Below are 57671 nucleotides of genomic sequence, written 5' to 3'. Positions count from 1 at the left end.
GCGGAAATTCAGCCGCTCACGCAGGCGTCGAGTCATGTCTATTGTGAACCGGATCGTTCGCGTAAGCTGCTGTTAAAAAAGAAAGAATTAGACAAACTCATTGGTGCGTCTGAACGTGAAGGGTTCGCGGTCGTTGCGACAGCCATGTATTGGAAGCACTGCTGGGTCAAACTGGAGTGTTATCTGGCTAAAGGCAAGAAGTCTCACGACAAGCGCGATACTGTTAAAGAGCGTGACTGGCAACGTCAGAAATCACGTATTCTCAAGCACTCGGTGCGTTAGCCCAAAGAACAATCAGCGGTTATCCGGTAGCTCAATACGCCACTGGTTATGCGCGGGCTGACCCTCAACATGATCAGCCCAATAGCGTATTTGTAGTGCCGTAACAGGCTGGATAACCACATAAACGCGGTCTGACACTCCAATTAATTTTACTCGCCAAGGTACTTCAGAACCCATTAAGTAACCTGAGAACTCCTGAATTGTAGGAGAGCGTTGCATTCGCTCAGATTGGAGTTGCCAAGCAGCAACAATCATTCTCATATACTCAGCGCTAAGAGCGTTCTGTAGCCAGTTTTGCCGTTGTACGGTAATCGTCATAGCGCCAGCGGGTAGCACTAAACTCAATAGCGCTACTAACATGATGCTCACCATGAAACCTCGGTTAAGGGTGCTCATTGCCTATATTGACGCGTTGAAGCTTAAGCAATAGGGCTAGTAAGCGTTCATCTTCATCGGGCAAGCGTTGCAATTGCGTGCGAGCTCTCATCAAAGTCGCTGTTGTTTGTCGCAGTTCTGTCAACGCTAAATTGTGCCACACATCGGCCTCGTGAGGATTAAGTTGCACAGACTTTTGGTACGCCTCACGCGCAGCCTCTAACCGGTGTTGTCGAAGATGAATATTGCCAAGTAAGCGCCAACTCGCTGCACTTCCTGCACCATTCTGATGTAATGCATTGAGTTGCTGCTCCGCCGATAACAGGTCACCCTGCTCGTACCATGCTTTAGCATTACCCAGCTGATATTGCGCGTACTGAGGCGACTGTGGTGTGCTCGTGCATGCGCTCAAACACAATACGAGTAGCCCAATGCTTTTTTTCATTTTGACTCCTTGCCTCTAAATGGAGCTTTGCTCCAACCCAAGATTCGAGTGGATACGGGCTCAATGCACACAGTTCGACCACTGTATGCGCCTGCTTCTGAATGTAAGTTTTATTCGGTGTTAGTAAACGCTTCACATTAATTATGATGCCTGTCCTATCAAGCGCTACCACATCAATTGGGAAACGCATACCAAAGGTATGTACAGCGCGACAGCCTGGAAACCAAATTGCACTCAGTGGAGTCAACTCGGTTAGTGCTGTAACACCGCGTAAACGTGAAAAATAGCCTGTTAGATAATGCGTGTCGGGCCAAATGATAGTGCTCGTCACTAGTATCCCCCTTGGTACAACTGAATAAAGATGGGTCCCAAAATCACTAAAAAATTCACCGGAAAAAAACAACTAAGTAACGGTAGCAGTAATTTTACGGGCGCCTCTTGAGCCTTCTTTTCAGCTTGATTAAGCTGTTCATCGCGCAGTTGCTCAGAGAAAAACATCAACGCATCGATTAGACTATTGCCTTGTTGGTAACCTCGGTTTAACAGCTTGCACCATTCACTCAAAACGTTAACGCGGTATAAATCGGCTAAACTAAATAATGCGCTGCCTAGGTCAGTACCACGCCTAATCTGTTGTCCAATATAATGTATCTCTCGCGCTAAATAGCCCGTACTCGACGCATTGGAAACTCGGTCAAGTGCAGGAATTAAAGGTAACCCTGATGCCAACATCATCCCAAGCAAATCACAGAAGTCGGGCAGTTCACGATAAATGTGCGCTTGTTTACTACGAAATTGCCGTTGACCGCGCTGGATAATTAAGGCGGTGACCAACATTAACAACATCAATAACCAGCCTAATTGCAGCACAGCACTCACAAGCGCCAGCAGCGCAATTACACAACTGACATTAATGACACGACAATGAAAGTTGGTGTTTTTTTGCTCTAAGTCGAACCAACGTCGCAGTAAAATCTGTGTCCGTAGAGGAATTTTCTGGTACACGCGTTCACAGACGCGCTCCCAGCGTTCAGCTAGCCGAAAAATTCTCGCTAGCCAAATCAATAAACCACTTAAAAGACAGCAAAGCACGAATAAACAAAAAACTATAATAACGAGTTGCATTAAAAATCGTCTGTATTGAGAATGCGCTTAACCATCATTGCGCCGATTAAAGTCAAAATCACGGCCGCACCGAGTGCCACCTGACCGATCAGGGTTCCAGTCAAATAAGCAGTATGAGTCGGTTTCATCCAATTGAGCAGAAGAAACAATGCCAATGGCATACTAATTAAGACCCACGCCTGCATGCGCCCTTGCGCTGATAATGCTTGTTGTCGGTCCCTTACCTTTTGTTGTTGACCCAAGTTTTCCGCAAGCCTCCGCAACACTTGTGACTGCTGCCCACCATTGCGGTATCCCAATATTAAGGCTTGGACCACGAGCGTAATGCTAAAAATAGGTACCCGCTGTTGCCAGTTGGCAAGCGCACTGGGCAAGTCATCGCCTAACTTAATTTGGCGGATGATTTCGTTCACCTCCTGTCCTAGCGGTGCCTCAAACTCGTCAAAAAGTGTAGTGACCGCATTCACCATACTCATCCCTGACTTCAATTGATTAGATAGATTCATTAGCAACATCGGTAACTGTCGTTGCAACGCGCGGTAGCGTTTATTCCGTAACCAACGGTAGATCATTGGCGGTGATATTAAGCAAACAGCCAAAGTGACGCCAGCCGACCGCCCTCCCAATGTAATGCCCATCAGTAGTGGTAAGATGCAACTGGTAATCAAATACCCCCTGATTAGCCACTTAACGGGTAAGAAAACGAAAAACTCTTGTAGCGAGCGTTGCGTGTGATGCGCCAACGTGCCCTCAATCGCTTGTATGCGATTGCGATTAAGTTGACGCATCCAGATCAACCAAATAGCAATAGTCAGGAGCACGCTCACAATAACCGCAATTAACATCGGTTTATCCCATCAATGTTTGTGCTAATTGCTCTTGGAGTTCGGGCGGTTGCGAGGCAGCAAACCTTGCCGGCATGCCTTGGCTTACCAGACTGCCCTCGCCTCGGTGCCGGGAAAACAAGGTTCCGATCTGTAATGTTTCTCCATCAATACCCGTGACTTCATCAATACTGGTAACAACGCGCTGGCCACTGCTCAACCGGGCGGTTTGCACAATTAAATCAACTGCACTAGCGATTTGCTGACGAATAGCGAAGATCGGTAAATCCATTGAACCCATTAAGACCATAATCTCGAGACGACGCACAGCATCTCGCGCTGTATTTGCATGCACCGTGCTTAATGAACCCGCATGACCTGTATTCATTGCTTGCAGCATATCGAGTGCCTCAGCACCACGACACTCACCCACGACAATACGGTCAGGGCGCATCCGCAATGAGTTGATAACTAAATCACGAATGTGTATCGCACCTTTACCCTCTTGGTTTTTCGGACGCGCCTCGAGTGACACCAAGTTTTTGTGCTGTAGTCTAAGCTCAGCAGCGTCTTCAATGGTAACAATACGTTCATCACTCGGGATAAACGATGACAAGGTGTTTAATAAAGTTGTCTTACCGCTACCTGTGCCGCCCGAAATAATAATATTCTGGCGACACTCAACAGCGAGTTTCAGGAATTCCGCTGCTTGGGGGGTTAATGAGCCAAATCTAATTAAATCGTCGATGACCAGGGGTTTAGATGAAAACTTACGAATCGTAATACAACTGCCTTTTACCGCGAGTGGCTGCAGTACCGCATTGACTCGAGACCCATCAGGTAGCCGAGCGTCCACCATCGGAGACGAATCATCAACATGCCGACCTAATGGTAATACAATACGCTCAATAACTCGCCGCAAACTGGACTCGTCGCTAAATGTTAGACCAGAGTTCGCTAGTCGCCCTGAGCGCTCGACGAAAACTTGATCGTAACGGTTGACCATGATCTCCGATACCGACTCATCGCGAAGCAACGTCTCAATCGGTCCCAATCCAAGTACTTCGTCAATAACATCAGCGACGGCATCTTCAGATACCTGTGACTGATGATGGTTGAGATCAAGTAAATAGCGTTTAGCATGTTCGCGTAATTCAGCCGCGGGCAAATCCTGTACGCCCGACTGTCGCTGTTGCAGATGAGTCTTAAGCGCTTGTCGTAGCTGTTGTTTATCCATACTCACTCCTTGAGTCCAATGCAGCCTGCTTGTAAGTACCATTGCTGAGCTTGTTCACGATAGCGTTGTTTCAGTGCTTGACGTTGATGGTCGTATGCCACAATTTCACTGGTAACAAAAATAAGTAATTCAGTATGCTGATTCCGTTGCCCACGCTGCTTAAACACTTCTCCAGCAATAGGTAACTGTTTTAAGCCCGGAAGCCCAGCTTCAGATTCACTACTGTCGGTACTGAGCAAACCGGATAAAACGACTGTCTCACCATGTTGAGCACTCAACACGGCTTCTGTGCGTCGCGTAAGAATACCGGGTACACCATTCACTTCGACTGCTGGGTCAATGTTTGATACTTCGGCGCTCAATTTAGCTGTGATTTTATTTTCCGCGGCAACCACAGGGTCAATGGTTAATCGGACGCCGTATTCACGAAAACTAACATCTTGCATACCTTGCCCAACGACCTGAGGAATGGGGATTTCGCCACCTGCAAGAAAAGATGCAGGTTGCCCACTTTGAGTCGTTAATACGGGCGTTGCCAATAGTTTTGCAGCACCTTGTTGCTCAAGTAACTGAATATTCGACATCAGCAGAGGACTCCATTCGACGCCGCCTTGACGCCCCAACTGCCAGTTCGGTCCTGCTATTTGGGAGTCCCATTGAATACCCAATTGCTGCACAAACTGCTGCTTAATTTCTAAGATAGTCACCTTAAGCCGTAACATCGGATGTTCAACCTGAGTCGATGTAGTTCTATCGATAATATTTGGATAAGGTTCTATCAACTTTTTAAGCGTCGCTCTTTTGGATTCAGGTAACGCCCCCGCCAACTCAATTTGCTGGCCCTGACGCTTAATGCTAAAGCTCTGATAGTCCCGCTGCCAAGCCTTCAAGCGTGCCAGAACATTGGTTGGCACAGTGTGCAACACAGTAATCACCACTCGTCTGTCGTCGGGTCCAATCAACCACATATCCGTGGTACCAGGCATTAATCCACGTACCAGTAAGGTATCTTGAGAAACAAGCTTAGCTTGCGCTAGGGATTCATTGGCTATCATCACCTGAGTACTCGGCGTGATACTCACCCGCTCGCTCTGTCCAACCGTAATGACAAGCTTTTCAACCGTTGTAGCGATGCATGGCTGTGCAATGACAGCAAGCAACATGATGAGTAGATGTCTCAACATTGTGGATTCGCTCCTACCAATCTAAAATCGCCGACCGACGCACCTGAGTTTGCCAGGGGCGACTTTTCTCCCCTGCTGCTCTCACCCACCATTGCATACCCTCGCCGATCATTTGCCCAAGTTGCAGCCGTTGCTGAGCAGAGACAGCTAAAGTGACCGATAATCCGCTTCCATTTTCCGCTCCATTGATGGAAAGCACCCGAATATTTTCAACAACCTGCAGCGTCTCCCGTAACTGATTTCTGCTCACTAAGTCGACGCGATCATCAGGCTGCAATTGGCCGTTGTGAACCTGCATCACGTCAACGGGCAACGTGATTGCCCAATACCCAGCAGGTAAGGTATCAGCCATACGCTTTTGATAACTAAGCTCAAATTGCGTCTCTTCGACAGGTGTTCCGGCCGTTACCGAATGCTTTAGAGGTAAATCTAAAATGCTGCCGACATAGTCCTCAGTCATCCATGTCGGATTAACAAGGTGAGCAGGATATTGCCGAAGTGAGAGCATTGAAGTGTCAACCAACGTACCTGCTGCTAAATCTTGACTGAACACCACAATAGCCTGTTCGGGGGGCGTTTCTGCCCTCAATCGCTTGGCGGTTTCGTAATTAAGATAAGAGCGCAGCAGCCACAAAGTGAAAGCCGTCAACACGACACTGAGCAGCAATAAAATAATCCATTGCCTTTTTGCCTTCACATTCCACTCCCTGGTACAAAGCTGATTAAGTTCAATACGGTTTTAAAATGTAGGGACAATAACTGTCCAAGCTGTTTAAGTTGCTCAACTATCGACTGCCCCCACTCAGTACCAAATAAAAATACAAAGCACATGAATAGTAGAATAAGTGACTCAGTCAGCGCTTGTCCTGTTGCGTTTTTAACCATATCAACACCGTCCATTGGCGATAGTTATAGATGCTAAGCAAGCTACTTAATGCAGGAATATGGATAAGTTCTTGAGTGTCATCGACCGATATTCGTTGACGTTTTAGCTGACTCAAGCGGAACTCCAGTTGCCGTCGTAGGGCAACACGACCGACTGGTTCGATGAATAGCCAATATTGATACGCATGTTGACGCCCGTAGCCATAAGGCTCTAATCCAATATTGACAGGTGGAGGCGTGGTCACCTTTGCCGTCGCATCAATCGATGAAAGCCACCAAGCCTCATCATCGCCCTGATGCAAAAACCAGATCTTGTGTTCAACTTCACATACCCAAAGCTTTAACTCGACCGTAAGCGGACAGTTTGGAAACTTTTGTGCCAGTATCTGCCAATCGGGTTGCACCGGCTTGAGCAAGCGCATCATCTTGTGCGTGGGGTCAGGCTCCATCCACGACCACATTAGCAAAGCCACTGGAATATCCGCGAACATGTTTCTTCCTCCTCTGGAACAATCTCGTCATCGATATAACCCCAAATTAGTGACTCACTAGAGAATTCCCGCGCAAACGGCAAAATAGCAATAACGTCCCTCACGGTATTGAGCCATCCCATATCTAGCACCCGATTAATTACCCAGCCCGCGGGTCGGTCGCGCAACTCCGCATCTTCTTTGGCAGCCCAGTCATTGCGTAATTGAGCCATTTTCCATAGTGGTGTTTGCTGTTTTGTTCGCATGAGGTTATCGACATCTAAATCGTTCTTTACCAACTTATCGAGCGGCCCCAACAAGCGATGACTTACTTTGGCTGACGCGTAGTCACTCGAACGCTGCAGTTTCTCTGAATCCACAGGGTCGGCAAAAATACGTTGGCGTTGCTCTATTAGCGTTGTCTCACTGGTTTTGACAGCTGGCACTAATACGTCGGCGAGAGAAAGAATCAGAATGACCCACAGTCCTGCAACAATCAAAGACTCGACTAACACGTGCCCCTGACAAACCGAAGATTTAGGTCGATTTTTCATAGGCTTGAATACCGAGTACAGTTTTTTCCACGAGCGATAACGGCGCGATACGGGTTTGCCATAGTGCGTTAAATAAATTTTCTCGCTCTCGCTCACCATCCGAGCGCGGAAATAAGCTGTTGGGACGAGAAAAGAAGACTTCCGCTTTTGCTACGGCTTGTTGCTCCGATTCAGGGTCAGTGATTTTCACCACAATTTTATCGGCTCCCAGACGTGCAGTATGTTGCAAGCGCACGAAGCGAAACGCAGGCTGCTTAACTTTTAAGCGCGGCATCGACTTCCAACCGAGCCATGTGGCCCATGGGTTTATCCATTCAGATTCGCCATAAATCGACGCCCAACGTTTAACCCGAACGTACTGTGCAGACGCTCCCCAGGCCAGTGGGAGCCGCTCTTTCATGCTGCCGAACGCCCAGTATTTACGCCAATGCGCTGAGACAGTATCGATGGCGTGCCAATTCCATTCACCATTCCAACGCGTTACCAAGTCGCTACCTCCGGCTCGACGAATTTTTAGTGCATAGGTATCGAGCCAATTGTAGGTTCGCTTTTTAGAAAACGGATCGCGGCTTTTCAGCACGAGCGTTTTAAAAAACGCTGACTGTTCTTTGTCACGGGTTGACTCGACTTGAGTTAGCCGCCACCAAAGCGCTGGAAAAGGAACAATACCGCCACCATGAAAGGCATCCCACTCAAGTGTCTCATCGTGTGCCGCCACCACATCTTTCAAGGAAAATGGGATTTCTGCAATTAAGGTATGTTGTAACACGGTCTGTAATGCAGAAATGGCCTGAATGATGGCAACATGAAGCATCACCACTGCCGACAAACCACGCTCCGTGCCCAGCTTAATACCTTTCAAGGCGCGCTTCAGCGTCAACATAGGTCCCGTCAATACAGGCACCAAGGACAAAACGGTGGAACTGTTATTCAGTAATGACAGCATCATATTAAACCAGCTATGTAAGCCAACCCACTGAGCAAGGGCGACTTGGTTGCCTATTAAGGCGCGGTTTAACAACGCTGCAAAATTGAGCTGACGCGCCATTAGCACGCCAGCACTCATTGCCGCATTATCAGCAACGCTCTGTAAGTAGAATTGCCGCCGCGCATGTTGGCCTAACTGCGTCACGGAGAGTAGCGCGAGGCAAAGTAATATCGAAAAAGCCAAATAAAGTGGTAGCGCCATGCCGCGGCTAATAGCAACCCGCTTCATTGCTCTTCCGTTTTGTTGGGTTCATCGTAGTTACCCAAGTTAATATTTTTCTTGGCTACTGTTGAGGCGGTTCGGGCTGACTGACGTGCTTGGTTGATTTCCGCCGAAGCACTTTGTCCGGTCATCTCTTTAGCGAGCCCAGCGACTTGATTACGTAAGCTCTGACCGAACATCGAATACACGCCGATGGCCGCCACCGCGATCAACGCCACTATAATAATATACTCGGTCATCCCCTGACCGCGCTGCTTAAATTTCGATGATGCTTTATAGTGAAACTGGCACATACCTGTTCCTCAAATTGAAAAGGGAACAGGCAGTATAGAAAGGAAATTCCAGACTCGCCCTGCCTAGCAGGGCTGATCTAAGATTAACTTACTCGATATTAAGATATTTATGCATCTGCACCGACAAGCGCCAGTTACGCTCAATACAGATTTTCATCGCTAATTCAGTAGCACGCGGGCGTTGGCTGATAGGCTGCAGGCAAATCACTACATCCGATTTAAGCTTTTGTCCTTGCAACAATCTGTCTAAAGCATCTATATGTTTTTGCATAGCTACCGGATGCTTGATCTCATCGGCACGACTCAGGCAATCGCTGCGCACTAAATACCCCCCCGGCATATCGAGCTTGGGCGATACTGTCACCCAGGTATCGGCCGTAATGAGCAACTCATAAGTACCGCTAGTTTCTATCTGTAATCGCATACCTTGGGCTTCCAGCGCCTCACCGAGCGCTCGCAAATCATACATTGCAGGCTCACCGCCGGTAATCACGACGTGCTTAGCACGATAGCCGCGTTGCTTTATCAGTTCGACAATATCAGCACTGGACATCTCCGCCCACTCGGACGTTGCCTCAGGCTTTGCCATCATCGTTGCAACTGACACTTGGTCTTCTTGCTTTACGTCCCACGTGTGTTGCGTATCACACCAAGGGCAACCAACAGGACACCCCTGTAAGCGGATAAAAATGGAAGGCACACCCGTAAAGGTCCCCTCACCCTGCAGAGTTTCAAAAATTTCGTTAATGCGGTAAGTCATGATTTTCGCTAAAATGATTGGGAGCTTAATTATACGGGGAGTCAGCGAATGTCGCAAAAGGTGGTTGTCATTTATTCAGGTGGAATGGATTCATTTACAGTACTGAATAAAGCATTAGAGCAAGGTCATGAAGTATCGGCATTGTCCTTTAATTATGGTCAACGCCATGTGCGCGAGCTAGACGTGGCAGCTAAAGTTTGCGAAGCACTCAATATTGCTCACAAAATCGTTGATATAACCGCAATTAACACCTTGTTAGCGGGTAGTTCTCTGACTGACGATATCGAGATTCCGGAAGGTCATTACGAAGAGTCTTCAATGAAGTCGACTGTAGTGCCCAACCGCAATATGATTTTGTTGTCATTAGCGATCGGTTACGCCGTCTCTGAGGGCGCCAATGCGGTTTATTACGGAGCCCACTCAGGCGATCACGCAATTTATCCCGATTGCCGCCCCGAATTTGTACGCCAGATGAACGTGGTCAGTCAGTTAGCAAACTACGAACCTGTAGAAGTGGTTGCGCCTTACCTTGATGTTGATAAAAATGCCATTCTCGCTGACGGCTTGCGTATGGAACTGAACTACGCAGATACGTGGACCTGCTACAACGGACGCGATAAAGCCTGTGGTAAATGCGGTGCCTGTGTCGAGCGGTTAGAGGCCTTTGCCGCCAATGGCGTCACCGACCCCCTTCCCTACGAAGCTTAATTAACCGCTGATACGCTCGAGCCAGCGTTGCACTTCCTGCCAACGGTTCGAGCGTTGTAGCTCATCCATACGCTCGTAATTAGCAGCGCCCAACATCGCTTGTAACCGCTGACGACTGCGAGCCGAGGTATCAGGTAACGGCTGTTGCAGTAGTTCAAAGGCCGCATCGCGATCATTACATACCAGTATCATGTCGCAACCCGCCTCCAGTGCTGCCAGTGCACGCTGACGCATATCGCCAACCACTGTCGCACCTTGCATCGACAAATCATCGCTAAAAATCAGCCCGTTAAAGCCCAGTTGTTCGCGCAGTATGGTTTGTAACCAATAATGAGAAAATCCCGCTGGCTGCGGATCAACCTGATCGTAAATCACATGCGCAGGCATCATGCCTGCAAGTCGATCGGCCAACATGTCAAAAACAGGTAGATCGGTATTAAAAATGGCTTCTTTTGAGCGGCTGTCAACTGGCACTGCAAAGTGTGAGTCCGCTGCTACCGAGCCGTGTCCGGGAAAATGCTTACCTGTTGCGCCCATACCTGCTTCATGCATGCCCTCAATAAATGCTTGCGCAACATGCGCGACCTTCTGAACGTCGCTCGCAAAGGCACGGTCACCAATCACTTCGCTACATCCATTAATATCCAATACCGGCGCAAAACTGATATCAACCCCTACGGCTCTAACTTCTCTCGCCATAAGCCATCCCAAGTCTTGCGCCGCCGCAAGCTGTTCATCTTGCGGCAGTTCAGCAATACGTGCCATAGCTGGGATAGCACTGAAACCATCGCGAAACCGTTGTACTCGCCCACCCTCATGGTCAACAGCGACTAACAGTGGTGTTTCAGACGCCTCACGCGCAGCCGCAACAAGGCTTTCCACTTGTTCAATACTGACAAAGTTGCGGGTGAACAATATCAGTCCGTTAACATCCGGATGCGCTAATAGTTGCTTATCTTCGGCGGTTAACTCAGTACCCGCGATATCGATCATTACCTGTGCCATGCCATCATCTCATTTCTTCATAGTAATAAGCGCTAGTTTGCCAGAGGTGGCTGAATTGTACAGCTTGACCGATGTAAAAAATAAGCATGTAATAAGGTGATTAACACACTGTTAACAATGGTGATTCAAATGAAGACAGTACGTACGCTCTTGTCACTTTCAATGTGCGCTGTGCTTGCAGCCTGCGGCGGTTCATCTTCGAGCAGTCGCGATAATAGCGCGGGTAGCGGCGATGGTTTTGCCACGTGTTCTGTCGCTGATCAAAACCAACGCTTCTTCGAATACATGCAAGAAGATTATTTTTGGAACGACAGCCTACCGCAAACCATTGACCCTGAGGCCTATGACGATGTTTATCAACTACTTGACGAATTGCGTGCGCCAGAAGATCGATACAGTTATATTTTGACCCAAGATGAATATGACGCCATGTTTGTCTCAGCTGAATACGCAGGCTTTGGCTTTTCTCAGCAACAGATTAGTGCTGAACGTGTGAAACTACGTTTCGTCTACCAAGACTCACCCGCATGGGACGCTGGCATGCGCCGTGCAGACGAAATTATTGCGATTGATGGCGTTGCTGTTTCACAACTACTCGCGGATGGCAGCTACAGCGGTGCGTTAGGCCCTTCCGAGCCAGGTGTCACAAGGGATATTACCTGGCGTACCCCGACGGGGAACGAGCAAACCGCGACTATCACCAAGGATGAAGTGGCAACCAACACAGTAATGGGTCAAACGATTTGGCAGATTGATGGACAAAACGTCGGCTACTTTACGCTTGATGCATTTATCAATCGAACAGGTGATGACCTCAATCAAGTATTCAACGAACTGGATGCCAACAACGTCAACCGTTTAGTGATTGATCTGCGATACAACGGCGGTGGGTTAATTCGTTATGCTAACCAACTTGCCACCCAGACCGCAGGTACGCATGTACAGGGAAAAACCTTCATTCAATATCGCTTCAATGATAATAACTCGGCGCAAAATGAAACCGTGGCCTTTAGTTTGGTTGATGGCATTCGTCAGCTCGATCTTGATAATGTGATTGTACTCACCACAGGAGCGAGTTGCTCGTCCTCTGAGCTGGTGATTAACTCATTACGACCGCACGTTAATGTGACCACGATCGGTGAAACCAGTTGTGGTAAACCTGTAGGCCAACAGCCGCAAGAGCTATGCGATAAGGTTACCTTTGCTATTAATTTTGAAACTGTGAACTCGGAGGGGCAAGGTCAGTACTACGATGGTCTATCACCTGACTGCCAGGTAAATGATGCGATTGTCGCTGATTGGGGCGAGTTTGCCGATCCGCTAACCGGTGCTGCACGCGATTTCATTGTCAACGGTCAGTGTCCAATTAGTACGGCCGCTATGGAGCGAATATCAACACCGAGTTACAAAAACGCGCCTATCTTTACCATGAAAGATAAGCGCGCCACATTACAGTAAATACCACGTCCAGAGCCGTGCGTTAATCACGCACGGCTTGTTTGCGTAAATCACCCTTCGTGGTATAGAACTGATTGTTCTCAATAATACCAGGGGCAAAGCTATCGACACCGATCGCTGTCATGCGAAGTTTTTCGGTATGAGCGAGCTTATCGGCTTCTTCTGCACTGATAATATTAAGCTCTTTCGCCTTATCGGCTAACGCCTGACCATTTAAGTTACCCGATAGTTCACCGCGTTTTTCAGCCTTACGAAGCTTCTTATAGACGTCTTTCATATCCAACATTGCTAAGAATGCTTTCTCCATATGGCCTGTCATATCGTTCTCGTCATCTTTCCAGTAGCACAAGAACGTATGACGATCACGAGTGATACCCGGCTTCATCATGTCAGTACTAATATCTTGTAATAACTCATCCGACGGCTGGGCAAAGTGATTACCGAGTGGGAACACCATTGCTCGCATGAGTACCGCCACTGAGCGTTTAGGAAAGTTACGGAAGAATCCGTCAAATGCGTAACCAATCTTATGCAGGTGGCTTTGCACCGCATAATGCACATAAGGTAAGTCAGCTGCTTGCCGTCCTTCGTCCTCGAAACGCTTCAACACCGCCGACGCCATATACAGGTGACTCAAAACATCACCTAAACGCGCAGAGATCATTTCTTTACGTTTCAAGTCACCACCGAGCATTAACATCGATACATCCGCAGCCATCGCTAAGCCACGACTAAAGCGTGTTAGGTGCTGATAGTAACGACCGGTTTCGCCACTTACCGGTGTCTCATTAAAGCGCGAACTTGTAAGACCCATCCAAAGACTGCTGAACACATTACTGACTGCGAAGCCAACATGTTTCATCAGCAGGCCATCGAATGCCAGTAAGCCTTGCTCTTCATCTGGGTTCGAAGCGGCTTTCATTTCTTCTAAAACATACGGGTGGCAGCGTGTTGCACCCTGACCAAAAATCATCAGGTTACGGGTTAGAATATTCGCGCCCTCGACCGTAATCGAGACCGGGGTCGCCATGTAGTTGTGACCCAGGTAATTGTGTGGACCTAACTGAATGCCTTTACCTGCATGAATATCCATCGCATGTTCGATGACCTCACGACCCATTTCAGTCATGTGGTACTTCGTCATAGCCGTAACAACAGAAGGCGATTTACCCTGACATAACGCAGATACGGTGAGTCGGCGCATCGATTCTAAGGTGTAGTTTGTCCCACCAATTTTGCCCATAGCGCTCTGCACACCTTCGAACACACCAATCGGTAAACCGAACTGTTGACGCACATAGGCGTAAGCGCCTGTCATACGCTGTGTAACGTGACCTGAGGCCGCTGCCAATGCGGGCAATGAAATACCACGGCCAGCAGATAGACACTCAACCAACATGCGCCAGCCTTTACCCGCATAATCTGCACCGCCAATGATCCACTCTAAAGGAATGAAAACATCTTCACCGTAGGTGGTACCATTTAAAAAGGCTTGATTCAGTGGGAAGTGGCGGTCACCAGTAACTACGCCCTTATGCGATGTCGGGATTAATGCGCAGGTAATACCCAGCTCTTTTTTATCGCCTAACAAACTTTCAGGGTCGTACAACTTGAATGCCAAGCCCAACACCGTCGCAGAGGGCGCCAGCGTGATATAACGTTTTGACCAATTCAAGCGAATACCAACGACTTCCTTGCCCTCGTGTTCACCTTTACAGATAATGCCCTCATCAGGAATAGCACCTGCATCAGAGCCCGCTTCGGGGCCCGTTAATGCAAAACACGGGATGTCCGTACCGTCCGCCAAACGCGGCAGCCAATAGTTTTTCTGTTCATCCGTACCGTAATGCGTTAACAGCTCGCCTGGACCGAGTGAGTTAGGCACCATCACCGATACTGCAGCACTGATAGACCGTGATGCGATACGCGAAACAATATATGAGTTAGCTGCTGGAGAGAAATCTAAACCACCATATTCCTTACCAATAATCATGGCAAAGAAATGTTCCTTGCGTAAAAAGTCCCAAACAGGTTTAGGTAAATCTCTATCTTGTTGAACGATTTTAAAATCATCCAACATATCCAATAGCTCAGCCAACTGATTATCGACGAACGCTTGCTCTTCGCTGGTCAACTTCGGCTCAGGCGTTTCCAGTAGTTTCTGCCAATCTGGACGTCCACTGAACAACTCGCCATCCCACCAGATATCACCCGCTTCCATTGCCTCACGTTCGGTATCTGACAAGGGCGGAAGAATACGCTTAAATAATTTAAACACCGGCTTAGTAATTAAGCTGCGACGAATATCACCCACTGCGAGTACAATGACCAACAGCACGATAATTAATATCAAGATTTCCATTCAACTCTCCAAACAATGGGGCTTACAGTCAGTCTAGAACAACCTAGCAGTGCTGTCTGCCTTTAAGGACGTTCAAGTCCACCTGCTATAAATACGATCAAATGTTCAATGACGGTTTTAATATTCACTTCATGATTAAACTCAGCTCGGGCGATCTCAATCAGTGCCTGCCCAGATACCTGCGCAAACACAGTCGCACCAAGTACAAAGTGCAAGCGCCAAAACATTTCTTCATCAGAAAGCTCAGGATTGGCTCGGTGCAGCAGCGCCAAAAGGTGCTGTAAAACATTGCCGAAAGCAGACTGGGTATAGCGCCGTAAATGGCCCTGAGTTTCTGAGTAAGCAAAACCGAGTAGCCGAAGAAAGCGCTCGGTGCCGCGTTTATGAATACCGTTCAACGAAAATAATGGCAGCTTGAAGGCTTCAAACACCTGCAATGTTGTTAGCGCTGATTCATCATCAAGAGCACGTAACTCCTCATCCAGCGCAGGCATGAACACATCCATGTAGCGTGCTACCACAGCCTGAATAAGTGCTTTCTTAGAACCAAAGTGATAGTTAACGGATGCTAAATTAACATCCGCTTCTTGGGTAATTTGGCGTAAAGACGTTTGTTCAAACCCCTCTTTCGCAAACAGTCGCTCGGCGGTATCGAGTATCCGCTTCTGTGTTGAGGGCTTGTTAGACGACGCCCGCACTGATGACGGGGCGTCGCTAGCATGACTTTTAAGATTAGACATGATTAGAAACACACATTTTAAACATGCGTTTAATTTAATCGATGTCGTTTCAGCGATCAAGTGTTCGCTGAAATATTATGACAAGTTACCACATCGGTGAGTAATTTACAGGTACCCAGTCGTAGGCATCGCCTTCGCTTTTCACTTGGCCCATACCAGGAAATGGTAAATGCGCGCCCGCTACATAATAACCCTCTTTTGCTGCGTCAGCATAAGCTTTGATGCGTCGCTCTCGCGCCTCATCTTGATTACTATCAAAGGCGATCGTGACACGCGGCTGATCAAATTGAACTTCTGCCACATGCATAACATCGCCCCAAAAAACTAAGCTTTGATCACCTGCATCGAGTCGATACATCGTGTGTCCTGGCGTATGGCCATAGGCTTCAACACTTTTTATATTCGCGGCGAGCGTTTCGCCCGCAACAAAGGGTTTAAACTGATCCGCTTCAACATACGGATTTAGTGCAGCCATAGCCCCTTTAAAGCCACCTTGTTGCGCCTCTGGAACTTGCTCCATTTGCTGTTGCGAAAGCCAATAATCCCCGTCATGCTTGTCCGCTCTGATTGTTGCATTAGTAAATACGCGCTTACCATCATTTACTAAGCCTCCGATATGATCAGAGTGCATGTGGGTAATATAAACCTCATCGATATCGTCAGCAGAATAGCCTGCTGCTTCGATGTTGCGGACCAAGTTACCTAATGAATCGCCAAACATTGAGCCGGCGCCTGTATCAATTAACACAAGCGATTCGCCATCATTAACTAGGTAAGCGTTAACCGATGTTTCGAGCGGTGAATGACGATAAAATTCGGCGAGTTTGTCACGCACCTTGTCTGCATCCATTTGTAACAACTGATGCACCGGTAATTTTGTCGTACCATCAGATATAGCCGTTACCTCGACATCACCTAACATCATACGATAGTAACCCGGTGCCGAAGTCTTTTGCTGAGGGGCACCAGCAATAGCACTGGCACTCAATGTTGCTGCTAAGGTTAGCGTCAAAAGTGAACGTTTAAACATGGGTCATTGTCCTCTATAGAATGAACTCAACCTAACCATACGTCTAAAAACAGCATTATGACCAGTCCAATCATCAATCCGCCACTGGCTTTCGAATGCTCACCGTCGCGGTGAGTTTCAGGAATGATTTCATGACTAATAACGTAAATCATTGCACCCGCGGAAAGTAGCAGCCCCCACGGTAACAACCATTCTGTTAAGCCAACAAAAACCCCGCCTAATAAACCACCTAAGGGCTCAACTAAACCGGTCAGTGCACCGATTAAAAATGCTTTAAACCGCGAGTAGTTAAGTGCCAATAATGCCAAAGAAACTGCAAGCCCCTCTGGCACATTTTGTAAACCTATACCCGAGGCAATGGCCAGCGTCGCATCCCAATCCTCACCCGCAGCAGTGATACCGACGGCTAAACCTTCCGGGATGTTATGAATCGTGATCGCTATAATAAATAGCCATAAGCGGCTTAAGCGGGAGTTAATCGGGCCCTCAGCGCCTTTAACGAAATGTTCATGAGGCACCGTCTTATCGATAAAAGCAATTAATAATGCCCCCGCTAAGATGCCTGTTACAGCCATCAACGGAGGAATAATTCCATCACCATAGAGGTCGCCAGCAATCTCTAGGGCAGGCACTATCAAGGAAAAGAATGCAGCAGCCAACATCACCCCAGCCGCAAAACCAAGCAAGATGTTAGTATGTCGCTGACTCGGCTGCCAGCCGATGAGCACAACACTGGAACCCAGCGCCGTCATTAAGCCACTGGCACCACTTACAAGAAAGGCAAGCAACCACGGATCCATAGTTTATCCCTACGTTTTAATACAAAGCTATTAGTGTCGCCAATAATGCCGATGGAACAGTATCAGTACGGTCATTATTTCTAATCGGCCTGCCAACATGGCAAACACGAGTAACAATTTGGCACCGCTGTCCAAGCTTGCAAAGCTTCCTGAAGGGCCAATGACCTCGCCCAAACCTGGGCCTACGTTACTTACGGCAGAAGCCGCACCCGAGATCGCAGTTAAAAAATCTAAATCAAACAGCGATAAGCCAAGGGCAATGAATGCAACAAGGATAAAATACATAAAGCAAAAGGCGACCATCGAGCCGAGCAACGCATCATTTACACGACGATCTTGATAACTTTGCACGCGTACAAGGTTAGGATGTATCAGCTGGTTAAATTGCTTTTTAAGGAGTAATTGCGAGAGCTGGAAACGAAAAATTTTCATACCGCCGGCAGTAGAGCCCGTGCAGCCACCGACAAACATGAGATAGAAGAACACCATGAGTGCCCAGTTGCCCCACTGTCCGTAGTCTTCGCTGGCATAGCCTGTGGTAGTCACCACAGAAACAACATTAAATGCCGTATGAATAAGCGCATCAAATACGTCGCGTCCGCGCGTGCCATGGACCAATGTGATAAAAGTAATCGCAAGCAGCAGAAAAATAAGAAACGCACGCACTTGAGAGTCTTGATATAGCGGCCCTACATCGCCCTTAAGTGCACGAATGTATAGAACGAATGGCAAAGCACCGGCGACCATAAACACCGTGCCGGTAATCATCAAGAATGGCGTATCGGCAAAATGTCCGAAAGAAGCGTCATAGTTCGAAAAGCCGGCCGTTGCAATGGTAGTCATACCGTGCACAATCGCATCGAAGGTTTGCATCCCGCCTAACCAATATAGCACCATCACCAGAATAGTGAGCAAAATGTATACTCGCCCAATCGCAAATACCATATTGCTCGAGCGCGGCATAAACTTACCCGATATGTCCGAGGACTCCGCTTGGAACAGGCGCATCCCCCCGACTTGTAGAAAAGGCAAAATCGCCATCGCCATGACGATAATCCCGATCCCACCTAACCACTGCAGCATGCCACGCCATAACAGCACAGCCCTGGGCAGATCGTCGAGCCCAGTAATCACCGTGGCCCCTGTGGTAGTAATCGCTGACATTGATTCGAACCATGCGTCAGCAAAGCTCAAATAAGGTTGGGCGAAGATAAACGGTAAAGCAGAAAAAAGGCTTGCTGAAAGCCAACATAAGGTTGTCAGCAGAAACACCTGTCGTGCCCGCAGCTTCGACTCGCCTGACTTTTGCAAGAACAACGCTGTCCCTGCGACAAAGCCTATCACTGCAAGGGTTAAGTAGGTCCACTGTTCCTTTTCGCTATTGGCGACCGCAACTGCAAAAGGAATGAGCATCGCCAACGATAGTAGAGCTAACAAGCCGCCCACTGCGCGCGACAGAATTTTTGCCGCATCAACGCCGGTTAATTTAGTTGGCGCCTGCATATGTGACGGCTTTAGCATAGCTAGGTGTTAGTTAGCCGTATCAAGCGGAGCAAATGATTTGATCAAATCATCAACGGCTTTCATTTGCTGTAAGTAAGGTTCGAGCTTCGCCAGTGGCAGCGCACAGGGTCCATCACACTTAGCTTCATCTGGGTTCGGATGCGCTTCAATAAATAGCCCAGCTAAACCCAGAGCCATACCAGAACGCGCTAATTCAGCCGCTTGCGCCCGACGACCATCGGCTGAATCAGCCCTACCACCTGGACGCTGCAATGCGTGGGTCGCATCAAAAACGACAGGGGCGAGTGACTTCATATCGTCCATACCCAACATATCTACGATCAGATTGTTGTAACCAAAGCAACTGCCTCGTTCACATAATAAAATGCGTTCGTTTCCTGCTTCGTTGAACTTCTTGATGATATGTTTCATTTCGTGCGGTGCAAGAAATTGCGGCTTTTTGACATTCACCACCGCGCCCGTTTCTGCCATTGCAACAACCAGATCGGTCTGACGCGCCAGAAACGCCGGCAACTGAATGATATCAGCAACTTCGGCCACAGGTTTTGCCTGATAGGGCTCGTGTACGTCCGTAATAATGGGCACATCAAACGCCTGCTTGACCGCTTCAAATATCTTTAAACCCTCGTCTAAACCAGGGCCTCGGAACGAGTGAATGGAAGACCGATTCGCTTTATCAAAAGAGGCTTTAAATACGTAGGGAATCCCCAGCGCCTCGGTGACTGTCACAAAATGTTCTGCAGTGCGTAGCGCAAGGTCCCTTGACTCCAACACATTAAGTCCGCCAAACAATACAAACGGACGCTGGTTATCAAAGGTAATGTTGCCCATATTAACGGATTGCATGAAATAGCTCCTTAACTACCCACAACACGCAGGATTTGACCTGCAAGATAAGCCATATAAGTACCTAAAGCGTAACCCATCACAGCGAGTAATACACCCACAGGCGCAAGCGATGGATGAAACGCAGAAGCGACGACCGGTGCTGAGGCTGCACCACCAACGTTGGCTTGACTACCAACGGCCATGTAGAACACAGGCGCCTTTATCAGTTTCGCCACCAGTAGCATCAAGCCAGCATGAATTATCATCCAAATTGCGCCAATTAAGAAGTATTTTGGCGCGTCAACGATCGCGGTGACGTCCATATGCAAACCAATACTGGCGACTAGAATGTAAACAAATACCGAACCTATTTTAGAGGCACCTGCCGCTTCCAACGAGCGCGCACGAGTAAACGATAAGGCAATCCCCCCGGCTGTTGCCAAGACAATAACCCAGAAGAATAAGCTGTCGAGACTAAAGCGACTTAAGTACGGTGCATGCTCGCCAATAGCCGGCGCTATCCAGTCTGCCAATAAATGCGCGAAACCAGCAACACCAAAACCAACAGCTAAAATAAGCATTAAGTCACGTAAGCTTGGGTTGCGTACGTGCTCGGCTTCATATTTTTCAACTTTAGCGCGAATCGCATCAATAGCTGATGTATCGGCTCCTGTGCGCTGATCGATTTTCTTCGCATTGGCTGCCATATATAGCAATACGGCCATCCATAAATTAGCAACGATAATGTCGACCGTCACCATAGCAGAGAAGATACCACCACCCACTTCATAGACTTCTTTCATTGCCGCCTGGTTCGCACCGCCGCCAATCCAGCTACCGGCAATTGTTGTCATGCCGCGCCAAACAGCGTCAGGTCCTGCTCCGCCTATCAACTCTGGAAACACCAAGGAAACCAACAACAAAGCAATCGGACCACCGATGACAATTCCAAAGGTACCCGTTAAAAATAGAATCAATGCTTTTGAACCTAAGCCCATGACCGCTTTAAGGTCTAAGCTTAGGGTCAGTAATACCATACAAGCAGGCAGTAAATAATCCATGGTGATGTCAGTCACCGCAGTTGCATTGCCATCGACGATATTAAATGTATTGAGTAACGACGGAATGAAGTAGCACAGCAATAACGCAGGCACAAACTTATAGAATTTTTCAAACGCAGGATGTTTACTCGAATGTGTATAAAAAACTAACCCTAGAATGGCCAATAACAGGCCAATAATCACACCATCATTGGTGATCAAAGCGGTCGTTTCTGCAACCTGGGGTGCAGCTGCCAGCATCTGGATACTCCTTATTTCTTAATCATTATTGTTAACGGTATTGCTAATGAACAATATGCGACGGTCCAGCATAGTTCTCAAGTTGCAGCTTCAGCAACTGAGCGCTCGGATCGTCTGGGCACTGCTCAACAAAAAACTGATAATCATCAGCCGCAATGTGTTGACACCCTAGCTCTTCATATAAGTATCCACGATCGCGAATCTCATACGGGTCGTTGGGTCGTAACACGAGCAGCATCTCAATACAACGTAGCGCCTTTTCGAAACGCGCCTCAGCCATAAAACATTGTTTTAATTCCGTTAGATACGCTTCAATTAATCCTGACTGCGGCGTTGCTTCTGCCCATTCCCAACAAAACTGAGCGTCGCCATCCATTAGGTGGTCAAAACGATGAACGATATCTTCGTAACGCACCGATTGACCTGTGTGTGGATCGAAGAAATGCGCATGCCCTTGCGTTTCATACTTAAGTAGCGGATAGCCAGGAAAATCAATCAGTTGAACGTGTAATCCATGACGATGAGCAGCTGCGTGTAATAGCATTGCGAGCACTAACGGGACACCCGTACGTTGGACGCACACCTCGTGGACCAAAATACGGTGCGACTTCACCCAAGATTCAGGCGCATCGCTATATCCTAATTCACGATAAAAATAATGCCCCAGTTGCGCCATTTTATCCGCTGCGGAGGCGTGTTCATCAAAGCCATCAAAGTCATCAACCTGCTGCCAGAATTCGGCAATATCAGCGACCTTACGGTAGCCAAGCTGACGACTTATTTCCCAAATAATATCTAATGTTGGTAGCCATTCTTGTTCACTGAGTTCAAGAAAAGAATACGACATGGTCACCTAAAGTTAAACGAGTTTGTAGATAAGTTATGCAGCGCTTAAGCAAACAATATGGGCATTTTTGAGTAAGCGACATGGAATAAAAACAATAACCAAGCCACTGCGCCTAAAAAGCCGACCCAACGCATACCCGCGTTAGCAGACTTAAATGCAATTAAGCCAAAAACAATATAACCCACTAGGCCAATCACTTTGTTCGATAGCCATTCACCACTGATCGGTGCTCCACCTACAATGATAATCATCGCAATTGCGCTAAGTAAAAGAAACGTATCGTTAATGTGGGGAACAATCTTAACCCACTTTTTCTGTAACTGTTGAGGGGATTTAAGCACCCAAAAAAAACGCAGCATAAACAACGCTACGGAAATCACCACGAATAATACGTGCAGATGTTTAAATGCGATATACAAAACCAGTTCTCCTCACAATTCTATCGTGCTGGGATTCGAGCAAGGCACTAGCTCGCTATCGCGACACCAATGTGCTTAATCACCTTATCCAAAAAGTCGGGAGAGTAATAACGCCCGCGCTCATCTTGCAAACGCGTAATCATATCACTTTCCGCTAACCCCTGGGTACGCCAATCGGCAATTTGTTCTGATACTAGGATAACCTGCGTGGATTCAGCAATGGAGTTACCCTTTTTCCCCTCGGGCAAGCCCAATCCGTCCCAGCGCTCCAAGCGCTCCATCAAGGCTGTATAAGCAAACTGAGTTGCTTGTTCCTGTCCGTTTTTAAGGCCTCGCAATGAGGTTGCTATACGCTGCTGACAACTGGTTTCATGAGCGGCTGCATTAGGTTCTATGCATGCTAATAACGGCTTCGCTCGTGCATACAAGGTCACCGCACAACTCACATCGATGGCTGTCGATTCATCGAATAGCGCCCTGCCAAGTCGATACGCGATGGCCTCCGAGCCTGCTACATCCTCACTCGTAAAATGACTGGTTTGTAAGTGCACCAGTTGATCAGCAATGCCTGCCATCAAAACATCGGTATCCTCGATACAAACCACATTGTCTTGCGCCTTCTGTACATTTTCTGCAAACAGCTTCAAAACATGATGATCATCATCGGTCAACGCTCGCGACATACCACCAATAAATAGCACCGAGCCCTGTGGCCGGCAGTGGCTACGACAATACATCAAGACAAAGTCACCACCATAGTAGTGGCTGTTGTTTTGTATCACGCTATCAAGTTCCGCAAGCGCCGGAGCAGGTAAGACCGAGCGTAATGTTTGCCCCATTGCCACTTGACTATCTTCGCCGTTAGCAGCCACCACTCGGTAAGCACGACCATCATCCGTAGCCGTGGCATAGAGCGTTTGGCGTGCGCCGCCAATCACCCAACTCAGTTGCTGTACGATACCGTCAACAAACTGTTGCATCGGCTGCAGTGTGTATAGGTTAGCCGATGCTTCAATGATTTTTTCGAGCCCCTGACGACTTTGGTCAACTGACATAATATCGCGGTAAGAACGCAAAGACGACATCACCGCAGTAAACAGCTTTTGCGCCGTCAGTTCGGTTTTAGATTTATAATCGTTGATATCATAGTTGACGATAACCGTTCGCTCTGGCGCTTGCCCAGGCTGACCGGTTCGAAGAATAATTCGGGTATAATGATTGTCGGCGTCTTCGCGGATATAGCGCGCCACTTTAAGTCCTGCATCATCGGACTCCATCACCACATCAAGCAACAAAATGGCAGCGTCAGGATGTTGATCAACCAACTGCCGCGCTTCTTCACCCGAAAAAGCACTGTGAAACTCAAGACCTCGGCCCAGAAACTCAAAATCGCTTAATGCCAACTTTGTCACCGCATGAACCTCGGGTTCATCATCAACAATCAGCACTTTCCATTTGTCTTTTAGTAGTGCCGGTTGCGCCTGTTGCGGCTCATCAGCAAACATGAACTGATTGCTCATAATGCTCTCTCTCTTTATTTCACTTTCTGTCCGCCAGTGATTCGTTCGACATTACCATAATCTCGCCATATGTTAACGTTTTTATAACCGAATTCACGTAATAAAGTTATAACAGCCTGCGCCTGTTGCCAACCATGTTCTAGAAGAAGCCAGCCACCGGGTTGAAGATGCGGGTAACCTCCTGCTGCAATATGATTCAGATCAGCCAAACCTGACTGCCCCGCGACTAAGGCCGAGCGAGGCTCAAATCTCACATCGCCTTGATGCAAGTGCTCGTCATCATCAGCGATGTAAGGTGGGTTACTGACAATCAAGTCAAATGCGGGCGCATCATTTAGTGCTTGAAACCAGTTACTTTGAAGCACCTCAACCTCTAGTTCAAGCCGTTCTGCGTTACCCTTAGCAAGTTCAACGGCCTGCGCCGACTGATCAACTGCAGTGATATGCCAGTTAGGGCGCTCACTTTTTAATGCCAAGGCAATAGCACCGGTGCCTGTGCCCAAGTCGAGCACACGCGCCTGCTGCGGCAGTGAGAGTGATAGTGCAGTCTCAACTAAGCACTCAGTATCGGGTCTCGGTATCAACGTACTTTCGTTAACGGCTAGTGGTAGTGACCAGAACTCACGTTCACCAACAATGTACGCAACGGGTTCACCACTGCATCGGCGTTCGACCCACGATTGAAGTTGTTGAAACTGTGACTGACTCAAACAACGCTCGGGCCATGTCATAAAATAGCTGACGGGCTTGTCGAGCAGATAGGATAAAAGCACACGACTATCAAGCGCGGCGTCGGTTAGCTCGGCGTTGCTCGCTAGCTGTTGACGCGCCCAGTCGAGCGCGTCTTTGATACTCAGGCTCATTAATTATCTTGTGACAAAGCTGCGAGCTGATCGGCTTGATGTTCGGTAATGATAGGGTCGAGTAACAAATCCAACCCACCCTCAAGGACCTCGTCCAAGCGATACAGCGTGAGGTTAATACGGTGGTCAGTCACTCGGCTTTGTGGATAGTTATAAGTACGAATACGCTCTGAACGATCGCCACTGCCCACTAAGCTACGTCGTGTACTTGCTTCTTCCTGAGCGCGTTTTTCATCTTCCATGCGTTGCAATCGCGACTGTAATACCGACATCGCCTTAGCTCGGTTTTTGTGCTGCGAGCGCTCTTCCTGACACTCGACGACCACCCCCGATGGCAAGTGCGTAATGCGAATCGCTGAATCCGTTCGGTTAACGTGCTGACCACCTGCGCCTGAAGCACGGTAGGTATCGACTCGCAAATCGGCTGGGTTGATTTCAATCGCTTCAGCCTCTGGAATTTCAGGTAACACAGCCACAGTGCACGCTGAAGTATGAATGCGGCCTTGCGACTCGGTTTCTGGCACGCGCTGCACACGATGCCCACCCGATTCGAATTTCATACGACCATACACGCCATCGCCACTCAACTGAGCAATGACCTCTTTGTAACCACCGTGTTCACCCTCGTTTGCGCTCACAGTGCTTACGCGCCAACCGTGTTGTTCCGCATAGCGGCTATACATTCTAAATAAATCGCCGGCAAATATGGCGGCTTCGTCACCACCCGCGCCCGCTCGAATTTCAAGATAACACGCGCGATCATCGTTAGGGTCTTTAGGCAGCAATAGAACCTGCAGCGAATTTTCAAGCGACTCTACGCGTTGTTTGGCATCAGTAATCTCTTCATCCGCCATTTCTCGCATTTCTGGATCGTCATCATCTGCCATTTCATTGGCTGCGGATAAGTCAGATTGCGCTTGGCGATAAGCATTGAACGCGCTGACTACTTCTTCTAACTGCGAGTATTCTTTTGACAATGAGCGGAACTTATCCTGATCTGAAATAATATCAGGCTCGCCGAGCAAGGCTTGTACTTCCTCGTATCGCTCGATTAGCCCCTCAAGCTTTCGCTCTATTGATGGATTCATGCTTAGTTGGTTTCCTTATTCTGTTTATCATCCTCAAGCCACAATTGTTGTAACACCGATAATGTGGTTTGGTCACCCTGCTCGCCCGCTTGCTTTAAGAGCTGTGTAGGTCGATGAGCGAGCTGTTGACTGAGCTTGTGACTGAGAACTTGCATGACTTGCTCGGCCGGCTTGCCCTGCTGCAACATAGCCAATGCTTTTTCGAGTTGGACTTGTGCAATTTTTTGCGTGTGTTGCCGATAATCTCTAATTAAAGTGACACTATCAAGGGAGCGTAACCAATCTAAAAACTGACTAGCCTCTCGAGCAATGATTTTGCGAGCTTGCTGCGCTGCTTGCTCGCGGTTCTTAATATTTTCACTGATTATATTTTGTAAATCGTCTACCGTATAGAGGTATGCGTCATCCAATTCGTTTACTTGCTCTTCAATGTCGCGCGGAACCGCTAAGTCAATCAACAAAATCGGTTTATGCCGGCGCTGCTTTAACGCCTTTTCAACGCGGCCTTTACCGATAATAGGCAAAGTACTCGCCGTCGAACTGACAACGATGTCGGCGCTCGGCAATAACTCACCGAGTTGGCTCAGACTGTGTGCCTCGGCCCCCACGCGTTGAGCAAGCTCTGTCGCACGCTGCAAAGTACGGTTCGCCACACTCAGCGAGCTGACACCTTGCTGCACAAGGTGTTGCGCGACGAGCTCAGAGGTATCCCCGGCACCGACCAGCAACACATTGGAGTGCTTTAAGTCACCAAAAATATGTTTTGCTAAACTCACCGCTGCAAATGCGACTGACACGGCATTTTGACCCACCTCGGTTTCATTCCGAACGGCTTTAGCCACGCGAAAAGTATTTTGAAAGAGCCGTTCTAGAATTCCACCGACCACACTGAAGTGTTTCGCTTGTTGATAGGCTTGTTTCACCTGCCCTACAATTTGCGGTTCACCTAATACTAACGAGTCTAAGCCGCTAGCGACACTCATTAAGTGTGCTACAGCATCTTCTTGGGTATGAAAATAATGGTGTTGCTCCAACTCGCTCGGACGAATGCCGTGAAATTGCGACAGCCAATGAAGTAACGGTTGATGTTCAGCATGACCATGGCAGTAAAGTTCAGTGCGATTACAGGTGGAAACGATGACAGCTTCTTCAATACCCGGTAACTGCTTTATTTCGGACAAAGCCTGTTCTAGTTGCACGGGGCCAAAAGCCACGCGCTCGCGCAATTCGACAGGTGCCGTTCTGTGATTAATACCTAATATTGAAATGGTCATTCGGAGTCGCGGTTTACTCTAACAGAGGGTTGAAAACGCTGACGCGATTGTACGTGATTGCAGGGATTATTGAAAGTCACAGACAATTCTGGTGAACTACGCAGAGCTAAACGATCAATCCAGTTTAATTCATAAAGGCGAACTCACCTGTGCTGTTAAAATTATCTCGTTGGACATTGTTGATGCTAGTCTGTGGCCTAGCTATAACGGGCTGTAGCATCCCTGAACCACCCCAGCAGAGTGTTGCAACTAATATCTCGAACCAACAAGTAGAGGCGCACCAACAACGCTTGCAACGAATAAATAGATGGCAGCTATCGGGTCGTTTTGCCTTGACAGAACTTGAATCGAATAATAAGGATAGCGCCTATTTGCGCTGGCGTTCAACGCCCACCGAGCAAGACGTAGTGATTACTCACCCGCTAAAAGGGGAACTCGCTCACCTAAATATAAGCGCCACACGAGCGTTGATCAAAGTCGACGGCAAGCGGATAGAAAGCCATTCCGCAGAAACTTTACTATATCGTTATACGGGTATGCGCTTGCCTGTCGAAGAATTGCCAGATTGGTTACTAGGCCGACTCGACCCGAGATTTACTCAATTCACGTTTGATCAACGAGGACGTTTGATTAGTGCCCGTTACCAGGCGCCTAAAGGAGAACAATGGCAGTTAACTTGGTTCTATCAATCACAGCAACTGTTACCCGAACAGGTGCATGCCGAGAACCCGCAGCTGAAACTTAAAATCCAAGCGCAGTCCTGGCAAACCCAGCCTTCATTAATTCAACTGGCAAACTAGAGCATCACAATGACCGATACGCAAAACTCACCGCTGACTTTGCCAGCTCCAGCAAAACTTAATTTATTTTTACATATTACGGGACGTCGTGATGATGGCTATCACAACCTCGAAACCGTGTTTCAATTTATTGATATTGAAGATACTTTAACCTTTGAGCCACTCGCAGAACCATGTATTGAGCTTGTCGATACCGACAGTAACATTAATGTCACTGATAACCTGGTGTTTCGCGCCGCACAACGCTTAATGCGCGAGTGCCAGCAACAGCAGCAGCCTCATTTTGGCGTCCGCATCACGCTTGATAAACGGTTACCGCAAGGTGCAGGACTGGGCGGTGGGTCGTCGGATGCCGCGACCACACTGGTCGGGTTAAACCACATCTGGGGACACCCCTTCACCACCTCACAATTATTGCCTATCGCTGCCGAGCTCGGTGCCGATGTGCCGATTTTCGTTCATGGACACAGCGCTTTCGCTACAGGTATTGGTGATCAGTTTACCGACGTTGAACCTGACCAAAGCTATTATTTAGTGGTCAAACCTCAAGTCAATATCTCAACCGCTGCGTTATTCGCTGATACTGACCTTAAACGCGACTGCAAGCCTTTACCACCCTCGCAATGGCACTGGCACAACACTGCCAATGTATTCGAACCCGTGGTGCTCAAGCACTATCCCGCAGTTGCCAAGCTGCACGCGCAGTTGCTAAACTATGGTCCGACTCGGCTTACTGGCACAGGTGCTTGCTTATTCACTCGTTTCGCGAATCAGCAACAAGCTATTGCTGCACAGGCGCTACTTTCGCTACCCGAAAGTTATGTTGTGCAGGGCCAGAACCGTTCATCGCTTATCCGGACATTAACCCAAATTTAGTCGAGGTTTGTTGTGCCTGACATGAAACTCTTCGCTGGTAACGCCACGCCAGAACTTGCGCAGAAGATCGCTGACCGCTTATATATCAAACTCGGAGACGCCTCTGTAGGTCGTTTTAGTGACGGTGAGATCAGTGTCGCCATCAATGAAAACGTCCGCGGTGCGGACGTTTTTTTATTGCAATCAACATGTGCCCCAACCAATGACAACCTAATGGAACTCATCGTTATGGTTGATGCGCTGCGTCGTGCGTCTGCTGGCCGTATCACTGCAGTCATGCCTTATTTTGGCTATGCACGCCAAGATCGTCGTGTTCGTTCTGCACGTGTTCCCATTACCGCTAAAGTCGTTGCTGACTTTCTTTCAAGTGTCGGTGTTGACCGCGTCTTGACGGTCGACTTGCATGCCGAACAAATCCAAGGTTTCTTCGATGTGCCTGTTGATAACGTTTTTGGCACACCTGTTCTGCTTGAACATATGCGTAACCAGAAGTTCGATAACCCTGTCGTCGTATCACCCGATATTGGTGGCGTTGTGCGTGCCCGTGCATTCGCTAAATTAATGGACGATACTGACCTTGCGATTATTGATAAGCGCCGTCCTTCAGCCAACGTTTCTCAAGTCATGCACATCATCGGTGACATTAAAGATCGTGACTGTATTATTGTCGACGATATGATCGATACGGGCGGTACCTTGTGTAAAGCGGCTGAAGCCCTGAAACAGCATGGTGCAAAACGTGTATTCGCATACGCCACTCACCCGGTCTTTTCTGGTAATGCTGTGAACAACATCAAAGACTCCTCGATCGATGAGCTCATCGTAACCGACAGTATTCCGTTGAGTGAAGAGATGAAAGCCACCGGTAAGGTACATCAGTTGACATTATCAGGCATGCTTTCTGAAGCGCTTCGTCGCGTGAGTAATGAAGAGTCTATCTCGGCAATGTTTGATTACTAACCGACTTAGTTAGGACTGTTGTCTTAGCCCACTAACAGTGGTATTATTCCGCGCCCTTAGAAACCGGCTTTTGAGTCGGTTTCTAAGTTTTGGGTCAAAACTTGGTCGCGAGTTTTGACATTTTTAAATCATAAACAGATGAGAGCCCAATCACATGGCTAAATTAGACTTCAATATCAAAGCTACCGTTCGTACGGACAAGGGGAAAGGTGCGAGCCGCCGCCTGCGTCATGCGGACAAAGTACCTGCAATTCTTTACGGTGGTAAAGATGAGCCAATCGCACTTGAACTAGACCACAACAAAGTGAATAACATGGCTGACTACGAAGCCTTCTATTCACACATCCTAACGCTTGAGATTGATGGTAAAAAACACCAAGCAATCTTAAAGGACATGCAACGTCACCCGTACAAGCCTAAGTTAACTCACTTAGACTTCCAACGTGTTGAGAAAGGTCACAAGTTGCACACTAACTTGCCACTTCACTTCTTAAACGAAGAAACCGCTAAAGGCGTTAAAGATGAAGGCGGTGTTGTTGTTCACCACGTGAACGACGTAGAAATCATGGTCTTACCAAAAGACTTACCAGAGTACTTAGAAGTTGACATCGCTAACTTGTCTGTGGGCGACACTATCCACTTAAGTGACCTTAACTTGCCACAAGGCGTTGAGTTAGTTGAGTTGACTAAAGGTGAAGACCACGACCAAGCCGTTGTTTCAATCACTGCGCCTCGCGTAGAGAAAGAAGAAACGGAAGAAGAAGCGCCAGCAGCTGACGAAGTACCCGCAGCGAACGAAAAAGACGCTGACGAGTAATAGCGTTAGGTACCCCCAATGGGAACAGACGTTAAGTTGCTTGTGGGCCTGGGAAATCCAGGCCCCGAATACGAAAAAACCCGCCATAACGCGGGTTTTTGGTTAGTTGAGGCCTATTGCCGTCGTCACGGTGTAACCCTCACTGCCGATACAAAAACGAAAGCATTGATTGGTCGACATCAAACCGCCACTCGTGACCTCCGCATTGTATTACCACAGACCTTTATGAATAAAAGCGGCTATTCAATTGCAGCGATGGCGCGCTTTTATAAAATTGCACCCGAACAGATCCTCGTCGCTTACGATGAACTTGATCTTGATCCCGGTGTAGCAAAATTCAAACGAGGGGGTGGCGCAGGCGGTCATAACGGTATTAAAGATACTATCGCCCAGTTGGGCACTCAGGACTTTATGCGTTTGAGAGTCGGTATTGGTCACCCAGGACACCGTTCACAAGTGACCGGGTTCGTATTGGGCAAGCCATCCGCGCCCGAACGCGCGCTCCTCGACGAGTGTATCGATGAAGCCAGTCGTGCTATTGATATTTTAATCGATGAAGGTTGGGGCCCTGCGTTACAGCAGTTGCACAGCTTTCGTGCCAGTAAATAGAGGTTTATCTCATGGGATTTCGCTGTGGTATTGTTGGTTTACCAAACGTCGGAAAATCCACGTTATTTAATGCTTTGACCAAAGCAGGTATCGAAGCGGCTAACTTTCCTTTCTGTACCATCGAACCTAATACTGGTGTTGTTGCGGTTCCCGATCCACGCCTTGATGTGCTCGAAAGTATTGTGAACCCACAAAAAGTGATTCCCACTACGATGGAATTTGTGGATATCGCGGGCTTAGTTAAGGGGGCATCAAAAGGCGAAGGTCTTGGCAACCAATTCTTGGCCAACATCCGCGAAACCGACGCGATTGGTCACGTTGTACGTTGTTTCGAAGACGACAATATTGTACACGTCAGCGGCGGCATTAATCCTGCTGACGATATCGACACCATCAATACTGAATTGGCTCTAGCAGACTTAGACTCGGTGGATAAGTCGCTTCACCGTCTGGGCAAAAAGGCTAAAGGCGGTGATGCACAAGCGAAAGCAGAAATTGCCGTATTAGAGAAGCTCAAGCCAGCGTTAGATGAAGGCGAAATGGCGCGTTCTGTTAACTTAACAGACGACGAAAAAGCGGTTATTCGTTCATATAACTTATTAACGCTTAAGCCAACGATGTACATTGCTAACGTTAATGAAGATGGTTTTGAGAATAACCCTCATCTAGAAACCGTGCGTCAAATCGCAGCAAAAGAAAACGCTGTCGTGGTGCCAGTATGTGCGGCTATCGAATCGGAAATTGCTGAACTTGATGACGACGATAAAGCGGCCTTCTTAGAAGAGCTTGGCCAAGCAGAACCCGGACTCAATCGTGTGATTCGCGGTGGTTACCAGCTGCTTAATTTGCAAACCTATTTCACAGCGGGTGTTAAAGAAGTCCGCGCGTGGACGGTAAAAATTGGTGCCAGTGCACCGCAAGCTGCAGGACGCATTCATACTGACTTTGAAAAGGGCTTTATCCGCGCCGAAGTAGTCGGCTACGATGATTACGTTGAGTATAACGGTGAGCAAGGTGCAAAAGATGCCGGTAAATGGCGTCTTGAAGGTAAAGAATATATCGTTAAAGACGGTGATGTCATTCACTTCCGCTTCAACGTATAAAGCTTTATACGACAAAAAACCGGCATTCACTGCCGGTTTTTTTGTGCTCAACTCAATGTCTAACTATTCCACAATATCTTGATGCATCGGTGCCAATAATGCGAGCAACTCATTTTGCGCCGATACAGGGACATTCTCCTGTTCCATTGCGGCAATTAAATGCTCCACTAGTGCATTAAAATCAGCGTTATTAATCCCTAAGTTGTTATGTGAAACGGCCATACTTTCGCCCGTATATTCGCAAGGACCGCCGCTGACATTGCACACTTGTTCGCTGATCAGTTTATGCAGGCGTAGAATATCAACGTCAGCAAAATAATGCGCAATACGCTCATCATCAGCTACTCCAAGTAGCATTTCTTCGACGATAGTTTCGATACCGCTTCGTTCGCCTAACTGTTGATATAGCTCTGACGATTGTGCCTGTATCGCCCCAGACATCATACTACCTAGCAACAATAGTGCTGCACTCACCCAAATTTTCATATGAACTCCTTAAAAGCTTGCCTGAACCGAAAGGTACCAACCGGTTTGTGACGCTAATCCAGCGATAGACCCCAAATCTGCATATGCGCCAACCAAGGACACATGCTTCGATGGAAAATAAGCAACAAAAATATCCTTCCAGTCGTCTTCTTTAGCAAAGCTTAGTAAATCCGGTTTTTGACGGTACTCAACGCCTACCGCCCAGTAACGGTCGAGAAAAACAGCAACAGACGCTTCTCCCACCCACTCGCGGCTATTCTCTTTATCACCACCAAAGCCAAGTAACCCCAGTTGATTCGCTTCTGTATTGCGCAACGTAACATTGGCCACCCAGGTACGTGAAAACGGCCCCGCAAGCCAAGCTTTGGCGGCACTCACATAGTAATCCATTGAAGAGTCGTCGGTTGCACCCACCGCCTGAGGTAAGGCAAAGGTCTGATTGCTTTTATGTTGGATGCCGGCACTAACTTGCGGCATAACGCCATACACCAAGTCACCGCTGAGTCGCGCTTTAACGCCCCAAATAGATTGTTCGAGTTCGCCACCGATAGTTTCTAAGTCGAACTGCTGGCGTGCATAGGAAATTTCAACTCGGTTATTCCAGTTAAAGCTAGCGCCCTGCACACTTAAACTAAAATCATCAACTTGTACTTCCGTCATCTGTACAGTCGCACCCCACTCACCTTCATCGGCGTAACTGCTGAGGGTTGCCCATGGCACGATACCACCGCCGCCACTCCCCTCGATAGTGCTCGCGCCGCCAGTCGCCAATAGCCGCGACCCCGGCGATTCAAATTGTTGCGCCAGCGCAGGCTGAACGGCACTCAGCAAGAGTGCGGATAAGCCATAAAAAATGCGTTTAGGCATGCTCTTTTTCCTTCAATAGTCGTAAATGTAATTCTTCAAATGAAATCGGCTTACTAAAATAATAGCCCTGCAGCACATCACAATGATTCGCTAACAGCCAATGCCAGCTGGCTTCGTCCTCAACCCCTTCCGCGACAACACGTAAGTTCAACTCATGCGCAAGTTGAATGGTCGAACGCACAATGGACTGATCGTCGGGTTGGGTCATTAAATGCTGAATAAAGGCTCTGTCAATTTTTAGCTCATTGATGGGTAAACGACGTATCTGGGATAGCGAGGAATACCCCGTGCCATAGTCATCGATAGAAATCTCATAGCCGAGCTCACTTAGCATTTTTAAGCAAGCAATCGACTTTTCAGGTTCATTCATCAACGCACTTTCCGTTACTTCGAGTATCAAATAGCGTTGCATATTGCGTTGACTGAGCGCGACTAAATCATTGGCGAGTTTGTCACTGACTAAGTCGACCGCTGAAATATTAATACTAAGCTTAATATCATCCTGAGCTGCTCGTAATTGATTCACCCATTGTTCGGCCTGTTCTACAACCCAATGGGTTATTTCAGTAATCATGCCTGACTGTTCCGCCAGCGGAATAAATTCATCCGGACCGACCCAGCCGAGTTGCTCATCTTGCCAGCGGATGAGCATCTCCGCCGCTACGGTGCGTCCGTTAATCGCTGACACTTTAGGTTGCGCAACGAGATTAAAACCGCCTTGCGCAATCGCCTTAGGTAGTTGCTCGACGATCGCAAGCCGACGTAAGTGCGCTTCATCAAACCCTTCTTGATAGAAAGCATTGAACTGATTGTGTTCTTTGGCATGTTTAACCGAAACCTGGGCACGACGGATGAGGCTATCCAGCTCAGTCGCTTGATTAGGGAATTGTACTGCCCCACAGTTGAATTTAAGTTCAAACTGGCTACCACCAACCAAAAACGGCTTATCGAGTCGCTCACCCAACTGTTTCAATTGATGAGCTAACTCAGATTCCGTCGCACTGTGCGTCACTAAGGCAAACTCATCGCCGCCAAAGCGCGCCAATAGATGACTCTGTTGACCATCCATTAATAACCGTTCAGCTATTTGTTTTAACACTTCGTCGCCCATGCGTTGACCGACACTATCATTTAAACGACGAAAATTTCGGATGTTAATGAGGATCAACCACCCAGGTGACGTTGTGTCACCGAGTTTTTGATTCAATAGTCGTTGCAACTCACGTCGGTTAGGCAGCTCAGTTAACTGATCATGCGTGGCTTGGAAACGAACTTTACGCTCACGCAAAGCGATAGCAGAACGCATCGACTCAAACGTATCAGCCAACTGACCGAACTCATCTTTCCGTGACTGCAGGTTGGTCGGCGAATAGTCACCGGATTTTAGCTTACTGGCAGCCTCAGATAACAACGCAACCGGCGTAGAAATAGTCTTCGCGACAAATAGTGCGACAATTAAGGTAATCGCCAGCGCAATGGCCCCGATTAATAAAATTTGTACAAGTAACTCATCAAACTGCCGCATGGCTTCAGCGCGGGAGGTGGTCAAAGAAACGTGCACCACATTGCCCCCAACCGTATTGAGAGTGCTTTCTTGGAGCGCCAAACCACTTCGTTCCACCCAGTTATCGTAAATTTGCTGTTCGGACGATAACGCCTGTGCAAACTCCTCACGAAGCTCGGCAGGTAGGCTTGAAGCCAATAACTGGTTCTGTTGCTCCAGCCATAATGTAATATCTGCGTTCGCTAATTCTTTGAGCTGCTCGGTAAGTTTATTATTTACCTCGAAACCGAGTGTCGCCCACGCTATTAAATTGGGTGCTGTGACGGGCACCGTCACCACTTGATAAAGCTGCCCTTCTGAGACAAGCAAGGCCTTACCCCCTTGCTCACCGCTCACCAACAGCTGTAAGTTCAAGTCATGTGTTGAAGCAATTTCATCACCATCAGGTGCCTGCAATGCAATAAGATCGGTACCAATGCGTTCGCCGTGGTTAATCAGCGCAGATACGATGGTATCGCGATCTTCACTGGCAACCGCGCGTTTAAAACCAAAGTCATCAGTGAGTACTTCGGCAGCGCGGCGTAGCTGCTCCGCTCGACCATCCATTAACTCGCGGAAGACCCGTTCACTGACCGTTAACTCACGCTGAAGGGTGCGTTCGACCTGATTTGATGTGGTAACTAAAACGGCCAGTACGGCACCGCTTAATGCTACCGCAATGAGAATGCCAAAAATGACCGCGAGTCGAACTTTAAACTGTTTAAACATCAAGCTCCTAAGCGATTAAAGCGTTTTTCTAATCGCGATTTTTCTTTTTTTTCTTGCGCTGGCGGCGCAACATCTAACATGATATCGCTTTCCTGCACTGGAAGCCTGAGTTCAATTAACTCGGCAGCATCTAGATTATCACCCATCCAAGGATGCCAAACACGAAGTGTTATCGCTTGCGACTGTTCACTGAGCGCATTATTGATGTCAATACTGACTTGTCCAGACTCGTCTGTCACGAACCCTTGTAGCTCATCATTAATCACAACGTAGCCGATCATACCGTCATGAATGTTACAGCCAAGAGTAACCACGCCTGATTTGTCAAACGTTACTTTAGGGCGCTCTTGGTCAGAGTACAGCTTTAACTCGAAGGGTTTCGCTTCCGAAAAGGAGTACACGTGGTGGCGAATATTATCACTATTCGGAAAAACCACCGTGCTGCCTTGCTGAATTGAGGATACCTTTGGTACGAACTGTTTATCGACCTGGTCAATAACGACATCGCCTTGTGCGCCGTGGGCCTCCACTAGCGCGGCCTTACTAATCAACACAACGGCACTGTTAATCGGGTTACCGTTTTTGTCGAGAATTCGAAATACTTGCGCTTTCGCCAGTGAAGTCACAAAACATGCAATGATAAGCAGGCTGAGTGCTATCTTTTTTATCATGGGTCGCCTTATCATTAAGAAGTTAAAACCATATAGAACAAACGTTCACATTATTAGCTTAATACAAGCCTCTACTTTTTAGTACTGATCTTTAGCAGTGTAAGCTCGTATTTCAAATTAACCAAATTCTTTGGCTTAGGAGCAACAGGTTATGAGTCACGAGACAAGGACTGAATCAGATAGCATGGGACAAATTGAGGTCCCTAAAAGCGCCCTCTATGGTGCTCAAACACAACGTGCGGTTAATAATTTCCCCATCAGTGGACTCACACTCCCAACCGAACTCATCAAAGCCATCGCTCGCATTAAATGGTCCGCCGCGGCGGCTAACCAGCAGTGTGCTGACCTCGACGAAGAAAAAGCCACCGCCATTCAGGCGGCTGCACAACAAATTATCGATGGTCAGCACACCGATCAGTTCCCAATTGATGTCTTTCAGACAGGGTCAGGAACAAGCTCGAATATGAATGTGAACGAGGTCATTGCTCATATTGCACAACAGCAAGGCGTCGATGTTCATCCGAATGATGATGTCAATCGTAGCCAATCGAGCAACGATACGATTCCAACAGCGATTCAAATCGCAAGCGTAATGGCGGTCGAACAAAAACTGCAGCCAGCGCTCAAGCACTTGATTGACACCATCAGAAAAAAAGCGGTTGAATTACGTGATGTGGTAAAAACTGGTCGCACCCACTTAATGGATGCGATGCCATTGACCATGGCTCAGGAGTTGAATGCGTGGGCTGGTCAGCTCGAATTAACAGCCCAGCAGTTACCGCAGTTGTGTGAACACTCGCAAGTACTGCCCCAAGGTGGGACAGCAATTGGTACTGGCATTAACGCACCTGAGCAGTTCGCCGATTTATTTGCGCGTTCACTCAGCGAGCAAACGGGGATTGCTTTCAAAGCATCGCGTAATCCCTTTACTGGCATAGCGGGGCAAGAACTCAATGTGCAGTTGCATGGGCAACTGAATACCCTCGCAACCACGCTACTAAAAATAAGTAATGATTTACGCTGGATGAACAGTGGACCTTTAGCTGGTTTAGGCGAAATCCAACTGACTCCCTTACAACCAGGCAGCAGCATTATGCCCGGAAAAGTTAACCCGGTAATACCTGAGGCAGTCGCTATGGTGGCGGCACAGGTCAATGGTCACCACACCACCATCACAACTGCTGCACAACAAGGTAATTTCCAACTCAATGTCATGTTACCGGTTATCGGATACAACTTAATGCAGTCACTTGGTCTGCTCACGCAGAGCTGCCAAGTACTAGCTGATAAAGCGGTGGCAGGATTCGAGGTAAACCACGATAATCTCGAAAAGGCATTAGCCAAAAACCCTATCTTAGTGACCGCGTTAAATCCAGTGATCGGTTATAGCAAAGCAGCCGACATTGCCAAACGCGCGTATAAAGAGAAGCGTCCTATCATCGACGTCGCTGAAGAAATGACCGACATGGATCGTGAACAGCTCGCTCAATTACTTGACCCGAAAAGTTTAACACAATCTGACTGAAGGATTTTATTATGTCGAATGTCATCATTACCGGTGCCAATCGTGGCATCGGTTTTGAGTTAGCAAAGCAATACTCAGAAGCAGGCTATTCGGTCACCGCTGTGTGCCGCAATAACTCAAAACAACTGACCGAACTCGATGTCGACATCATTGAGGGGATTGATGTCACTAAAACCGCCGATCTCATGCGTATGAAAGAAAGTCTTGGTGATACCCGCGTCGACATATTGATTAATAATGCCGGGCTACTCAACCATGATGAGCTCGGCGAGCTCGATTCACGTATGTTGCGAGCGCAGTATGAAGTTAACGCCATCGCGCCGCTAAGAGTTACCGAATCACTGCTCGACAACCTTGAGAGCGGTAGTAAAGTCGCTCTAATTACCAGTCGTATGGGCTCCATTAGCGATAATGGCTCCGGCAGCCGCTATGGTTATCGAATGTCAAAAGCAGCGCTCAATGCCGCAGGTAAGTCTTTAGCGCTTGATCTTAAAGATAAAGCAATAGCCGTCGTATTATTACACCCAGGCTATGTGCAAACTGAAATGGTCGGGGGCCGCGGTGATATTTCGCCAGCAACAGCGGCTGAACGACTCATGCAACGTATTGATGAGCTTACGATAGAAACCTCAGGCAGTTTCTTCCACAGTAATGGTGACGAACTACCATGGTAAATAGGTGTTTTTGTGGCTCTTCCGTTCAGTTTTCAATCGAATCAGTGTTTTTTTAACCAATCAAACCAAATTAAGTGATTTTTTCTTAAAAAGAGGTTGACGGTAAGCCAAGCGATTTGCATAATACGCGCCGCACTCACAGAGAGGCGCAACACAAAGATTAGGCTACGTAGCTCAGCTGGTTAGAGCACAGCACTCATAATGCTGGGGTCGCAGGTTCGAATCCCGCCGTAGCCACCAATCTTAAAAATGTGCGGACGTGGTGGAATTGGTAGACACGCTGGATTTAGGTTCCAGTGCCTCACGGCGTGAGAGTTCAAGTCTCTCCGTCCGCACCAACTCTCTGAACCAACACTATGTTGGGGCATAGCCAAGCGGTAAGGCAGCGGGTTTTGATCCCGCGATTCCCAGGTTCGATCCCTGGTGCCCCAGCCAACGCGTTGCTTGAGTTCGTCCATATGTTGTTGGGGCATAGCCAAGTGGTAAGGCAGCGGGTTTTGATCCCGCGATTCCCAGGTTCGAATCCTGGTGCCCCAGCCAACATGACCACTTGCGGTGGTGGCGGAATTGGTAGACGCGCTAGCTTCAGGTGCTAGTGTCCGCAAGGACGTGAGGGTTCAAGTCCCTCCCTCCGCACCAAGTTGTTAGGACACTCGGCATAAAAAACCACCTTTACGGTGGCTTTTTTGTTTCTGGCCCCTGATATTCTCTAAGCTATTAAGTTAATCCCATCGCTTGCTTAATGATTGCCTGCTTAATTACGCCCTTTTGTGCCAGCTTCAAACTTGCGGCAACCATGCCCTGTTTCAGCGGATTAGCATCTTCAAAATGCCAGTGAATCATATCCATTGCACGCATCATTTGCGCATTAGCTCTTCGACGCTGACGTTGATAGCGCTGCGTATCACCTTGTTGTTCAATAAAACAGCGAATATCAGCAAAACCTAAGTTGACGCCCTGCCCCGCCAACGGATGAATACTGTGGGCTGCATCGCCCATGAGTACTACGGGCCCTACGCAATAACGTAATGCATGTTTTCGCTGTAATGGAAATTGCCCCGATGCATAGGCATCAAAAGCGCCAATGAAAGGCTCAAATAGCGGCTTCAGATCGGTCGGCTGATGCGTATTGCTCGGTCGATAATTAATTAAACAGGCTTCATTACGACCTAGCGGGAGTAATGCAAACGGTCCGCCAGGCTTAAATATTTCCCACGTTGCTGAGGGTATAGGCTGCTCGGTTATCACATTGACCAATTCACACGTTTGCCCATAGTCCCAACCGCGATAGCCAATACCGGCGGCGCGCGCAATTTGCGAGTGAGCGCCATCACAACCAAGTAAGCCAGTAAACTGGACCGACGCACCGCCCACAAGAGTCGCCTTGCGGTTGGCTAAATCGATTTCAGCAATGGCATCGTTAGCCTGTATCTGTGCAGTTTCACAACGTGTTAAACAACACCATAACGCCCGTTGTAACGCATTATTTTCAACCATCACGCCCAGTTGATCGCGATTCACATCGTTCGCGTTAAAGTCAGCGCGAGTGCCGTTTATTGACGATACCGACAGCGTGGTATACGGCCGTACCCGGTCATTATCAATGCAGTCTGCGACACCCAACTGAGATAGCCAACGCCAGTGATGATCATTAACTGAAGAAATGCGTATGTCCCAGCGTTCTGCTTTTTTCGGCACTTCAGCGTTATCTACAAGTAACACGCGGTAGCCCTGTTGAGCCAACGCTAGGCCTGCCGCTGCACCGACCATTCCAGCGCCGTTAATTAAATAATCTACGGAGATTGTCACCGCTGTAACTCCTGTAGCTAGCATTGATTGTTTCGATTGCCGCTATTTTTAACATAAAAGCGCGCCGTTTTCCGTTACTATATGCATTATTGGATTATCAACTTGCGCTAGCTCAATGCATTCAAACGCCGTATCAACCCGAAATGTCGTCATCGCGTCTTGCTTCATTCTCTCAGCAGAAGCAAGTTTTGCTGGTGTGAGCGCATTAGTGAAGCACTTGAGCGACGACCAATCATTTGCGCAACTGGTGTTTTTTCGTAACGTCATGGCCTTTATCGTGTTACTACCGTGGCTCTTACGTAAAGGTCCAAGTGCACTCAGAACGGAAAAATTGGGTCTACACCTTTTACGCGGCACCGCCGGTGTCGCTGCCATGTATCTGTTCTTTTTTGCGATAGCCACAATCCCACTCGCCCAAGCAACACTAGTACTGTTGCTGTCGCCCTTTTTAATTCCCATTATTGGTCGAGTTTGGCTAAAAGAATATGTCGCGCGGCAAACTTGGTTAGCTATATTATTAGGCTTTGTCGGTGTGTTCATTTTCTTAAGCCCCTGGCAAGCGAGTATATCGCCCATCGTCGGGGTTGCGTTTATCGCAGCGGTTTTTGCTGCATTCACTAAAACCGTGATTAGAAAAATGTCGGTCACTGAATCGACCAGTAAGATTGTCTTTTATTTTTCTACCTATGCCACCATTGCCAGCGCTATCCCCTTAATTTGGTTATGGCAGCCCATGCCTTACGAAGACTGGCTGGGCGTTATTGCCATGGGCTCGCTTGCGGTCTACGGGCAACTCGCAATGACTAAAGCATTTTCTATCGCTCCGCCTGCAAAAGTGGGTGTCTTCACGTATACTTCTGTGATGTTTGCGGCCTTACTCGGCTATCTATTCTTCGACGAAGTGGTCGCTTGGCATATGTTTTGGGGCGCTATCATCATTATTATTGCTGGCTACTTCGCAATACGCACTCGCCGTAAAAGTTAACACGGTATGGTTGGCTTTTACCCAATATAACAGGTAAAATACGCGCCCAATTTGAAGTTTCCAAATTCCAGCAATTGATTGAGTCACCATGAGCAAAAAGTTATACGTAAAAACCTGGGGTTGTCAGATGAACGAGTACGATTCGACCAAGATGGCCGATCTACTCAACTCGACACACGGCTATGAATTGACCGAAGAAGCCGAACAGGCTGACCTTATCCTGCTAAACACGTGCTCGATCCGTGAAAAAGCTCAAGAGAAGGTGTTTCATCAGCTCGGACGCTGGAAGCATTTAAAACAAGCCAACCCCGACTTGTTAATTGGTGTGGGCGGTTGTGTCGCATCGCAAGAAGGTGACGCGATTCGCGCCCGTGCGCCGTTCGTTGATATTGTGTTTGGTCCACAAACCTTGCACCGCTTACCCGAAATGGTAAAGCAGGTCGGTTCAGACCACCAACCCATGATCGACATCTCATTCCCAGAAATCGAGAAGTTTGATCGCCTACCCGATCCAAAAGCCGAGGGCGCGAGTGCCTTTGTTTCGATCATGGAAGGTTGTTCAAAGTATTGCTCATTTTGCGTCGTGCCTTACACGCGTGGTGAAGAGGTCAGCCGCCCTGTCGATGACGTGATCTATGAAATCGCACAGCTAGCGGAGCAAGGCGTGCGTGAGGTCAACCTACTCGGTCAAAATGTTAACGCGTATCGTGGCGAGCATTTTGATGGTTCTATATGCCGCTTCGCCGAGTTATTGCATCTTGTCGCTGCCATTGATGGTATTGATCGTATTCGTTACACCACCTCGCATCCGGTCGAATTTACGGACGATATTATCGAGGCTTACACGACAATTCCTGAACTGGTCAGTCATTTACACTTACCGGTACAGAGTGGTTCGGACCGCGTGTTAACGATGATGAAACGTGGCCATACCGCGTTAGAGTACAAATCAAAAATTCGCGCCCTAAAGAAAGCGCGTCCTGATATTGCGATGTCATCGGACTTTATTATTGGTTTCCCCGGCGAAACCGATGCAGATTTCCAAGCGACGATGGATCTTATTCAAGCGATTGACTTTGATATGAGCTTCAGTTTTATCTACAGTGCGCGTCCTGGTACGCCTGCTGCGGATATACCTGACGACGTCACTGAAGCGACTAAGAAACAACGTTTACAGTTGCTTCAACAACGACTCAACCAGCAATCAATGGCGCATGCACGCCGGATGTTGGATACTGAACAACGTATTCTAGTGACTGGGCCATCGAAAAAGAATCCAATGGAATTAACCGGCCGTACCGAAAATAACCGGGTTGTAAATTTCGTTGGGCAACCCCATATGATTGGTAAGTTTGTCGATGTCAAAATCACCGAAGTATTACCTAACTCACTGAGAGGTGAGTTAATTCGTGAAGAAGCCGATATGGGCCTTCGGATTGACACCGCGCCAGAAACGATTCTGCAACGCAACAAGGCGGAAGAACCCGATCCATTAGGTGTTGCTCGAGTCGTACCTTAGTACTAGCAAAGAAGAGGATTCGATTGAATCAACGTACCGAAACTATTGAATTTGAACTAGAGCCGACGGATTTACGTCGGCTCTCTAATCTCTGTGGTCCATTTGACGAGAACCTTAAACACATCGAGCGCCGCTTGGGTGTGGAAATTACCCACCGCGGTCATCATTTTCGTTTAATTGGGCACGCGCACACCGTTGCTGCAGTTCAGAATATTCTGCGCGACCTCTATGTCGAGACTGCCACCGTCAAAGGCCAAGATGGTCATGTCGAACCGCAGCAGGTTCATTTGGCTATTCAGCAAGCCAAAGTACTTGAGCAAGACGACACGGATCCGGCGGCAGAGAAAATGACGCATATCAAGACCAAACGAGGTCTTATCAAGCCACGCAACCATAACCAAGCGGGCTATGTGCGCTCGATTCTCGCACACGACGTTAATTTTGGTATTGGGCCGGCAGGTACCGGTAAAACCTATCTTGCTGTTGCCTGCGCCGTTGACGCGCTCGAACGCCAAGAGATCCGTCGTATTTTGCTGACACGGCCAGCGGTAGAAGCCGGTGAAAAACTGGGCTTTCTACCAGGGGATTTAGCCCAAAAGGTCGATCCTTATTTACGTCCTTTATACGATGCTCTATTTGAAATGCTTGGCTTTGAGAAAGTCGAAAAGCTGATTGAACGTAATGTGATTGAGGTCGCACCTTTAGCATACATGCGTGGGCGCACACTCAATGATGCCTTTATTATCCTCGATGAAAGCCAAAACACGACGATGGAACAAATGAAGATGTTCCTCACCCGTATTGGCTTTAATTCTAAGGCGGTAATCACCGGTGATATTACCCAAATCGACTTACCGCGGGGACAACGGTCTGGTTTACGCCACGCGATTGAAGTGCTCAGTAAAGTGCCCGATATCAGTTTTACCTTCTTCCAAGCTGGCGATGTTGTTCGTCACCCGGTGGTACAACGTATTGTGCAAGCGTACGAGGACTTTGATACAGGACAAGAGCACCGTGAACGTTCAAGCTGATTATCAAGTTGCCTGCGAGACAACGAATGAGCTCCCTCAACAAGCGGATATCGAGCGTTGGGTAGCGACTGCGTTGACACTCGCTGGCTATGACAATACTGAAGCCGAATTAACGGTTCGCGTCGTTGACCCAGCTGAGGGACGCAGTCTGAATCACGAATTTCGTGGTAAGGATTATGCGACCAACGTCTTGTCTTTTCCGTTTGAAGCGCCTATCGAAATGCCAATTCCCCTACTCGGTGACTTGGTAATCTGCGCACAGGTAGTAGAGCGTGAGGCGGATGAGCAGCAGAAACCGCTCATGCATCACTGGACGCATATGGTGATACACGGTACTCTGCACCTCTTAGGGTACGATCACATAGAAGATGCTGAAGCCGAGCACATGGAACGCATTGAGAAAGATGCACTGGCACGGCTCGATATTCCTGATCCTTACCAAATTAATCATTAACACGGAGCAACACTCTGAATGAGCGACGACAATCCCCACTCAGCCAGCGGCTCTTCGCAGAAATCTTGGGCAGCTAAACTGTTACAGGTATTCGCTGGAGAGCCGAAAAGCCGAGAAGAACTTGTCGATTTAATTCAGGACGCCGAAGAGCGCGACCTGATCGATAACGATACGAAGGAAATGATAGAAGGCGTGCTTGATGTCGCTGAACTCAAAGTACGTGACATTATGATTCCTCGCTCGCAGATGGTGACTATCGATATCCATCAAGGCGTCGAGGAGTTTCTGCCTATCGTGATCGAATCACAGCACAGTCGTTACCCCGTCGTTACCGACAACAAAGACCATGTCGAAGGGATTCTACTGGCAAAAGACTTACTCAGTTACGGCTTTAACTTTACCGACGAAAGTTTCTCGTTGTCCGAGGTGATGCGACCTGCGGTCATCGTTCCTGAGAGCAAGCGCGTGGATGTGCTGCTCAAAGAGTTTCGGTCAAACCGCTACCATATGGCGATTGTCGTCGATGAATATGGCGGTGTATCAGGTCTTGTTACTATCGAAGATATTTTGGAAGAAATTGTCGGTGAGATCGAAGACGAAACCGACCACAATGATGATGATAAAGCCGATATAAAACGTTTGAGTGCATCAAAATATTCAGTCAAAGCATTGACTACGATTGAAGATTTTAACGATCATTTCAATAGTGACTTCGCAGACGATGAAATTGATACCGTTGGCGGCTTAGTGGCCCATGGCTTTGGTCACCTCCCCCAGCCTGGCGAAGAAATTAACTTAGACGGCTTTACGTTTAAGGTAACCAGTGCTGATAAGCGTCGAATCCAGCAGCTTCAAGTCACGCCTCCTGCGCCGACTCAAAATACTGAGGAATCTCAGGGGTGATGCAAAGATTGCGTGATGCGCTCTACACTAATGGGTGGCTAAGACACATCGTGTTAATGCTACTCGGCGCATCACTCACCTTCGCTTATTCGCCTTTCACACTCTCTTTCCTGCCGCTCGTGGTGCTACCTTGCGTGGTATTAATCATTAATCCACTCAATCCCAAGCAAGCCTTTAGAGCAGGATTTTTCTTTGGCTTAGGCTGGCTCGGTGCCGGTCTTAGCTGGATATTAGTAAGTATTGATACCTATGGTGGAATGCCGCTAATTGCAGATATTGCTGTTTTAGCGCTCCTCATCATCTACTTATCATTATTCCCAGCGCTTGCCTTTTATGGCTGGCGTAAACTGAGTCATAAAACACCCTATGCGTACTTTAGTTTGGTGTTGTTTTGGTTTGTTTGCGAATGGCTAAGAGGTTGGCTGTTTACTGGGTTCCCATGGCTACAGCTGGGTTATACACAAACCGATGCATGGCTGGGCGGTTTAGCCTCTAGCATTGGCCAACAAGGCATTACCGCCGTACTGTGGTTTATTGCATTGTCTATTGGTGCAGCGTTAAAAGGCTCATTGCAGAACCGTATATACACCGCGCTGTTATTGCTGATATTTTTAACCGCCAGTTACCTATTACCTCAGCTACAGCCATTGCATCGTACCGGTGACACAACCTCAGTTATGCTGGTGCAAGGCAATATTTCTCAAAGCCTTAAGTGGCAAGCCGATCAGCAATGGCCCAACATGTTACGCTACCTCGATCTCACGCGTCCTAATTATCAGCATGATATTATTGTCTGGCCGGAGTCAGCCATCACGGCACTTGAGCCCTACGCCGATGACGTATTGAGCACCATCGATCAATCAGCGGCAATGAACGGAGCCGCCCTCATATCGGGTATTATTGATTATCAAATCACCCGTGACGAATTCTATAACACTATGATCGTGTTAGGTGATGAATCAGGGATGGATGGGTTTGATACGCCTTACCAATACGGCAGTAGCAATCGTTATCAAAAACATCACCTTTTACCTATCGGGGAATTTGTGCCGTTTGAAGACCTCCTTCGCCCTGTCGCCCCGCTATTTAACTTACCGATGTCATCGTTTCAACGCGGTGAGTATACGCAACCGAACTTGCTAGCCAACGGCCACCGCTTAGCGGCGGCGATTTGCTACGAAATTGTGTTTTCCGATCAGGTTCGCGCAAATGTGAACAACAACACCGACTATCTGATCACTGTCAGCAATGACACGTGGTTTGGTGACTCCCATGGTCCTTGGCAGCATATGCAAATCGCCCGTATGCGTGCAATGGAACTCGGTCGGCCACTCATCCGTTCGACCAATAACGGCGTCAGTGGCATGGCTGATGAATTCGGTCGTATTATTGCTATCGCGCCGCAATTTAAAGCAACCACGGTGTCCGCGGAGCTTCCTGTGGTACGTGGTACAACGTGGTTTCAGCGTTTAGGTAACTGGCCTGCGTGCCTGCTCGCTGGATTATCATTGCTACCTTTAATCAGGCTATTTAATCGCGCTGACCGTGGTCAGTCGCAGGAAAAATCAGTACAATAATCGTGTTAATTGGGTAAATAGGAAAAGTAGTCATGGAAAACATTCTCGATGCCATTCTCTTTGCAGTTCTGGTTGCCTCTGGTGGACTCGGCCTCACCAGCTTAGCAATGTTCTTTTTAGCAACGCCAACAGATGATACTGAAGTTCGCCAACGCCAACGTTTTGAATTTACATTCTTCGGCGTAGCTGGTTTAGTCATCATGTTTGTAATGTGGTACGCCATTAGCTAATTCGAAGGCGGCTGTGCCGCCTCACTATGCAGTAACCAATATCGGATATAAAACGACCTATGCAAGAACAATATAACCCGTCCGCGATAGAACAAGCCATTCAGCAACGTTGGCAAGAAAATAAAGTGTTTGAAGTCACCGAACAGCCAGAGAAAGAAAAATTCTACTGTCTGTCGATGTTCCCATACCCAAGTGGCAAGCTCCATATGGGTCATGTGCGTAACTATACGCTGGGTGATGTGGTTTCTCGCTATCAACGCATGCAAGGCAAGAATGTTCTTCAGCCGATGGGTTGGGATGCATTTGGTCTACCGGCAGAAAACGCCGCTATTCAAAACAACACCGCGCCAGCCAAGTGGACTTACCAAAATATCGAGTATATGCGTGAGCAACTTAAGCGCTTAGGTTTTGGCTATGATTGGCAACGCGAAGTCGCCACTTGCTCACCCGAGTACTACCGTTGGGAGCAATGGTTCTTTACGAAGTTATATGAAAAAGGCTTGGTTTATAAAAAGAATGCTACCGTTAACTGGGATCCCGTTGACCAAACCGTGTTAGCTAACGAACAAGTGATCGATGGGCGCGGTTGGCGCAGCGGTGCTAAAGTTGAACAAAAAGAAATTCCACAGTGGTTTATTAAAATTACTGATTATGCGGATGAGTTGCTTGACGATTTAGACCAACTGGATGGTTGGCCTGAACAAGTTAAGGCGATGCAGCGTAACTGGATTGGTCGTTCTGAAGGCTTAGAGATTGAATTTAAAGTAGCTAACAGCGATCAGTCACTGAGTGTCTACACCACTCGCCCTGACACGATTTATGGTGTTACTTACATGGGGTTAGCCGCACAACATCCGCTCGCGCGTGAAGCTGCAAAAAATAATCCTAAACTTGCCGACTTTATCGAGCAATGTAAAAACAGCAAAGTGGCTGAAGCAGATATCGCTACGATGGAAAAACTCGGTATGGATACGGGGATCCGAGCGGTTCACCCAATGACCGGCGAAGAGATTCCCGTGTGGGTCGCTAACTTTGTTTTAATGGATTACGGTTCAGGTGCCGTTATGGCAGTACCAGGTCACGATCAGCGTGATTGGGAATTCGCGACCAAGTATGAACTGCCTATCGTTCCAGTTATCGAGCCGTTTAGTGGCGAAGGTGATATTAAAGCCGCGGCGATTACCGAAAAAGGTAAAGTGATTAACTCGGATGACTACAACGGTATGTCGTCACAGCAAGCCTTCGACGCGATTGCTGATTTACTGGAGCAACGTGGCGTGGGACAGCGTAGTGTGAATTACCGATTGCGCGACTGGGGCGTTTCTCGTCAACGGTACTGGGGGACACCTATCCCAATGCTGAATCTTGCCGATGGCGAATCAGTGCCTGTGCCAGAAGACCAACTACCGGTCCGCTTGCCAGAAGACGTCACCATGGACGGCGTTACATCGCCGATTAAAGCCGACCCTGAGTGGCGTAAAACTGAGTATCAAGGTCAGCCTGCAGAACATGAAACCGATACTTTCGACACCTTTATGGAGTCGTCATGGTATTACGCGCGCTATTGCAGCGCGCAGACCGATGACGCTATGCTCGATCCAGAAAAGGCCAACTACTGGCTTCCAGTGGATCAGTATATCGGCGGTATTGAGCACGCCATTTTGCACCTGTTGTATGCACGTTTCTTCCACAAATTGCTACGTGACACGGGTCTCGTTGAATCGGATGAGCCGTTTAAGCGTTTGCTTTGCCAAGGTATGGTGCTCGCTGATAGCTTCTATCGCGAAGACGACAAAGGCGGTAAACAATGGATTTCTCCACTCGACGTTGAGCTTGATAAGGACGAAAAAGGAGCGGTAACCTCGGCCCGTCACAAAAACGATGGCCAACCTGTCGAGATTGCGGGCATGAGCAAGATGTCGAAGTCGAAAAATAATGGGATCGACCCGCAAACCATGGTTGAGCGTTACGGCGCCGATACGGTTCGTTTATTTATGATGTTTGCCGCGCCACCTGAAATGACCTTGGAGTGGTCGGATTCAGGTGTCGAAGGTGCTCAACGTTTCTTGCGTCGTGTATGGAAATTAACCTATGACTTCATCGAGGCGGGGGGCTATCATCAGAATGATGTTGAGCTCAACAAAGATCAGAAGGCACTGCGCCGCGAGCTTCACAAGACCATAGCCAAAGTGAGTGATGACATGGGTCGTCGCCAACACTTTAACACCGCAATTGCGGCAATCATGGAGCTACTTAATCACCTACAAAAGGCGCCTGTTGAGACTGAGGCCGACCGTGTCGTGATGGGTGAAGCGATTGATGCCATGATTCGTATGCTAGCACCAATTACGCCGCATATTTGCGAGCATTTATGGGAGCAACTCGGTCATCAAGATAGTCTAATTTTTGCAGACTGGCCTAACGTAGATGACAGTGCGCTGGTCGAAGACGAAAAACTCATTGTGGTACAGGTCAATGGTAAAGTACGTGCCAAACTGACCGTCGCTGCCAACGCAAGCGAAGAAGAAGTGCAGTCACTCGTGCTTGCTGATGAGTCAGTGCAAAAATACACGGATGGCAAAACTATCCGCAAGAAGATCTATGTGCCTGGCAAAATCTTTAATATCGTGGTGAGCTAAAATGAATCCGATGCAAAGGATCACTGCCCTACTATTGAGCCTGCTTTTTTTGAGCGGGCTCAACGGTTGTAGTTTCCAGTTGAGAGATAGTTATCAATTGCCGACTAACCTACAAGCCGTGCGCCTCGATAGTATCGATTCATTAGAGCTCGAAGCCAGTCTAACGCAGCGACTACTCACCGCGGGTATTCAGGTAGTCGATGCCAGTACAAGCGCGTCGACCACCATCATCCGTGTGCTATCGGATCAACTCGAACGACGCACACTATCGTTGTTTGAAAGTGGTCAGGTGGCTGAATATGAACTGATATATCAAATTAATTATCAGGTCATCCGTGAAGGTAAAACCGAGTATGATGGACAAGTCGAGGTCGCACGTGACTACCAAGACGACCCCAACTTTGCGCTTGCCAAAACACGAGAACGTGAGCTATTAGTGTCAGAAATGCGGGATGAGGCGACTCGTCGCTTAGTACGTCAACTGATCTCAGAATTCTCGGACTAATCATGCAAGCCATTTTTCCTGAACAGCTCGCAAGCAGTTTGCAACAACGCATTCCGCCTGTCATTTTGCTGTTTGGGGACGAGCTTCTGTTGCAGCACGATTGCGACGAAATAATCCGTCATACGCTCAATCAACACTTATCAAGTGCTCCCGAGTACCAACGTTGGCGTGCCGATGCGGAGTTTGATTGGGGTCAACTGTCCCAGCAGCAACAATCAATGAGCCTATTTGGTAGCTTCACAGTACTCGATATCGAATTGCCCGAAGCTAAGCCAGGTAAACCGGGTTCAGATGCGCTAGTCGACTACGTTAAACAACCGAATCCTGACCAGTTGCTCATTTTAAAAGGCCCTCGGCTCAAAAAAGAACAGCTCAATAGTCGCTGGTTTAAAGCGCTCGCGGCAGCAGCATTGCAAGTTAAAATTTTCACCCCCAAACGTAGTCAGTTACCACGTTTTATTATGCAACGCGCACAGCGCCATCAGCTGCAGTTGTCACAGAAAGCGGCTGAACTGCTAAGTAACTGGTTTGAAGGCAATCTCTTTGCACTCGAACAAGAGTTTATCAAATGGTCACTACTACCTAATCCTCCGCAAATAGACGAAGAGCAAATCTATGAGCGTGTCGCAGATAGTAGTCAATTTGATGTGTTCGGATTGCAAGACAGCATTGCTGCACAAGATTTGAGTCAGGCTATTCACCGTTTGGAACGGTTACTTGATAACGATATTGAGCTTAATATCCTTAACTGGATGTTACAGCGCGAAGTGCAGGTTATCAGCCAATTGCATGTCAATGCGCAGCATGGATTAGACCACCAAGCCGTATTTAAACAATTTGCGGTGTGGAGCTCGCAACAGTCTGCCTACTCAGCGCGTGCTAGCGCGCACAGTGATAATTCCATCAAACAAATGATTGCGTTGGCAGAGCGCATTGAGCGTGCGATAAAAGGAGACCGCGACGAGCCGCTTGATGTTCTGCTTTATCATCTCGTTGTGTTATTGTCCTCGCCCCAATTACCAGCGTCCATCAGTCAACAATTAGGTGTATTTAGTCATGCTGAGAGCGATTTTTGGCGGCACTTTTGATCCCATTCATCGAGGTCATTTAACGGCTGCAGCCGATCTAATCAAAGAGCTCGGTTACGTCACCATTCATTTAATGCCTAATGCAGTTCCACCTCATCGATCACAACCGCAAGCCAATGGTCAGCACCGTCTCGCCATGATCGAATGTGCCATTGAACAGCATCCACACATGCGTGCCGAACCGTTTGAGCTCAATCAACAGGGTCCCTCCTATACTGCTAAAACGTTACGGGCAATGCAAAAGCTGTATCCTGACGATACCCTTGCATTCGTTATGGGCATGGATTCATTACTTAGCTTTGACCAATGGTTCGAATGGCAATCCATCCTTGCAACAGCTCATTTAATTGTATTACCACGACCCGGCTATTCGCTTGCTGAGGCCAACTCAACCATTAACCAATTACTTAGTGAGCGAAGAGTGACCTGTACGACTGAACTCAATCGCTATGCACATGGTCGTATTTATATTGCCAATACGACGCTCACTGATGTGTCATCAACAGCGGTGCGAGATGCGCTGGCGTCAGGTTCAGATACTGAGATCAGTGCTGCGGTCATGGCCTATATTCAGCGTCATCAGTTGTATTCAAGCCCATTGTGATGCTGTTTATAGCGCGATAATCTGGTACACTCTAACTTTTGTCAAAGTCGATGGGAGTAATAGAACTTGCAAGTTGAACAACTGCGCGAATTTGTCATTGATAAAGTCGATGATCTAAAAGGACGAGACATCCAAGTCCTTGATGTGCATGGTAAAACAGATGTTGCCGATTATATGATTATTTGTTCGGGCAACTCTAAGACACATGTTAAGAGTATTGCTGAGTATGTTGCCACTCAAGCAAAGCACGCTGGTATTCCACCATTGGGTGTCGAAGGTGGTGAACAAAGCGAGTGGGTACTGGTCGATTTAGGTGACGTGGTTCTACATGTAATGCAGGAATCTATGCGCGATTTCTACCAGCTTGAGAAGCTCTGGAGCCAGTAAGTGCAAATTCAAATGCTCGCCGTTGGCAATAAAATGCCAGCTTGGGTTAGCAGCGGCTTTGAAGAATATCAAAAGCGATTTCCCCGGGACATGAGTCTCGATCTCGTAGAGATTACACCTCAAAAACGGGGAAAAAAAGCTGAGCTGGGAAAGATTAAAAACCAAGAAGGTGAAGCCTTATTGGCAGCGGTGCCAAAAGGTAACCGCATTGTGACACTCGAAGTGCATGGTCGACCCTGGACAACACCACAATTAGCCAAACAAATGGCTGGTTGGCAAATGGATGGACGCAATGTATCGTTATTGATCGGTGGGCCAGAAGGACTGTCAGATGCGTGTTTAGCAGCGGCTGAACAGCGCTGGTCTCTCTCTCCTTTGACGCTGCCCCATCCCATTGTCCGCGTGATTGTTGCAGAAAGTTTATATCGTGCCTGGAGCCTTAATAATAACCATCCGTATCATCGGGAATAACAATAAGAAGGTAGTGAAGCTAAATGCGCACCCGCACGCCAATCAGAGACCATGATGCTGAGTCTAGTCTATTTGCTGGACGCGTGATCTTTGCGATTGTCGTCATTATCGGTTTTTTCACGGTGATTCTTGGTAACCTCTACCACCTTCAAGTAGACGAATACAACGACTTACAAACGCGCTCGAATGATAATCGCATTAAATTAGTGCCCATCGCGCCCAATCGCGGCTTGATTTACGACCGCAATGGCACATTACTGGCTGAAAACCTGCCTGTATACAGCTTGGAAGTGATTCCTGAGGAAGTCACGAACCTCAACCAACAGGTCACCGACATCGCTCAGCTGCTGGATATCGAGCCCGAGGCTATCGAAGATTTTGAACGTAATGTCAAAACTCAACGCCGCTTTAATCACGTGACCGTGCTCGATGAAATGAATGAGCAGCAAATAGCGCGTTTTGCGGCTAAACAACACAAATTTCCAGGTTTTTCTATTGAAGCCAGGTTGGTTCGCCACTATCCCTTCAACGACCTATTAACACACGTGGTGGGTTATGTAGCCAAGATTAATCGCCGCGACGTGCAGCGTCTTGACGAGCAAGGACGCCTTCCCAATTATGCGGCGAGTCGTACTATCGGTAAATTGGGTATTGAAAAATACTACGAAGAACAACTCCACGGTGAGGTGGGTTACCGCAGTGTAGAAGTAAATAACCGCGGGCGCGTGGTACGTACCCTAAATACTGAGCCACCGAAACCCGGTTCAGATATCGTGCTTGAACTTGATATCGAACTACAACGCAAAGCGACTGAAATCTTGGGTGAAAATCGCGGTTCCATTATCTTAATGGACGCCAAAACAGGCGGCATTCTTGCCATGGCAAGTACGCCAAGTTACAACCCCAATTGGTTTGTTAGCGGCATCTCAGTCGATCGCTATCGTTCATTACTGAATTCCCGACACAGTCCTTTGCTGAATCGTGCAACCCAGGGCGGCTATCCGCCCGCCTCTACTATAAAGCCACAGCTCGGATTATTAGGCCTACAATCGGGTGAAATTACACCAACGACCCGTATTTGGGATCCAGGCTGGTTCGAAATCAAAGGCGTCGATCGTCGTTATCGTGATTGGCTTGCCTGGGGTCATGGCTGGGTCAATGTCAGTAAGGCGATTACCGAGAGCTGCGATACGTTCTACTACGATTTAGCACTGAAACTCGGGGTGGATAAGATTTCTGACTTCATGCATCAATTTGGTTTTGGCGAAAAAACCGGTATCGATATTGCAGAAGAGATCCCTGCCATTATGCCTAACAGCGGCTGGAAACGCGCTCGTTATGGCGAACCGTGGTACGCCGGTGAAACGCTCTCAGTTGGCATCGGTCAGAGTTACTGGACTGCGACACCAATGCAACTGGTTGCCGCAACAGGCGTGATGGCTAACTACGGTGAATTTGTGGTACCTCGGTTACTTAAAGGTTACGGCACGCTATCTGAACTGGACGCTGTCGAACCCGAATATAAACCACCCGTTGCAGTCGATAAACCAAGCTATTGGCAGGTCGTGCACGACGCGATGGTGTCCGTTACATCCGATGTACACGGCACCGCTCATTCGGCGTTCCGCAAAGCGCCCTATTCCTCTGCAGGGAAAACCGGCACAGCGCAGGTCGTCAACTTAGGCGAAGATGAAGAATATGTTGCCGAAGAAGTCGCGGAAAAATATCGCGATAATGCAATGTATGTCGGTTATGCGCCAGCCGAGTCGCCCGAGGTCGTCATCGCTGTCGCCATTGAAAACGTGGTCGGTGGCGGCGGAAGTATCGCTGCACCGGCGGCACGCAGACTGCTAGATACTTGGCATAAACGCTATCATCCAGAGCAATATGAGGAGGTCGAGAATGCTAACGACTGAAGAACGTCAGCGCCACCCGTTGCTCAAAAAGCTACACTTGGATGGTCCGTTATTGCTAGGCTTACTGACCCTCTGCATTGCCAGCCTGTTTATTGTCTACTCAGCCAGTGGGCAAAACATGGATATGGTGATTCGACAAGCGATTCGCATCGGTGCCGCGCTAGCGACTCTATTTGTGGTAGCTCAGCTTCCGCCGCGATTCTACGAGCGTATCTCGCCGCTAATTTACGGATTAGGCGTGTTGCTACTGATCGCCGTATTACTCATTGGCGAAGTGGGCAAAGGTGCTCAGCGTTGGCTTGATCTGGGGCCAGTAACGATTCAGCCCTCCGAAATCATGAAATTAGCGATGCCGCTGATGATTGCATGGTTTATCAATCAACGCGCATTACCGCCACGTTTTCTACGTATTCTTGCAGCGCTCACTCTAGTTTTGCTACCGACGCTATTAATTGCAAAGCAACCTGACCTGGGTACCTCATTACTGGTTGCTAGCGCAGGACTTTTTGTCATCTTTTTTGCTGGCCTCAGTTGGCGTCTTATCGTATTTGCTGTAATGCTGGTGCTGGCCTTCCTGCCCGTGCTATGGATTTATCTAATGCACGATTATCAACGTCAGCGGGTACTCACTTTTTTAAATCCAGAACTCGATCCACTTGGCTCTGGTTACCATATTATACAGTCGAAAATAGCCATTGGCTCAGGCGGTATCGACGGTAAGGGTTGGCTGCAAGGCACTCAATCACAACTCGAGTTTTTGCCTGAACGTCACACCGATTTTATCTTCTCAGTCATTAGCGAAGAATTTGGCCTGATTGGTGTCACACTGCTACTGGCGCTATATACCTTCATTATTATTCGCGGCTTAATCATTGCTTTACGCACTCAAGATATGTTCGGTAAGTTACTCGCCGCCTCGCTCACGCTGACCTTTTTTGTATATGTTTTTGTAAATATTGGTATGGTCTCTGGATTACTTCCAGTTGTCGGGGTACCGTTACCTCTAATTAGTTACGGAGGCACATCGATGGTGACTTTGATGGCAGGCTTTGGAATTATTATGTCGGCCGCAACCCATCATCGCCTCATTATCCGAGACGGTTATCAATAATAATAACTAAGGTGCAGTATGATTAAATCAGCGATAATGACCTCAGCCCTTCTTTGGACAGCTTTCAGCGCGCCGTTAGCTAATGCACAAACTCAGTCAACCGATGCCGAAGCACAGCAACGTATCGATACGTTTATTAGCCAGCAAAGCAAAGAGCTAGGTATTGAGCAGCAACAACTTAAACAATGGTTAGCGCAAGCTAAAGTTAATGAAGATGTTTTAGCCGCGATTCAAAGACCTTGGGAAGCTAAACCTTGGTATCAGTATTATCCGATCTTCCTCACTGATAAACGCCGCGCAGCAGGTGTTCGTTTTTGGCAAGCTCATCAGGATGAGCTGGAGCGTGCAGCACAACAATTTGGTGTTCCCGAACGTATTATTGTTGCGATTATCGGTATCGAGACCTTTTATGGTGAATACCTAGGAAAATACTCAGTATTGGATACCCTATATACCCTTGGCTTTTACTATCCACCACGGAGTTCATTCTTCTCATCGGAGCTCGCTGAGTATTTTAGTCTCGCAGCGGAACAAGGTTGGGATATTACCCAGCCAGTCGGCTCTTATGCTGGCGCTATGGGCTATGGTCAGTTTATTTCATCGAGTTACCGTCATTATGCGGTCGACTTCGATGGCGATGGCAAGCGCGACTTAATTAACAACACCACTGACGCCATTGGTAGCGTGGCAAATTATTTTGCCGAGCATCGCTGGCAAGCGGGTGCACCAGTCGCCTACCAACCCAAACAAGATCAAGATTGGGCGGCAGTTGCCTCTAAAGGCATGAAACCCGATACCACGATTGCTCAGTTGCGCGGTCAAGGCTATCAAATTGATAAACAATACGCGGGCGACCTTGCGGTTAAAGTACTCGCTTTTGAAACCGAAAATGGTCAAGAGTATTGGCTGGGGTTTGACAATTTTTATAGCATCACGCGCTACAACCACAGCCCACTCTACGCAATGGTGGCCTATCAACTGAGCGAACAAATTGCATCGGCCTATGAAAACAGTGATGACTAAAACGACCTGTAGTTTAGGTGCCTTACTCACCAGCTTAACGATGTTGTTACTCGGCTGCACTTCGCAGCCCTCAGGCCGCTATCAGCAAGCACATGATAGCGCGCCGACTCGCATGCCGACTGCAGCTGAGTTGCAAAGCGCGACCCCGATTCAAGAACCGTTAAGCAGGCAAGGTAATCAAGACTATCAAGTTAACGGTATTTTTTACGATGTAATGGACACGGCCAAAGGGTATTCAGAGCGTGGTATTGCATCATGGTACGGCAATAAATTTCATGGTCACCTGACCTCAAACGGCGAATATTATGACATGTATAGTATGACCGCTGCGCATACCCGCTTGCCGCT

The 57671-nt window shown here is 48.0% G+C and carries 61 protein-coding genes and 5 tRNA genes (2 of these 66 cut by a window edge); 33 read left to right on the top strand and 33 right to left on the bottom strand.

From position 1 onward, the window contains the following. On the top strand, positions 1-282 hold the 3' portion of the coding sequence (smpB, locus tag BFR57_RS08910) for an SsrA-binding protein SmpB (protein ID WP_071463619.1). 198 nt of this gene lie to the left of the window's left edge; only the last 282 of its 480 coding nucleotides appear in the window; the start codon falls outside the window, past its left edge; the stop codon is at positions 280-282. Positions 283-294: 12 nt separating this feature from the next. On the opposite strand, the gene BFR57_RS08905 is transcribed toward smpB, so the two are convergent. The 14 genes from BFR57_RS08905 to queE all read right to left on the bottom strand — a co-directional run bounded on the left by BFR57_RS08905 (position 295) and on the right by queE (position 9644). Continuing rightward, entirely contained in the window at positions 295-642 is a 348-nt protein-coding gene (locus BFR57_RS08905) for a hypothetical protein (protein ID WP_071463618.1), read from the bottom strand. Between the two features lie 22 nt (positions 643-664). Next, positions 665-1102: a tetratricopeptide repeat protein gene (locus BFR57_RS08900; protein ID WP_071463617.1), complete on the bottom strand. Its 438-nt coding sequence runs from the start codon at positions 1100-1102 to the stop codon at positions 665-667. Continuing rightward, the gene (locus tag BFR57_RS12740) at positions 1011-1433 is read right to left on the bottom strand and encodes a DUF192 domain-containing protein (protein WP_216096914.1); all 423 of its coding nucleotides are present in this window, start codon (positions 1431-1433) and stop codon (positions 1011-1013) included. The genes BFR57_RS08900 and BFR57_RS12740 overlap by 92 nt, the downstream gene beginning before the upstream one ends. Then, positions 1433-2167, bottom strand: coding sequence for a type II secretion system F family protein (locus BFR57_RS08895; protein ID WP_171903955.1), 735 nt, complete (start codon positions 2165-2167; stop codon positions 1433-1435). Before BFR57_RS08895 ends, BFR57_RS12740 begins: the two co-directional genes overlap by 1 nt. Before the next feature lie 59 nt (positions 2168-2226). Continuing rightward, complete coding sequence (locus tag BFR57_RS08890; protein WP_071463615.1) at positions 2227-3072, bottom strand: type II secretion system F family protein; 846 nt, start codon at positions 3070-3072, stop codon at positions 2227-2229. Between the two features lie 4 nt (positions 3073-3076). After that, positions 3077-4288, bottom strand: coding sequence for a CpaF family protein (locus tag BFR57_RS08885; protein ID WP_071463614.1), 1212 nt, complete (start codon positions 4286-4288; stop codon positions 3077-3079). A gap of 2 nt (positions 4289-4290) precedes the next feature. Then, the gene (locus BFR57_RS08880; protein WP_083405099.1) at positions 4291-5472 is read right to left on the bottom strand and encodes a pilus assembly protein N-terminal domain-containing protein; all 1182 of its coding nucleotides are present in this window, start codon (positions 5470-5472) and stop codon (positions 4291-4293) included. A gap of 13 nt (positions 5473-5485) precedes the next feature. Continuing rightward, entirely contained in the window at positions 5486-6169 is a 684-nt protein-coding gene (gene cpaB, locus BFR57_RS08875) for a Flp pilus assembly protein CpaB (RefSeq protein WP_071463612.1), read from the bottom strand. Beyond that, on the bottom strand, positions 6166-6357 hold the full coding sequence (locus BFR57_RS12820; protein ID WP_143441066.1) for a hypothetical protein: 192 nt from the start codon (positions 6355-6357) through the stop codon (positions 6166-6168). Before BFR57_RS12820 ends, cpaB begins: the two co-directional genes overlap by 4 nt. Further along, the gene (locus tag BFR57_RS08870; protein WP_071463611.1) at positions 6327-6848 is read right to left on the bottom strand and encodes a hypothetical protein; all 522 of its coding nucleotides are present in this window, start codon (positions 6846-6848) and stop codon (positions 6327-6329) included. The genes BFR57_RS12820 and BFR57_RS08870 overlap by 31 nt, the downstream gene beginning before the upstream one ends. Continuing rightward, entirely contained in the window at positions 6818-7381 is a 564-nt protein-coding gene (locus BFR57_RS08865; RefSeq protein ID WP_071463610.1) for a hypothetical protein, read from the bottom strand. The genes BFR57_RS08870 and BFR57_RS08865 overlap by 31 nt, the downstream gene beginning before the upstream one ends. Then, positions 7365-8597, bottom strand: coding sequence for a hypothetical protein (locus BFR57_RS08860; protein WP_071463609.1), 1233 nt, complete (start codon positions 8595-8597; stop codon positions 7365-7367). The genes BFR57_RS08865 and BFR57_RS08860 overlap by 17 nt, the downstream gene beginning before the upstream one ends. Continuing rightward, positions 8594-8884, bottom strand: coding sequence for a Flp family type IVb pilin (locus BFR57_RS08855; RefSeq protein WP_071463608.1), 291 nt, complete (start codon positions 8882-8884; stop codon positions 8594-8596). The genes BFR57_RS08860 and BFR57_RS08855 overlap by 4 nt, the downstream gene beginning before the upstream one ends. 88 nt (positions 8885-8972) lie before the next feature. Continuing rightward, the gene (queE, locus tag BFR57_RS08850; RefSeq protein WP_071463607.1) at positions 8973-9644 is read right to left on the bottom strand and encodes a 7-carboxy-7-deazaguanine synthase QueE; all 672 of its coding nucleotides are present in this window, start codon (positions 9642-9644) and stop codon (positions 8973-8975) included. Positions 9645-9692: 48 nt separating this feature from the next. Here queE and queC point away from each other — a divergent pair, with 48 nt between their 5' ends. Then, complete coding sequence (gene queC, locus BFR57_RS08845) at positions 9693-10352, top strand: 7-cyano-7-deazaguanine synthase QueC (RefSeq protein ID WP_071463606.1); 660 nt, start codon at positions 9693-9695, stop codon at positions 10350-10352. Here the strand turns inward: queC and nagZ are convergent, their stop codons facing one another. Continuing rightward, positions 10353-11357: a beta-N-acetylhexosaminidase gene (nagZ, locus tag BFR57_RS08840; RefSeq protein ID WP_071463605.1), complete on the bottom strand. Its 1005-nt coding sequence runs from the start codon at positions 11355-11357 to the stop codon at positions 10353-10355. 129 nt (positions 11358-11486) lie between these two features. On the opposite strand from nagZ, the gene BFR57_RS08835 reads away from it, so the two are divergent. Beyond that, positions 11487-12815 carry a S41 family peptidase gene (locus BFR57_RS08835; RefSeq protein ID WP_071463895.1) on the top strand — a complete coding sequence of 443 codons (1329 nt, stop codon included), beginning with the start codon at positions 11487-11489 and terminating at the stop codon, positions 12813-12815. Between the two features lie 22 nt (positions 12816-12837). Here the strand turns inward: BFR57_RS08835 and BFR57_RS08830 are convergent, their stop codons facing one another. From BFR57_RS08830 to hemA, 13 genes are all read right to left on the bottom strand, one after another. Further along, entirely contained in the window at positions 12838-15177 is a 2340-nt protein-coding gene (locus BFR57_RS08830) for an acyl-CoA dehydrogenase (protein ID WP_071463604.1), read from the bottom strand. A 62-nt stretch (positions 15178-15239) separates the two neighbouring features. Beyond that, the gene (locus BFR57_RS08825; RefSeq protein ID WP_071463603.1) at positions 15240-15917 is read right to left on the bottom strand and encodes a TetR/AcrR family transcriptional regulator; all 678 of its coding nucleotides are present in this window, start codon (positions 15915-15917) and stop codon (positions 15240-15242) included. Between the two features lie 85 nt (positions 15918-16002). Continuing rightward, a complete protein-coding gene (locus tag BFR57_RS08820) occupies positions 16003-16947 on the bottom strand; it encodes an MBL fold metallo-hydrolase (protein ID WP_071463602.1) in 945 nt (314 codons plus the stop codon). Positions 16948-16973: 26 nt separating this feature from the next. Continuing rightward, positions 16974-17747, bottom strand: a complete 774-nt coding sequence (locus tag BFR57_RS08815) for a ZIP family metal transporter (RefSeq protein ID WP_071463601.1) — start codon at positions 17745-17747, stop codon at positions 16974-16976. A gap of 30 nt (positions 17748-17777) precedes the next feature. Beyond that, entirely contained in the window at positions 17778-19250 is a 1473-nt protein-coding gene (locus BFR57_RS08810) for a TrkH family potassium uptake protein (protein WP_071463600.1), read from the bottom strand. Positions 19251-19277: 27 nt separating this feature from the next. After that, positions 19278-20117, bottom strand: coding sequence for a 3-deoxy-8-phosphooctulonate synthase (gene kdsA / locus BFR57_RS08805; RefSeq protein WP_071463599.1), 840 nt, complete (start codon positions 20115-20117; stop codon positions 19278-19280). Between the two features lie 11 nt (positions 20118-20128). Further along, positions 20129-21400, bottom strand: a complete 1272-nt coding sequence (locus BFR57_RS08800; RefSeq protein WP_071463598.1) for a DUF819 family protein — start codon at positions 21398-21400, stop codon at positions 20129-20131. Between the two features lie 43 nt (positions 21401-21443). After that, complete coding sequence (locus BFR57_RS08795; RefSeq protein ID WP_071463597.1) at positions 21444-22247, bottom strand: tetratricopeptide repeat protein; 804 nt, start codon at positions 22245-22247, stop codon at positions 21444-21446. Positions 22248-22291: 44 nt separating this feature from the next. Then, positions 22292-22666: a SirB2 family protein gene (locus tag BFR57_RS08790; RefSeq protein ID WP_071463596.1), complete on the bottom strand. Its 375-nt coding sequence runs from the start codon at positions 22664-22666 to the stop codon at positions 22292-22294. Positions 22667-22713: 47 nt separating this feature from the next. Then, positions 22714-24186: a DUF3369 domain-containing protein gene (locus tag BFR57_RS08785; protein WP_071463595.1), complete on the bottom strand. Its 1473-nt coding sequence runs from the start codon at positions 24184-24186 to the stop codon at positions 22714-22716. A 14-nt stretch (positions 24187-24200) separates the two neighbouring features. Then, positions 24201-25049: a peptide chain release factor N(5)-glutamine methyltransferase gene (gene prmC, locus BFR57_RS08780; RefSeq protein ID WP_071463594.1), complete on the bottom strand. Its 849-nt coding sequence runs from the start codon at positions 25047-25049 to the stop codon at positions 24201-24203. Continuing rightward, positions 25049-26137 (bottom strand): peptide chain release factor 1, encoded by a 1089-nt coding sequence (prfA, locus tag BFR57_RS08775; protein ID WP_071463593.1) that lies wholly within the window; start codon positions 26135-26137, stop codon positions 25049-25051. Before prfA ends, prmC begins: the two co-directional genes overlap by 1 nt. Positions 26138-26139: 2 nt before the next feature. After that, complete coding sequence (gene hemA / locus BFR57_RS08770; RefSeq protein ID WP_071463592.1) at positions 26140-27411, bottom strand: glutamyl-tRNA reductase; 1272 nt, start codon at positions 27409-27411, stop codon at positions 26140-26142. 149 nt (positions 27412-27560) lie between these two features. Between hemA and lolB the strand changes: the two genes are divergently transcribed. The 6 genes from lolB (at position 27561) to ychF (ending at position 32576) form a co-directional block, all read left to right on the top strand. After that, a complete protein-coding gene (gene lolB / locus BFR57_RS08765) occupies positions 27561-28211 on the top strand; it encodes a lipoprotein insertase outer membrane protein LolB (RefSeq protein WP_071463591.1) in 651 nt (216 codons plus the stop codon). A 9-nt stretch (positions 28212-28220) separates the two neighbouring features. After that, a complete protein-coding gene (ispE, locus tag BFR57_RS08760; RefSeq protein ID WP_071463590.1) occupies positions 28221-29087 on the top strand; it encodes a 4-(cytidine 5'-diphospho)-2-C-methyl-D-erythritol kinase in 867 nt (288 codons plus the stop codon). 12 nt (positions 29088-29099) lie between these two features. Next, positions 29100-30047 (top strand): ribose-phosphate pyrophosphokinase, encoded by a 948-nt coding sequence (locus tag BFR57_RS08755; protein WP_071463589.1) that lies wholly within the window; start codon positions 29100-29102, stop codon positions 30045-30047. Between the two features lie 154 nt (positions 30048-30201). Next, positions 30202-30864, top strand: a complete 663-nt coding sequence (locus BFR57_RS08750) for a 50S ribosomal protein L25/general stress protein Ctc (protein WP_071463588.1) — start codon at positions 30202-30204, stop codon at positions 30862-30864. An 18-nt stretch (positions 30865-30882) separates the two neighbouring features. Further along, a complete protein-coding gene (gene pth, locus BFR57_RS08745) occupies positions 30883-31473 on the top strand; it encodes an aminoacyl-tRNA hydrolase (RefSeq protein WP_006955203.1) in 591 nt (196 codons plus the stop codon). Positions 31474-31484: 11 nt separating this feature from the next. After that, positions 31485-32576, top strand: coding sequence for a redox-regulated ATPase YchF (gene ychF / locus BFR57_RS08740; protein WP_071463587.1), 1092 nt, complete (start codon positions 31485-31487; stop codon positions 32574-32576). Between the two features lie 63 nt (positions 32577-32639). Here the strand turns inward: ychF and BFR57_RS08735 are convergent, their stop codons facing one another. Genes BFR57_RS08735 through BFR57_RS08720 form a run of 4 tightly spaced genes read right to left on the bottom strand, consistent with a single transcriptional unit; the run spans position 32640 to position 36872 of the window. After that, entirely contained in the window at positions 32640-33062 is a 423-nt protein-coding gene (locus tag BFR57_RS08735) for a group 1 truncated hemoglobin (RefSeq protein WP_171903954.1), read from the bottom strand. A gap of 9 nt (positions 33063-33071) precedes the next feature. Further along, positions 33072-33929, bottom strand: coding sequence for a DUF3034 family protein (locus BFR57_RS08730; protein WP_071463586.1), 858 nt, complete (start codon positions 33927-33929; stop codon positions 33072-33074). Then, positions 33922-36201, bottom strand: a complete 2280-nt coding sequence (locus BFR57_RS08725; RefSeq protein WP_071463585.1) for an EAL domain-containing protein — start codon at positions 36199-36201, stop codon at positions 33922-33924. The genes BFR57_RS08730 and BFR57_RS08725 overlap by 8 nt, the downstream gene beginning before the upstream one ends. After that, positions 36201-36872: a methylamine utilization protein gene (locus BFR57_RS08720; RefSeq protein WP_143441065.1), complete on the bottom strand. Its 672-nt coding sequence runs from the start codon at positions 36870-36872 to the stop codon at positions 36201-36203. The genes BFR57_RS08725 and BFR57_RS08720 overlap by 1 nt, the downstream gene beginning before the upstream one ends. A gap of 151 nt (positions 36873-37023) precedes the next feature. Between BFR57_RS08720 and BFR57_RS08715 the strand changes: the two genes are divergently transcribed. From BFR57_RS08715 to BFR57_RS08685, 7 genes are all read left to right on the top strand, one after another. Then, positions 37024-38397 carry an aspartate ammonia-lyase gene (locus BFR57_RS08715; protein WP_071463584.1) on the top strand — a complete coding sequence of 458 codons (1374 nt, stop codon included), beginning with the start codon at positions 37024-37026 and terminating at the stop codon, positions 38395-38397. Positions 38398-38408: 11 nt separating this feature from the next. After that, positions 38409-39071 (top strand): SDR family oxidoreductase, encoded by a 663-nt coding sequence (locus tag BFR57_RS08710; protein ID WP_071463583.1) that lies wholly within the window; start codon positions 38409-38411, stop codon positions 39069-39071. A 163-nt stretch (positions 39072-39234) separates the two neighbouring features. Then, positions 39235-39311: transfer RNA gene (locus tag BFR57_RS08705), tRNA-Met, on the top strand. Positions 39312-39324: 13 nt separating this feature from the next. Next, a tRNA-Leu gene (locus BFR57_RS08700) sits at positions 39325-39409 on the top strand. 22 nt (positions 39410-39431) lie between these two features. Further along, positions 39432-39506, top strand: a tRNA-Gln gene (locus tag BFR57_RS08695). A 30-nt stretch (positions 39507-39536) separates the two neighbouring features. Beyond that, a tRNA-Gln gene (locus tag BFR57_RS08690) sits at positions 39537-39611 on the top strand. A gap of 12 nt (positions 39612-39623) precedes the next feature. After that, positions 39624-39710: transfer RNA gene (locus BFR57_RS08685), tRNA-Leu, on the top strand. Positions 39711-39788: 78 nt separating this feature from the next. On the opposite strand, the gene BFR57_RS08680 is transcribed toward BFR57_RS08685, so the two are convergent. Beyond that, entirely contained in the window at positions 39789-40880 is a 1092-nt protein-coding gene (locus tag BFR57_RS08680; RefSeq protein WP_171903953.1) for an FAD-dependent monooxygenase, read from the bottom strand. A 115-nt stretch (positions 40881-40995) separates the two neighbouring features. On the opposite strand from BFR57_RS08680, the gene BFR57_RS08675 reads away from it, so the two are divergent. From BFR57_RS08675 to BFR57_RS08595, 17 genes are all read left to right on the top strand, one after another. After that, positions 40996-41865: an EamA family transporter gene (locus BFR57_RS08675; RefSeq protein WP_006955169.1), complete on the top strand. Its 870-nt coding sequence runs from the start codon at positions 40996-40998 to the stop codon at positions 41863-41865. Between the two features lie 88 nt (positions 41866-41953). Further along, positions 41954-43384, top strand: coding sequence for a tRNA (N6-isopentenyl adenosine(37)-C2)-methylthiotransferase MiaB (gene miaB, locus BFR57_RS08670; protein WP_071463581.1), 1431 nt, complete (start codon positions 41954-41956; stop codon positions 43382-43384). A 23-nt stretch (positions 43385-43407) separates the two neighbouring features. Beyond that, positions 43408-44415 carry a PhoH family protein gene (locus tag BFR57_RS08665; protein ID WP_071463580.1) on the top strand — a complete coding sequence of 336 codons (1008 nt, stop codon included), beginning with the start codon at positions 43408-43410 and terminating at the stop codon, positions 44413-44415. After that, positions 44399-44869 (top strand): rRNA maturation RNase YbeY, encoded by a 471-nt coding sequence (ybeY, locus tag BFR57_RS08660; RefSeq protein ID WP_071463579.1) that lies wholly within the window; start codon positions 44399-44401, stop codon positions 44867-44869. The genes BFR57_RS08665 and ybeY overlap by 17 nt, the downstream gene beginning before the upstream one ends. An 18-nt stretch (positions 44870-44887) precedes the next feature. Then, a complete protein-coding gene (gene corC, locus BFR57_RS08655; protein ID WP_071463578.1) occupies positions 44888-45772 on the top strand; it encodes a CNNM family magnesium/cobalt transport protein CorC in 885 nt (294 codons plus the stop codon). Then, positions 45772-47349, top strand: a complete 1578-nt coding sequence (gene lnt / locus BFR57_RS08650; protein ID WP_071463577.1) for an apolipoprotein N-acyltransferase — start codon at positions 45772-45774, stop codon at positions 47347-47349. The genes corC and lnt overlap by 1 nt, the downstream gene beginning before the upstream one ends. A gap of 32 nt (positions 47350-47381) precedes the next feature. Continuing rightward, on the top strand, positions 47382-47579 hold the full coding sequence (locus BFR57_RS08645) for a hypothetical protein (RefSeq protein ID WP_006955175.1): 198 nt from the start codon (positions 47382-47384) through the stop codon (positions 47577-47579). A 59-nt stretch (positions 47580-47638) separates the two neighbouring features. After that, positions 47639-50218 carry a leucine--tRNA ligase gene (leuS, locus tag BFR57_RS08640; RefSeq protein ID WP_071463576.1) on the top strand — a complete coding sequence of 860 codons (2580 nt, stop codon included), beginning with the start codon at positions 47639-47641 and terminating at the stop codon, positions 50216-50218. 34 nt (positions 50219-50252) lie between these two features. Continuing rightward, entirely contained in the window at positions 50253-50723 is a 471-nt protein-coding gene (lptE, locus tag BFR57_RS08635; RefSeq protein WP_253183619.1) for an LPS assembly lipoprotein LptE, read from the top strand. Between the two features lie 2 nt (positions 50724-50725). Further along, on the top strand, positions 50726-51811 hold the full coding sequence (holA, locus tag BFR57_RS08630) for a DNA polymerase III subunit delta (RefSeq protein WP_071463575.1): 1086 nt from the start codon (positions 50726-50728) through the stop codon (positions 51809-51811). Next, positions 51780-52415 carry a nicotinate-nucleotide adenylyltransferase gene (gene nadD / locus BFR57_RS08625; RefSeq protein ID WP_071463574.1) on the top strand — a complete coding sequence of 212 codons (636 nt, stop codon included), beginning with the start codon at positions 51780-51782 and terminating at the stop codon, positions 52413-52415. Before holA ends, nadD begins: the two co-directional genes overlap by 32 nt. A gap of 66 nt (positions 52416-52481) precedes the next feature. Continuing rightward, on the top strand, positions 52482-52802 hold the full coding sequence (gene rsfS / locus BFR57_RS08620) for a ribosome silencing factor (protein WP_071463573.1): 321 nt from the start codon (positions 52482-52484) through the stop codon (positions 52800-52802). Further along, a complete protein-coding gene (rlmH, locus tag BFR57_RS08615; protein WP_071463572.1) occupies positions 52803-53273 on the top strand; it encodes a 23S rRNA (pseudouridine(1915)-N(3))-methyltransferase RlmH in 471 nt (156 codons plus the stop codon). Between the two features lie 23 nt (positions 53274-53296). Further along, positions 53297-55189, top strand: a complete 1893-nt coding sequence (gene mrdA / locus BFR57_RS08610) for a penicillin-binding protein 2 (protein ID WP_071463571.1) — start codon at positions 53297-53299, stop codon at positions 55187-55189. After that, positions 55176-56300, top strand: a complete 1125-nt coding sequence (gene rodA, locus BFR57_RS08605) for a rod shape-determining protein RodA (RefSeq protein WP_071463570.1) — start codon at positions 55176-55178, stop codon at positions 56298-56300. Before mrdA ends, rodA begins: the two co-directional genes overlap by 14 nt. A gap of 18 nt (positions 56301-56318) precedes the next feature. Next, positions 56319-57323: a lytic murein transglycosylase B gene (gene mltB / locus BFR57_RS08600; protein ID WP_083405095.1), complete on the top strand. Its 1005-nt coding sequence runs from the start codon at positions 56319-56321 to the stop codon at positions 57321-57323. Beyond that, positions 57304-57671, top strand: the 5' portion of a protein-coding gene (locus BFR57_RS08595; protein ID WP_253183618.1) for a septal ring lytic transglycosylase RlpA family protein. 454 nt of this gene lie beyond the right edge of the window; only the first 368 of its 822 coding nucleotides appear in the window; it begins with the start codon at positions 57304-57306; its stop codon lies beyond the right edge, outside the window. The genes mltB and BFR57_RS08595 overlap by 20 nt, the downstream gene beginning before the upstream one ends.

Origin of the sequence: Idiomarina sp. MD25a, assembly GCF_001870515.1 — a bacterium.
Classification (GTDB): domain Bacteria; phylum Pseudomonadota; class Gammaproteobacteria; order Enterobacterales; family Alteromonadaceae; genus Idiomarina.
The sequence above is the reverse complement of the archived record's forward strand: the minus strand, read 5'-3'. Positions and strand labels throughout refer to the sequence as shown.

What these genes read in the sequence shown, in the direction of transcription:
- rodA (WP_071463570.1), top strand. Translation starts at nt 55,176, where the DNA reads ATGCTAACGACTGAAGAACGTCAGCGCCACCCGTTGCTCAAAAAGCTA.
- BFR57_RS08800 (WP_071463598.1), bottom strand. Translation starts at nt 21,400, where the DNA reads ATGCTGGCAGCTGCACCCCAGGTTGCAGAAACGACCGCTTTGATCACC.
- BFR57_RS08860 (WP_071463609.1), bottom strand. Translation starts at nt 8,597, where the DNA reads ATGAAGCGGGTTGCTATTAGCCGCGGCATGGCGCTACCACTTTATTTG.
- holA (WP_071463575.1), top strand. Translation starts at nt 50,726, where the DNA reads ATGCAAGCCATTTTTCCTGAACAGCTCGCAAGCAGTTTGCAACAACGC.
- lnt (WP_071463577.1), top strand. Translation starts at nt 45,772, where the DNA reads ATGCAAAGATTGCGTGATGCGCTCTACACTAATGGGTGGCTAAGACAC.
- BFR57_RS08720 (WP_143441065.1), bottom strand. Translation starts at nt 36,872, where the DNA reads ATGATAAAAAAGATAGCACTCAGCCTGCTTATCATTGCATGTTTTGTG.
- BFR57_RS08865 (WP_071463610.1), bottom strand. Translation starts at nt 7,381, where the DNA reads ATGAAAAATCGACCTAAATCTTCGGTTTGTCAGGGGCACGTGTTAGTC.
- BFR57_RS08825 (WP_071463603.1), bottom strand. Translation starts at nt 15,917, where the DNA reads ATGTCTAATCTTAAAAGTCATGCTAGCGACGCCCCGTCATCAGTGCGG.
- BFR57_RS08900 (WP_071463617.1), bottom strand. Translation starts at nt 1,102, where the DNA reads ATGAAAAAAAGCATTGGGCTACTCGTATTGTGTTTGAGCGCATGCACG.
- BFR57_RS08710 (WP_071463583.1), top strand. Translation starts at nt 38,409, where the DNA reads ATGTCGAATGTCATCATTACCGGTGCCAATCGTGGCATCGGTTTTGAG.
- BFR57_RS08855 (WP_071463608.1), bottom strand. Translation starts at nt 8,884, where the DNA reads ATGTGCCAGTTTCACTATAAAGCATCATCGAAATTTAAGCAGCGCGGT.
- kdsA (WP_071463599.1), bottom strand. Translation starts at nt 20,117, where the DNA reads ATGCAATCCGTTAATATGGGCAACATTACCTTTGATAACCAGCGTCCG.
- prmC (WP_071463594.1), bottom strand. Translation starts at nt 25,049, where the DNA reads ATGAGCCTGAGTATCAAAGACGCGCTCGACTGGGCGCGTCAACAGCTA.
- ychF (WP_071463587.1), top strand. Translation starts at nt 31,485, where the DNA reads ATGGGATTTCGCTGTGGTATTGTTGGTTTACCAAACGTCGGAAAATCC.
- BFR57_RS08835 (WP_071463895.1), top strand. Translation starts at nt 11,487, where the DNA reads ATGAAGACAGTACGTACGCTCTTGTCACTTTCAATGTGCGCTGTGCTT.
- BFR57_RS08815 (WP_071463601.1), bottom strand. Translation starts at nt 17,747, where the DNA reads ATGGATCCGTGGTTGCTTGCCTTTCTTGTAAGTGGTGCCAGTGGCTTA.
- queC (WP_071463606.1), top strand. Translation starts at nt 9,693, where the DNA reads ATGTCGCAAAAGGTGGTTGTCATTTATTCAGGTGGAATGGATTCATTT.
- nadD (WP_071463574.1), top strand. Translation starts at nt 51,780, where the DNA reads ATGCTGAGAGCGATTTTTGGCGGCACTTTTGATCCCATTCATCGAGGT.
- BFR57_RS08795 (WP_071463597.1), bottom strand. Translation starts at nt 22,247, where the DNA reads ATGTCGTATTCTTTTCTTGAACTCAGTGAACAAGAATGGCTACCAACA.
- pth (WP_006955203.1), top strand. Translation starts at nt 30,883, where the DNA reads ATGGGAACAGACGTTAAGTTGCTTGTGGGCCTGGGAAATCCAGGCCCC.
- corC (WP_071463578.1), top strand. Translation starts at nt 44,888, where the DNA reads ATGAGCGACGACAATCCCCACTCAGCCAGCGGCTCTTCGCAGAAATCT.
- BFR57_RS08820 (WP_071463602.1), bottom strand. Translation starts at nt 16,947, where the DNA reads ATGTTTAAACGTTCACTTTTGACGCTAACCTTAGCAGCAACATTGAGT.
- BFR57_RS08905 (WP_071463618.1), bottom strand. Translation starts at nt 642, where the DNA reads ATGTTAGTAGCGCTATTGAGTTTAGTGCTACCCGCTGGCGCTATGACG.
- miaB (WP_071463581.1), top strand. Translation starts at nt 41,954, where the DNA reads ATGAGCAAAAAGTTATACGTAAAAACCTGGGGTTGTCAGATGAACGAG.
- leuS (WP_071463576.1), top strand. Translation starts at nt 47,639, where the DNA reads ATGCAAGAACAATATAACCCGTCCGCGATAGAACAAGCCATTCAGCAA.
- BFR57_RS08675 (WP_006955169.1), top strand. Translation starts at nt 40,996, where the DNA reads ATGCATTCAAACGCCGTATCAACCCGAAATGTCGTCATCGCGTCTTGC.
- BFR57_RS08730 (WP_071463586.1), bottom strand. Translation starts at nt 33,929, where the DNA reads ATGCCTAAACGCATTTTTTATGGCTTATCCGCACTCTTGCTGAGTGCC.
- BFR57_RS08885 (WP_071463614.1), bottom strand. Translation starts at nt 4,288, where the DNA reads ATGGATAAACAACAGCTACGACAAGCGCTTAAGACTCATCTGCAACAG.
- BFR57_RS08890 (WP_071463615.1), bottom strand. Translation starts at nt 3,072, where the DNA reads ATGTTAATTGCGGTTATTGTGAGCGTGCTCCTGACTATTGCTATTTGG.
- hemA (WP_071463592.1), bottom strand. Translation starts at nt 27,411, where the DNA reads ATGACCATTTCAATATTAGGTATTAATCACAGAACGGCACCTGTCGAA.
- BFR57_RS08830 (WP_071463604.1), bottom strand. Translation starts at nt 15,177, where the DNA reads ATGGAAATCTTGATATTAATTATCGTGCTGTTGGTCATTGTACTCGCA.
- mltB (WP_083405095.1), top strand. Translation starts at nt 56,319, where the DNA reads ATGATTAAATCAGCGATAATGACCTCAGCCCTTCTTTGGACAGCTTTC.
- BFR57_RS08880 (WP_083405099.1), bottom strand. Translation starts at nt 5,472, where the DNA reads ATGTTGAGACATCTACTCATCATGTTGCTTGCTGTCATTGCACAGCCA.
- ispE (WP_071463590.1), top strand. Translation starts at nt 28,221, where the DNA reads ATGACCGATACGCAAAACTCACCGCTGACTTTGCCAGCTCCAGCAAAA.
- BFR57_RS08810 (WP_071463600.1), bottom strand. Translation starts at nt 19,250, where the DNA reads ATGCAGGCGCCAACTAAATTAACCGGCGTTGATGCGGCAAAAATTCTG.
- BFR57_RS08645 (WP_006955175.1), top strand. Translation starts at nt 47,382, where the DNA reads ATGGAAAACATTCTCGATGCCATTCTCTTTGCAGTTCTGGTTGCCTCT.
- mrdA (WP_071463571.1), top strand. Translation starts at nt 53,297, where the DNA reads ATGCGCACCCGCACGCCAATCAGAGACCATGATGCTGAGTCTAGTCTA.
- BFR57_RS08750 (WP_071463588.1), top strand. Translation starts at nt 30,202, where the DNA reads ATGGCTAAATTAGACTTCAATATCAAAGCTACCGTTCGTACGGACAAG.
- BFR57_RS08725 (WP_071463585.1), bottom strand. Translation starts at nt 36,201, where the DNA reads ATGTTTAAACAGTTTAAAGTTCGACTCGCGGTCATTTTTGGCATTCTC.
- queE (WP_071463607.1), bottom strand. Translation starts at nt 9,644, where the DNA reads ATGACTTACCGCATTAACGAAATTTTTGAAACTCTGCAGGGTGAGGGG.
- BFR57_RS08870 (WP_071463611.1), bottom strand. Translation starts at nt 6,848, where the DNA reads ATGTTCGCGGATATTCCAGTGGCTTTGCTAATGTGGTCGTGGATGGAG.
- BFR57_RS08735 (WP_171903954.1), bottom strand. Translation starts at nt 33,062, where the DNA reads ATGAAAATTTGGGTGAGTGCAGCACTATTGTTGCTAGGTAGTATGATG.
- BFR57_RS08785 (WP_071463595.1), bottom strand. Translation starts at nt 24,186, where the DNA reads ATGAGCAATCAGTTCATGTTTGCTGATGAGCCGCAACAGGCGCAACCG.
- nagZ (WP_071463605.1), bottom strand. Translation starts at nt 11,357, where the DNA reads ATGGCACAGGTAATGATCGATATCGCGGGTACTGAGTTAACCGCCGAA.
- BFR57_RS12820 (WP_143441066.1), bottom strand. Translation starts at nt 6,357, where the DNA reads ATGGTTAAAAACGCAACAGGACAAGCGCTGACTGAGTCACTTATTCTA.
- prfA (WP_071463593.1), bottom strand. Translation starts at nt 26,137, where the DNA reads ATGAATCCATCAATAGAGCGAAAGCTTGAGGGGCTAATCGAGCGATAC.
- BFR57_RS08715 (WP_071463584.1), top strand. Translation starts at nt 37,024, where the DNA reads ATGAGTCACGAGACAAGGACTGAATCAGATAGCATGGGACAAATTGAG.